This is a genomic window from Nocardia sp. NPDC059154, from assembly GCF_042755705.1.
In the GTDB taxonomy this organism is placed as follows: Bacteria; Actinomycetota; Actinomycetes; order Mycobacteriales; family Mycobacteriaceae; genus Nocardia.
In genome coordinates this window covers 84,735-125,453 of record NZ_JBHZCS010000015.1, presented here as the reverse complement: position 1 = coordinate 125,453, position 40,719 = coordinate 84,735, and the positions used below count along the sequence as shown (strand labels likewise).

Here is a 40,719-nt window from a genome sequence, read left to right as displayed (position 1 = left end):
CGAGTTCTTCGGCATCGCTCCGCGCGAGGCGCAGGCGATGGATCCGCAGCAGCGGCTGCTGCTGCAGGGCGCCTGGCGGGCGTTCGAGGACGCCACCCTCGACCCCCGGCGCCAGTCCGGGTCGAACACCGGTGTCTTCGTCGGCGTCATGGCCAACGAGTGGGCGACCGTGCACATGCGCGACCACGCGCGCATCACGCCCCAAATGGGTTCGGGTAACGGCTATTTCATGACCGCGAATCGGATCTCCTATCAGCTGGACCTGAAGGGCCCGAGTCTGGCCATCGACACCGCCTGCTCGTCCTCGCTGGTCGCGGTGCACCAGGCGTGTGTCGCACTGTCGGCAGGGGAATGCGATCAGGCTCTCGCCGCCGGGGTGAACATCACCGTCACGCCCGCACTCAATGTCTTCTACACCCAGGCCGGCCTGTCGGCCCCGGACGGGCGGTGCAAGCCGTTCAGCGGCAAGGCCGACGGCATCGGCCGCGGCGAGGGCGTCGCGGTGGTGGTGCTGCGGCGGCTCGCCGATGCCCTGGCCGAGGGTCTGCCGATCCACGCGGTGATCAAGGGCAGTGCGGTGAACAACGACGGGCGCAGCAACGGCATCACCGCGCCCAACCGCTGGGCACAGCAACAGGTGATCGCCGAAGCCTACCGGCGCGCCGGCGTGTCCGCGGAGCAGGTCGCCTTCGTCGAGGCACACGGCACAGGAACGGTTCTCGGCGACATGATCGAGGCCAAGGCGCTGGGCGCGGTGCACGCGGTCGAGCGGCCGCGGCCGTGCGCGATCGGGTCGATCAAGGGCAACCTCGGCCACACCGAGGGCGCGGCCGGCATCGCAGGTCTGATCAAGGTGGCGCTCAGCCTGCGCCACCGTGTCGTCCCGCCCACCAGGTTCGCCGCCGACGAGAATCCGCGGCTGCGGCTGGCCGCCCACGGGCTGCGACTGCTGCACGAGCCGATGCCGTTGCCGGACGGCCCGATTCACGGCGCCGTCAGCAGCTTCGGTATGGGCGGGACCAATGCGCACATGCTGCTGGCCGACGCTCCCGCGACCAGCGTTCCGTCGGCGACCGGCGGTGGCGGCGTGCTCACCGTCTCCTCGAACGACCGGGATGGCCTGCGGCGCAACGCCGCCCGGCTCGCCGAGCACATCGACCACGATCCCGCCGCGCTGAATCGGCTGTGCTGGTCGAGCAATCTGGTGAAGTCCTCCGGTCGGCATCGACTGGCGTTCGCGGTCGGCGACCGGACGGAGGCGGTGTCGGCGCTGCGGGCGTTCGCCTCGGGCACGGGGCCCGAATCCGGTGTCGCGCAGCCGTTGTCGATCGGCTGGCTGTTCACCGGCCAGGGCTCGCAGTATCCCGGGATGTCGCGCGCGCTGCACGAGCGCAGTCCTGCCTACCGGCGGGCGCTCGCGGAGCTGGACGCACAGCTGGCACCGCACCTGCACCGCTCGGTGACCGAACTGCTGCTCGGCGGAAGCGAACTCGTGCACCGGACCGAGTTCGCGCAGCCGGCGATCTTCGCGGTCGAGTACGCGCTGGCCAGGGTGCTGACCGACCTCGGCGTCGAGCCGGCCTGGCTGCTCGGCCACAGCGTCGGCGAATACGCGGCCGCCGCGGTCGCCGGAGTCTTCGGCCTGGACGACGCGTGCCGGCTGGTCTGTGCCCGCGGCCGGCTCATGCAGCAGCTGCCCAACGGTGGAACGATGCTCGCGGTCCGCGGCACGACCTCCGAGCTCGCCAAGTTGATCGCCGCCGAGCCCCATGTCGCGGTGGCCGCGGTGAACGGTCCACGGGAGCTGGTGCTGTCCGGTGCCGCCGATGGCGTCGGACGGATCGGTGCGGTGCTCACCGACCTCGGGATCACCGCGCGCCCGCTCACCGTCTCGCACGGATTCCACTCGCCGCTGATGCAGCCGATGCTCGACGCCTTCGCCGAGGTGGCCGGCGAATGCCACTACCGCCGGCCCGAAATCCCGGTCTATTCGAGCGTGCGCGGACGCCTGCTCGACGCCGACGAGCCGATGGACGCCGCCTACTGGGTGGAACACGTCGAGGCCACGGTGCGGTTCGCCGATGCCGCGGCGGCCGCGCTGCGGGCCGAGCCCACCCACCTCGTGGAAGTGGGTCCCCGGCGCACGCTGGCCCCGATGGTCGGCCGCGCCCACGCCGAGCTCGACCTGCCGATCCAGGTGCCCTGCCCCGGACCGGATGCGACCGGTCACGAGCTCGACTCGACGGTCGCGGCGCTGTATCGCGACGGTCTGAACCCGGACTGGGACGTCCTCTACGAACCCGCCGCCCGGGTGCGGCACCGCATCGGCGGCTACGAGTTCGCCACCACCCACCGCTTCTGGACGCAGGTGGAAGCCCCCGCGCCCAGCACCGAAACACCCACTCCGACCACACGGCACACGACGGACACCACCATGGATCAACTGATCGAGCTCTTCCGCGAGCAGGCCGCCATCCTCGCGGCCGCGGCCCGGAACACTTCGGCCACACCGGAAATGCGGGTGCAGCCCACCCCTGCTGAGCAGGGTCCGGCGAGCTCGGCTGCCGTCCGCGCCGAAGTCGCTCGGGTCAGCGGGTTTCCGGCAGACAAGGTGAGCACCATCCAAACCCTGGGCGGCGAACTGGGATTCGACTCGATCATGATCGCCGACCTGTTCGGCGGCCTCGCCAGGAAGTTCCCGGGACTGGTCATCGAGCCGAATTGGTACACCCCCGCAACGACTCTCGGCGATGTGGCCGCACTCGTCGCCCGTCACCGCGGCGAGCACGCCGTACCCGAACCCGTCGCCGAACCACGACCGGCCGTCGAACCCCAGCATCGCATCGCGGATTTCCCCGAGGTCAAGGCTTTCTCGGAGCGCATCGCGCTGGCCGAGTCCCTGGGCATGTCCAACCCCTACTTCCTCGTCAACGACGGAGTCACCCGGGACACGTCGGTGATCGAAGGCCGCGAGGTGCTGAACTTCTCCAGCTACAACTACCTAGGCCTGTCGGGACACCCCGCCGTCGTGTCGGCGGTCCAGGACGCGGTCGCGCGGTACGGCAGCTCGTGCTCGGCCAGCCGGCTGCTCTCCGGCGAGAAACCGATTCATGCCGAACTCGAGCGGGAACTCTCCGCCCTGCTGGGCACCGAGGATGCGCTCGCGATGGTCAGCGGGCACGCCACCAATGTGACGGTGATCGGGCACATCGTCGGGGAGGGCGACCTGATCGTGCACGACAGCCTGGCGCACGACAGTATTCTGCAGGGCTGCAAGCTCTCCGGCGCCACCCGGCGGCCGTTCCCGCACAACGACCACGAGGCACTCGACCGCCTGCTCACCGAGATTCGGCATCAATACCGGCGAGTGCTCATCGTCATCGAGGGCGTGTACAGCCAGGACGGTGACATCCCGGACCTGCCCGCGCTCATCGCGGTGAAGAAGAAGCACCGCGCGCTGCTCATGATCGACGAGGCGCACAGCATCGGGGTGCTCGGCGCGACCGGTGCCGGCATCGGCGAGCATTTCGGCGTCGACCGTGCCGATGTGGAGCTGTGGTCGGGCACCATGTCCAAGGCGCTCGCCGGGTGCGGTGGGTACGTGGCGGGTAGCGCCGAGCTCATCCGATTCCTCAAATACACCACGCCCGGATTCATCTACAGCGTCGGCATCACCCCGCCCAATGCGGCGGCATCGCTGGCGGCGCTGCGGCAGCTGCGGTCCCGGCCCGCGCTGCTCGAGCAGCTGCGGACCCGGTCGGAGCTGTTCCTGAAACTGGCCAGGAATGCCGGTGTCGACACCGGCGACAGCTTCGCCACTCCGGTGATCCCGTGCATCGTCGGTGATTCGATGAAGACGCTGGCACTGTCGAATGCGTTGCTGCGGCGCGGAATCAACGTCAATCCGATCCTGTATCCGGCCGTGCCCGAGAACCTGGCCCGGCTGCGGTTCTTCGTCACGGTGTGCCACACCGAGGAGCAGATCCGGCACACGGTGCGGGTGCTGGCCGAGGAATTGGCCGCATTGCCATGACCCGGTACCTGATTCGGCCCGGCGACGAGCAGGGCCTGAGGTTGTTCTGTTTCCATCACGCCGGGGGCGGCGCCTCGCTGTTCCACGGATGGCAGCGCGCGCTGCACCCGCAAGCGACGGTCTGGCCGGTGCTGCTGCCCGGCCGCGAGCGCCGCGCCGGAGAGGCTCGCTTCACCGATATCGAAGCACTGCTCACGGAGCTCGACGATCAGCTGGACGAGTTCCTCACCGAACCGCACCTGTTCTTCGGGCACAGCATGGGCGCTCTGATCGCCTACCGGTTGGCCTGCCGCCGCCATCGCGGTGGGCGAACCGCTCCCCGGGCGCTGCTGCTGTCCGGGTATGCCGCTCCCCCGCTGCCGGTGGCGTTGTCGCCGACCGACGCCCTCGACGACGCGGCATTGATCCGGCTGCTCACCGACCTCGGCGGGCTGCCCGCAGATCTGCTGGAATTTCCCGCGCTACTGGGCGATCTGGTCGCGACGACCCGTGACGATCTGCGTCTGTGCGCAAGCGACTCCCAGGCCGCCGAGCCACCGTTGCCCTGCCCGATCCACGTCTTCGGCGGCGACGCGGATCCGCTGGCCGGCGAACTCGACCTGGCCACCTGGGCGGGGTGCACCACCGACTTCCATGAGGTACGGATCCTTCCGGGCGATCACTTCTACCTCACCGAACACAAGGAACTTCTGTTCCGCCACCTACGGCAGCTGCTGCGCCGATACACCCGATCCGAAGCGAGCCTGCCATGTTGAGACGCCTAGCCACCGCCACCGTCGCACACCCCAGGCTGGTCCTTGCCCTCACCACCGTCGTCCTCGTGCTCGCGGGCCTGATGGGGGCCGGGGTGTCCCAGCATTTGAAGGTCGGCGGATTCGACGATCCGCACTCGGAGTCCGCCCATGTCCAGGACGCCCTCGACACCCGGTTCGGCGGCTCCCCCGATCTGATCCTGCAGGTGACCGCGCGCGGCGGCGATGTCGGCAGCCCCGAAGTAGCAACGGCCGCACAGGAATTGACACAGAAGATCGCCGCGGAACCGGACGTGGCGGTCGTGGGCTCGTACTGGTCCACCGGCACGCCGGAGCTGCGCAGCGCGGACGGCCGTTCCGGATTGGTGTTGCTGCATCCGAACGGCAGCCCGGAAGCGGCGGCCCAGATCACCAAGCGGATCGTCGACGACCTGCCCACCGACGACCCGGCGATCGAGGTGCGGGCGGGCGGCAAGCTCGGCCTGACCAACGACATCGAGAGCCGGGTGCACCGCGATCTCGTCGTCTCCGAATCGATCGCACTGCCCGCGACCCTGCTCCTGCTGATCGTGGTGTTCGGCGGCGTGATGGCCGCACTGCTGCCGCTGACGGTGGGTGTCGTCTCGATCGTGTCCACCACGGGGGTGCTCTTCTGGCTGGCCCATGTCACCGAGGTGTCGGTGTATGCGCTCACCGTCGCCACCGCCTTCGGACTCGGGCTCGCAATCGATTTCGGCCTGCTGACGGTGTCGAGATTCCGCGAGGAGCGACAACGCGGTCACGAGCCGGAACAGGCTGTCGTGGAGGCTGTCACGACAGCCGGGCGCACGATCCTGTTCAGCGCGGCCACCGTCACCGTCGCCATGGCCGGAATGCTGGTGTTCCCCACGTCTTTCCTGCGGTCGGTCGGTATCGCCGCGATCGTGGTGGTGCTGCTGGCCGCGCTGGCCGCGGTCGTCGTCCTGCCGGCGCTGATGAGCCTGCTCGGATCCCGCGTCGATGCCCTGGCATTGCGCCGGCGCCGGGATCGGCTGGCGCAGCCGTCGCGATTCTGGCGGCGCACCGCGATGGCCGTCACGCGCCGGCCGCTGCGGGCCGCGCTGGGAGTCATGGCGCTGCTGCTCCTGATGGGAATCCCGTTCGCGCACGCACAGTTCGCGACATCGGACGAGCGGGCGCTGCCGGCCGACTCCGCTGCCCGGCAGGTCACGACATCGATCCGCGACGACTACCCGGCGGACATGTCCAACGCCGTCACCGTGCTGTCCGATCACGACCCGCAAGCGCTGGAACCGCTCGCCCGGCAGGTCTCGACCATGCCCGGCGTCCGCCATGTCGACGGCGCCTTCGGCCGGTACGAGGGTGGCGTGCTGGTGACCGCACCCGGGCCGGATGCCGCCCGATTCCTCTCGGGGACAACCGGATTCGTAGAGGTACAACCGTCGACGACCGTCCAGAGCCCGGCTTCGCAGGCTTTGGTGCGCGCGATTCGCGCACTACCGGGTGACCATTCGGTGGGCGGGCCGACAGCGTCGCTGATCGACAGCCGCGCCGCGATCACCGGCCGGCTGGCACCGGCGCTGGCGATCATGGCGGGAGCGACATTGGTGTTGCTGTTCCTGTTCACCGGGAGCATCGTGGTGCCCATCAAGGCGCTGGTATTGAACATCTTCATGCTCTCGGCCGTGCTGGGCGCCCTGGTCTGGGTGTTCCAGGACGGTCACCTGGCCGGGCTGCTCGGTTTCACCCCGGCACCGCTCAATATCGCGATGGTGGTGCTGCTGTGCTGCATCGCATTCAGCCTCTCCGTGGACTACGAGATCTTTCTGCTCGGCCGCATCAAGGAGGCACACGACGCCGGCGCGGACACCACCGCGGCCACCATCGAGGGCCTGGGCCGCGTCGGCCGCATCGTCAGCAGCGCGGCGGCCCTGCTCACCGTGACACTGCTGTCGTTCGCGACCGGCCTGTCGTTCATGCAGATGTTCGGTATCGGCACCGCACTGGCCGTCCTCGTCGACGCCACCTTGATCCGCGGCGTCCTGGTCCCGGCATTCATGCGGATCGCCGGCGACCTGAACTGGTGGGCGCCACGACCATTGCGCCGGCTGCACGCCCGCATCGGGTGCAAGGAATCGTCGACGGTCCCCAGCCCGCGGGTGCGGACACCGATGGTCGCCGAAGTGATCGCCATCGACAGGCCGTCGAGCGCCGGTGCGGCGACAGGTTGTTCGGTCGCAGGACAACTCGCGGGATGATGCCCCTTCGCGCGGCACTCGGTCGGACAAGGAAGTTCGATAGTCAGAGATCGTTCGGGTCGTGGTGTTCTGCGCGTCGGGGCACCGCGAAGAATCCCGCGAAGACGGCGGCGAGAATTCCTACGCCCCACCACAGCGTGAGCCCGAACGTGCGGGAGAAGTTCTCGGCGTTGGCCTTTTTGCCTGCGTCGCTGAGGATTTCGGTGACCCGATCGGGCTTTCCAGACTGGGTGGACGGACCCTGGATCGCCTGGCAGCTCGCAGGGGTCTCGGCGGGGTTGGTGCCGGCCGATCTGTCCTGCACGCATGCCCGGAAGCCGGAGAGGATCTGCGTCTGCGCTTGTGTGTTCAGGCCGGCCGCAGTGAATTCGGTGCGGACCTGGGGTGCGACCACGTCGACGCCGCGGCCGGAACCACTGTCGAGCTGGGCGAAGAAGACCACGCCGGCGAGTGCGACCCCGAGTGCGATGCCGAGCTGCTGAGCGGTGTTCAACAGGCCGGACGCCGAACCGGCATCGTCCCCGGGGACCTCCGCCAGCACGAAATCGATGGTCGGCGAGACGATCAGGCCGAAGCCGAGACCCGAAATGGCCAGCGGCGCAATCATTTCCCACGAGGTGATCGCGGGACCAAAGTGCGACGCGGCCCACACGTAGCCGGCGAAGCCCGTCGCATTGAACAGTGCCCCCGCCATCAGCACTCGTCGCCCGTACCGGGGTACGAGCACCTCCACGGAAATGCCTGCCGCCGCCGCAGCGCCGACAGCGAACACGCCGAAGGTCAGACCGGCCCGCAGCGGCGACCAGCCGAGGCCGACCTGCATGTAGAGCGTCCAGACGAGGAAGAAGCCACCGAGCGCGATCCAGAAGATCAGCCAGAGCACACTGCCGATCGAGAACGACCGCCGCCGGAACAATCCGAGCACGATCAGCGGTGAACCGACCGTCCGGGCTCGCCGGTTCTCGTGGACGACAAGGACCGCAAGCATCGCGACCGCGCCCGCCATCATGACGAAAGTCCAGGCCGGCCAGCCGAATCGGCGTCCCTCCGTGAGCGGGTACACAAGCATCGCGATCGCGGCCGTGGCGAGGGTGGCGCCGATTAGGTCGAGCTTCGGAGCGGTCGCGGACCTCGATTCGCGCACCACGAACAGGGCCGCCACGACGGCCGCGATACCGACCGGGACGTTGACCAGAAAGATCGGCCGCCACTGGAGGTCGAACACATTCCAGTCGACGAGCACACCACCGACGGTCGGCCCGACCACTGCCGCCGATCCGACCACAGCACCGAAGATGCCCAACACCCGGCCGCGCTCTTCGCGCGGGAATGTGACGTGGATGATCGCGAGGATCTGTGGCACCATCAGCCCCGCGCTTCCGCCCTGCAGAAACCGCGAGACGATGAGCATGCCGGGGCTGACGGCGATGCCGCACAGCGCCGAGGCGATGGTGAACCCTGCAACGCCCGTCAGGAACACCCGGCGGCGGCCGTAGATATCGCCGAGCCTGCCACCGGTGATGAGGACTGCCGCGAACGCCAGCACGTATCCCGCGACGATCCATTCGAGCTGCGCGTACTGCGCCCCGCAGGTCACGTTGGATGCTCGGCACCGCGACATTGACGATGGTGGAATCCAGCAGATCGATGAACCCCGCGACGAGGACCACGGCGAGCGCGATCCAACGTCTGCGGTCGGGCGGCGTGCTGGGTGCGGAGTGGTCGCGGCCGGGTGAATCCGCATCGTCACAGTTGTTTTGTAGGGCGGCACATCGGCCGTCCGGTCGGGCTTGCGGCATCGCGGCGTGGGTTATTTCCGTATGGTGGCGAGACTCATCAGGGACGGGTCGAAATGCCCCACCGGCCCCTTCCCGGCGGGCACGGCACGCCCCAGGGATGTCAGATAGTCGACCAGACCGGTAGCGGCACCGCTCCAGCCGTGAGGCAGGAACCATTGCACCGCTTGGGTTTTGCCCTCGTTGTAGATCAGACCGGCCCACTGCGCGCCGCGACCCTGGTCGTAACTGTCGGGATCGGTCGACGGAGTGGTCATCGCCGCATACACACCGGAATCGATCGTGGCCATCTCTTCGACGCCGAGCCAGCTGCCGGGAGCGGAGAGCGCGTTCAGGGTTTCGAACAGTTGATTCTGGGCGTCGGGGGTGAGGTAGATGACCAGGCCCTCGACGAGCCACGCCGTCGGAACCGACTGATCGAAACCGTTCTCACGCAACGCACTTGCCCAATCATCACGAAGATCGACCGCGACCTCGTGACGCTCGGCGGTCGCCTGCGCACCGGCATCGGCAAGCACGTCGCGTTTGAAATCGAGCACCTGCGAGCGGTCGAGTTCGTAGACGACCGTGCCATCCGGCCAGGCCAGGCGGTACGCGCGAGAGTCCAGACCGGCAGCGAGGAGGACGACCTGACGCACACCCGCGTCCGCAGCCGAACACAGATAGTCATCGAAGTACCGCGTCCGCGCCGCTTGGAAATCCTGAAACAGCGGTCCGAAACCGGCAGCGCGCAGGGGATGATTCTTCGTCTGCTCCGCATCGGCGCCGAACAACGCCGCCCACTCGTCGCCCGCGGCACGACAGAACACCTCCGCGAACTGATCCACAGCCAATGCCTGCGGATGCCGGGCCGCCAGGCCACGGGCCGCCGCGACGAACAGCGCGGTAGCACCGACACTCGTCTTGATATCCCAGGAATCGTTGTCATTACGCATAATCATCACTTTTCTCCGGCCAATACCGGGCTGATCTTTCGGTGGGGATGAAATTCAATGAGGTTGTGTCGGTGAAACATTCACGCATCGGCCCGACGAGTGCTCGGTGTTCACCGCCGGGTGATCACCGCGCGGCGGTTCATCGCAACTCCGCCGGTCGTGTGAAGACCATCGCGGACTGGAAACCGCCGAACCCACTGCCGACCGACAGAGCCGTATCGACGGTGGCGGTGCGCGCGATGTTCGGGACGTAGTCCAGATCGCATTCGGGGTCTCGGTTACTCCAGTTGGCGGTCGGCGGGATCACCCCGGTGTCGATCGCCAATGCGCAGGCCGCCATCTCGATCGAGCCGATCGCGCCGAGCGAGTGCCCGATCATCGACTTGATCGAGCTGATCGGAACCTCGTACGCGGCGGCACCCAGCGCCTTCTTGAAGGCCGCCGTTTCATGGCGGTCGTTCTGCTTCGTGCCCGAGCCGTGAGCACTGATGTACCCGAGCGCGTCGGGGTTGAGCCGTGATTGGTTCATCGCATCCGTGATGGCCATGCTCATCTCCAGCCCGTCCGGGCGCAGTCCGGTCATGTGGAAGCCGTTGCAGCGCGAGGCATACCCGCCGATCTCGCAGTAGATGTGGGCGCCCCGAGCCAGGGCGTGGTCGAGCTTCTCCAACATCAGCACTGCCGCACCCTCCCCCAGCACGAAACCGGCGCGCGTCAGATCGAAAGGCCGCGAGGCGTGCACGGGGTCGTCATTGTCATCGGTGGTCGCGCGGATCGCGTCGAATGCCGCGACGGAGATCGGCGAGATCGGCGCGTCCGATGCGCCCGCGAGGACGAAGTCGGCGTCACCGTCTTCGATCATGTGCAGTGCGTGACCGATCGAGTCGATCCCGGACGTGCAGCCCGTCGAGACAACCGTTGCCGGACCGTGCAATTCGAAGTTTGCCGACACCTCGGCGGCCATACTGCTGGGGACGAGGGCCTGATACAGGTAGGGCTGCACGGAGCCCTCGTCGACCAGCCAATCCCGGCCACTGTCGCTCGCGATCACGTAGTCGTTCTCCAGGGTGATGGTCGCGCCGACCGCTGAGCCGAGCGACACCCCGAACATGTCGCGCGCGGCGTCGGACAGCTCCAGACCGCTGTCCTCGACCGCCTCACGGGCGGCGACGAGAGCGAACTGGGTCATCCGATCGAAGCGGCGCACCTGCCTGGGCGACAACCCGGCCGCCTGCGGATCGAAATCGCATTCCGCTGCCACCTGGGAGCGGAACCCGGTCGGATCGAAGGAACTGATCCGGCGGGTCGCTGTGCGCCCGGACGACACGCAGTCCCAGAACGACGTGCGTCCGATCCCGCCCGGAGCAACGACGCCGACCCCCGTGACGGCGACCCGGGTCATCGCGCTCTCTCCGCGGTGCCGGGGGCGGCCGCCGATAGCTCCGTGTCCACGTGACCGAGTTCGGGTCGCGGGGCGAGCGGTCCGAGATGAAAGACGATGCTCGCGGTCTCGGCCCCGGTATTGCGCACCCGGTGCCGGACACCGATCGGGACGAACAGTCCCTGCCCCGCAGACAGCGACCACTGCTCATCGTCGAGGTCGACGGTGAGGTTTCCCTGCACGCAATACAGGAACTCCTCCGAATAAGGGTGATAATGCTCGGCGATGCGCTCCCCCGGCTCGAGCGTGGCAACTCCGGTGAAACCGGATGTGCTGCCAACAGTTTTCGGGCTCAGCACGGTCCTGACTTCGCCTCCGCGGCGGCGGTCGGCGGGCAGGTCGGAAACATCGACGCGGCCCGGCCGGATGCTCGGCGTGGCGATCGCCTCGGCCGCGGCCTTGTGGCGCTTTTCGACCTTTTCCTTGATGAGCTGCATCTGGATCACGCTGTTGGTGTTGATGCGATCGGTCATCCCGGCGTCGTCGATCGGCGCACCCGGACGCATGTGAAAGTCCTGAACCCAGGTCATCCGCGTGCCCGATCCGGACTCGGCATAGTGCCAGTGGATCTGCATGTACTCGAACGGCCCGGTCTCCACCCGATGCGCGTCCACGGTCCGATTGACCGGATCAACGGTCCGCTCACTGACCCAGCTCCACACCTGCCCCGCCTCGTCCGGATGCATCGTGAGCCGGAAACGGACGGTATCGCCATCCTCCGCGAGAACATCGACGGCAGCGTATTCGGAGAACAGATCCGGCCAGACCCGCACGTCGTTGGTCGAATCCCACACCACCTCGAGGGGCGCGTCGATGACGATCGAATTCTCTGTGTGTCCCGACATCACGCGGCCTCCCCGATGAATGCGAGCTCGACGAACCGAACCACGTCACCACCGGTCATCCCGAGCAGCTGGGCAGGCAACCTGACGTCGAAATCACGTTCCACAACACTCTGAATCTCGAAGACCGCCAACGAATCCACACCGATCTCCTCCAGAGTCAGCGCGTCCGCCCTCTCCAACTCCTCCGGACCGATGTCGACCCCGACATGCTCGTCCAGGATCGCGCGCAGCGTTTCGATGGTGAACGTGTCGAACATTTACTTCTCTTCCTTCCCTCGTGTGGTGAGACCGGAACCCAGTGACGGACCGGTCTGTGGTGTCCAGCTGTAGAACATGCGAGCCCGCGCATCCTCCGGCGACAGCCAATTCGCGAGGTAGGGCGAGACGAACTCGCGCAACCGGGCACTCACCCGGGCGAACTCCGGATGCCGCGCAGCCCTGCCGATCGCGGCACCACCGGGCTCCTCGGTCTCCACCAAATGCACATACAGATCATCCAGAGCCCACAGCTCACGCCGGGTCACACCCGCAATCGCCGGCAGATCCGTCAACGAATCGGACTCAGCGAAAATCTCGCCAACGTTGAAAATAGCGTCCGGACGTACATGAGCAACGATCAGCGAACGATGTGGAATCACCATCGACCTTCTCCTACTTGAGCTTTGGTGGGGAACATGGAACCCGATATCTGTCTTTTCGGGGTACAACAAACCTACGAGTTCAGACCAGTCGGTATCCATAACCGTGCGGTTGTCCATCCGTCCGCCTGGGGTGAAGACAATCAACACCTAGGTGGCACCCGACGGTGAGGCGACAGTTGACGACTTTCACGATGCCGTTGCGCAGCACATTCAGCCGATCTCACCAATTTCGTTGCGCCGCTGACGATTCGACCATTTTCGAGGCCGCCCCAACAAAGAACAAGGACCTCAGCCCAGCTGAGGTCCTTTCCAGTAGTGGCACGAAAGCCTGGCGGCTTTGCAGGAAATGCAATTTTGAATGGGAGACGAACGTATTCCCTCGGCGATGCCCGATCCCGCAGACCAGGTCAGTGCCAGAGCACGGCCACGCACACGTTGGCGATCGCCAGCGACCCGGCCGCATGCGCCGACCATGAAATCACCTTGTCGCGCTTGGCATAGTGGCCGAGTTCGGCCAGGCCCGCCACCGAGACCCCGATCGCCAGCTTGACCACGATTTTGGACATGAGCAGATGCTTGTCCAGCGAATGGATGAAGTGGGCCATGAGGACCATCACCAGGCCCGTGACGACAAGCGCCCGTGCACCCCACAACATCCATTCGGAAACCTTCGGCCGTGCGAGGGCATAACCGCCGATGACCGCCGCCATACAGAGCAGATGGACGACGACCACCAGGTTGTAGACGAATGTCATGGCTCCACAGGCTAGACGCCCGGTGGTTCGTTCGGGGTTTGCCATGCGGTCGGGTCGTTGAGGTAGAGGCCGCACATCGCGGCGTGGGTTATTTCCGTATGGTGGCGAGACTCATCAGGGACGGGTCGAAATGCCCCACCGGCCCCTTCCCGGCGGGCACGGCACGCCCCAGGGATGTCAGATAGTCGACCAGACCGGTAGCGGCACCGCTCCAGCCGTGAGGCAGGAACCATTGCACCGCTTGGGTTTTGCCCTCGTTGTAGATCAGGCCGGCCCACTGCGCGCCGCGACCCTGGTCGTAACTGTCGGGATCGGTCGACGGAGTGGTCATCGCCGCATACACACCGGAATCGATCGTGGCCATCTCTTCGACGCCGAGCCAGCTGCCGGGAGCGGAGAACGTCAAGCTCGATGCGGATCGCGCGCGGAGAAGAGACAGACGACACCTGACTGCTGGATATGCACCTCGGCGAAACGCGACTTCAACTCGTGCGAGATCGACTCGATGCTGTCCTCGCTGTTGCCGAATACCTTTTCTCGATTCAGGTAACGCATCAGTGTGCGCGACCAGGGGGTATGCTCGCCACTTTCGCCCAGAATAGTACTTCCGAATACCCGGGCACCGGGCGCGAGATGAGGTATCACATGGTCGAAGACCACCGATTTCTGCCGGACCGAACCGGGCAAGCAGTGCAAGAGAAAGTTCATCCCGACAGAATCGAACTGTGCGGCAGGATAGAGGTTCAGTGGTTCGAAAACATTGCTCTGGCAGGTGGTGGGGTGATAGCGCTCGATGCGTCTCGCGGCGGTGTCGAGCACTACATCGTTCAGATCCAGCAATGTAATCGACGGATTCGGCGGGAGTTGACTATGGTCCAGAAACCATCCTGTTCCCGGGCCGATGTCGAGATGGCGACCGGCGATATTGGCGTCATAGTGCGCCAACATTCTTGTGCGTGGACATCGCCAGATCCAGCGACTCACCGTCCCTAATACCATCCGGTCATACACGGCCAACTCCGACCGATTATAGTGCTCGGCGCCGGCGCGAATGCGTGCGGCAGTTGGTGCCGAGATGTCTTCTTCAGATTTGTTCGATGCGACTTTCGAAATGCGCATGATGATCATTTCTCCGACCGTGTCGGGTTGATGTTTCGGTGATGATGGGGCAGCCCGGCCAGATCTACCAGGCCGTCTCGCGAGCTGTGGCGGTCGTGACTGCCACGATGGTGAACTTCAATGACCTTGCGGCGGTGAAACATTCACGCATCGGACCGACGAGCGTGCGGTGTTCCGGCGTGGCTTCCCAGTCGTAGAAGTCCTGGAGGTCTTGCCACTCGCTCGTGATCAACCATTGCTCGGGATCGGTCGCCGATTGGCAGACCTGGTCGGCGATATGCCCGGGAACGCCCTCGGCGACGACGTGCCGGATGTCCTCGTAGGCAGCGAGGAACTTGTTTTGCCGTTCCAATGGCACGGTGATCAAGAAGACGACACGACCGCGCCCGAGGCGGCTGCCGTTGGTGCTCTCGTTGTCGTTCACTGTGAGACTCCTTCGGGTCGGCGCAGAACCAGCGCACTGTTGAAGCCGTCGTATCCGCGTGCGGCGACGGCGGCGATGTCGATGGCTGCTCGCTGCGGAGCAGCGACGAAATCGAGTTCGCACCCCGGGGCCGGGTTGGGCAACGCCCCGAACGCGGGCAGAGTTCGTTCCCGCATGGACAGCACAGCGGTTGCGACGTCGAGCGCGGAGCTGCCCTGGGAAGCTCTGCCCAGCAGCCCTTTCTGACCGGTGACGGGTACCCCGTCAGGGAAGACGGTGCGGATCGCGTCGGCTTCGGACCGGTCGGCAGCCGGCACACCGACCGCGTCGGCGAACACGACATCCGTGTGCCCTGGCGCGGCCTGCGCCCGGTCCAGTGCTCGCTGCAGTGCTGCGGCAAGGTACCTCGACTGCGGCTCGACCGTCGTGTCACCCCAAGGGCGGGAGGTACGACCGTCCTGGGTGGCCGCATACCCGGCGATCTCCGCGTACACATACGGTGCGCCGCGCCGTAGCGCGTGTTGCTCTTCTTCCACCACGAAGATGGCGCCGCCCTCGGCGGGGACATATCCGGCGGCATCGGCGTCGAAGGGCAGATATGCGCGTTCGGGGTCCGTCTGCCGACTCATCCATCCGCTGCGGCGCGAGGCGGTGAGCGCGTAAGGGCACAGTGGCGCCTCGGTGCCGCCGGCCAGGACGACGTCGGCGGCGCCGCGACCGATCGCGCGCGCGGCGTATCCGAGGCTGTCCAGGCCGCCCGCCGCTTCGGCGACGAGCACGCTCGACGGACCCTTCATCTGATGCAGAATGGAGGTTTGCCCAGCGCTTGCCGCATAGAACCAGGCGATCGATTGATAGGTGCCGACGGTGTGCGTCGATCCTGACCACAGCCGCTGCATCTCCCGCTGGCCGAACTGATTTCCGCCCGTCGAGGCCGCCAGGGCCACCGACTGCCGGTACGGATCGACGGTGGACGGATCGAGCTCGGCATCGGTCAAGGCCTGTGCTGTCGCCGCCAGCGACATCCACGTCCACCGGTCGGTCTGCACGATCAGACGGCGATCCAGGTAATCCTCCGGCACGAAGTCACGGACCTCTCCGGCCAGCGTGGTCGAGTACGCGGAGGCATCGAAATGCGTGATCGGTGCGATCCGATTCTCGCCTGCCACAACGGTTTTCCAGTGTTCGCTCGCCGAGTTTCCACTCGGGGCGACGACACCGATCCCGGTGATCACTGCGCGGCGGTTCATCGCGCTCTCTGCGCGGTCGCGGCGCCATCGGTCGACGCTTCCGTGTCCACATGGCCGAGTTCGGGTCGCGGGGCGAGCGGCCCGAGATGAAAAACGATGCTCGCGGTCTCGGTCCCGGTATTGCGCACCCGGTGCCGGACACCGATCGGTACGAACAATCCCTGCCCCGTTGCCAGCGACCACTGCTCATCGTCGAGGTCGACGGTGAGGTCTCCCTGCACGCAATACAGGAACTCCTCCGAATACGGGTGATAGTGCTCGGCGATGCGCTCCCCCGGCTCCAGCGTGGCAACTCCGGTGAAACCAGACGTGCTGCCAACGGTTTTCGGACTCAGCACAGTCTTGATTTCACCGCCCCGGCGACGGTCTGCGGGCAGGTCGGCGATATCGATGCGAGCCGGCGGTAACTTCGTCATAGTCAAAATTCCTCTCGATGAGTGATGCGACATGGTGGCTTCGGGGGGCTTCTTGGTATGGCGGTCAGGCACGCGGCGGCGCGCCGACGAGATGTCCTTCGACCTTTTCCTTGATGAGCTGCATCTGGATCACGCTGTTGGTGTTGATGCGATCGGTCATCCCGGCGTCGTCGATCGGCGCACCCGGACGCATATGAAAGTCCTGAACCCAAGTCATCCGCGTACCCGACCCGGACTCGGCATAACTCCAATGGATCTGCATGTACTCGAACGGGCCGGTCTCCACCCGATGCGCGTCCACGGTCCGATTCACCCGATCAACGGTCCGCTCACTGACCCAGCTCCACACCTGCCCCGCCTCGTCCGGATGCATCGTGAGCCGGAAACGAACCGTGTCACCGTCCTCCGCGAGAACATCGACCGCGGCATACTCGGAGAACAAATCCGGCCAGGACCGAACATCATTGGTCGAATCCCACACCACCTCGAGCGGCGCATCGATCAGGATCGAATTCTCTGTATGACCCGACATCACGCGGCCTCCTTGATAAAAGCGAACTCGACGAACCGAACCACGTCACCACCGGTCATCCCGAGCAACTGGGCAGGCAACCTGACATCGAAATCACGTTCCACAACACTCTGAATCTCGAAGACCGCCAACGAATCCACACCAATCTCCTCCAGAGTCAGCGCGTCCGCCCTCTCCAACTCCTCCGGACCGATGTCGACCCCGACATGCTCGTCCAAGACCGCGCGCAACGTCTCGATGGTGAATACATCCGACATTTACTTCTCTTCCTTCCCTCGTGTAGTGAAACCCGAAGCCGATCGGTTCGGGATCTCCAGCCTCGGACCGGATTCCGGTGTCCAGCTGTAGAACATGCGAGCCCGCGCATCCTCCGGCGATTGCCAGTTCGGGAGGTAGGGCGAGACGAACTCGCGCAACCGGGCACTCACCCGGGCGAACTCCGGATGCCGCGCAGCCCTGCCGATCGCGGCACCACCGGGCTCCTCGGTCTCCACCAAATGCACATACAGATCATCCAGAGCCCACAGCTCACGCCGGGTCACACCCGCAATCGCCGGCAGATCCGTCAACGAATCGGACTCAGCGAAAATCTCGCCAACGTTGAAAATAGCGTCCGGACGTACATGAGCAACGATCAGCGAACGATGTGGAATCACCATCGACCTTCTCCTACTTGAGCTTTGGTGGGGAACATGGAACCCGATATCTGTCTTTCCGGGATACAACAAACCTACGAGTTGAGACCGGTCGGTATCCATCACCCTCGAGGCCCTCCGACTCGTCCCCAGGGTGAAGACAATCAACACCTGAGGTGATGTCCGGCGGTGGGACACTTTTTGATGACTCTCTCGGTGCCGTTGCGCGCCACACCGTCGAAGCGGTGTTAACAATGAATGCCGACGACGCGATTCGCCGACACGAGAATGGACGGAGAAATGATCCAGCGGATTGCCATAGTCAATAGAGGCGAACCAGCAGTGCGTCTGATCCGGGCTGTCCGCGAGCTCAATGCCGAGTACGACCACGGGATCCGCACCATCGCCCTGCACACCCATGCCGAGCGGCGTGCGCTGTTCGTTCGCCAGGCCGACGAGACCGTCACGCTGCGGCGCAACGGCGCCACCAATCCCTACCTCGACCACGCCGAGCTCGAGCGCGCGTTGATCGAGGCCGCGGCCGACGCGGTCTGGGTGGGCTGGGGCTTCGTGGCCGAGGACCCGGTGTTCGCCGATCTCGTCAGCAAGCTCGGCATCACCTTCATCGGTCCGTCCTCGCACGCCATGCGCCTGCTCGGCGACAAGATCGAGGCCAAACTGCTGGCCGAGAAGGTCGGGGTCCCGGTCGCGCCCTGGTCCGGTGGGCCGGTCGAGACCGGCGCCGACGCCCGCCGGCACGCACACGCGATCGGCTATCCGCTGATCGTCAAGGCCCGCTCGGGCGGCGGCGGCCGCGGCATCCGCAAGGTGTACGCCGAGGACGAACTGGATCTCGCGCTCGAGCGCACCCAGCGCGAGGCCGAACGTTCCTTCGGCGACCCCGTCGTGTTCCTGGAACGCCTGGTTACCGGCGCCCGCCACATCGAGGTCCAGGTGATCGCGGACAGCCACGGCACGGTGTGGGCGCCCGGCGTGCGGGACTGTTCCATCCAGCGCAAGAACCAGAAGGTGATCGAGGAATCCTCGTCTCCGGTGGTGACCAAGGACGAGGCCGATCACCTGCGCAAGGTGTCCGCCGACCTGGTGAAGGCGGCCGGCTACTGCGGCGCCGCCACCGTCGAATACCTCTACCAGCCCGACGAGCGGCGCTTCACCTTCCTCGAGGTGAACACCCGCCTCCAGGTCGAGCACCCGATTACGGAGACCACCACCGGCCTCGACCTGGTCAAGCTGCAGATCCACGTGGCGTCCGGTGGCACGCTCGACGGCGAATGCCCGACGGAGTTCGGCCACGCGATCGAGGCCCGGCTCAATGCCGAGGACGCCGACAACGGTTTTGCTCCGGCACCCGGCCGGCTGCAACTGCTCAGGTTCCCGCTGGGCTCGGGCCTGCGGGTGGACACCGGCATCGCCGAGGGCGACGTGATCCCGCCGGACTACGACTCGATGGTGGCCAAGGTGATCGCGTGGGGCCGCGACCGCGACGAGGCGCTCGCCCGGCTGCGCACCGGGCTGCGCGAGACCACGGTCGTCGTCGAGGGTGGCACCACCACCAAGTCGTTCCTGCTGGACCTGCTGAGCCGCCCCGAGTTGATCTCCGGCGAGGCCGATACCGGCTGGCTGGATCGGACCGGCGCGGGCACCGCGGACGGCCCGACCGCGGTCGCCGATGTCGCGCTGCTGGCCGCCGCCATCGACACCTACGACACCGAGGAAGCGCACGAGCGTGCCGCCTTCCTCTCCTCCGCACGCGGCGGCCGCCCACGGGCCAGGCACGCCATCGGGCGGACGGTGGAGCTGTCCTATCGCAACCAGCCCTACACCCTGGTGGTCGGCCAGGTGGGCCCGCGGCGCTACCAGGTGAGCGGCGATTCCGGTGATCTGGAGGTCGTCGTCGATCGGCTGGGCGCCTTCGAAAGCCGTTACGCGATCGCTCACCGCCGCCACCACGTCGTCTCGGTGGCCGGGCCGACCGGCTACCTGGTCGAGGTGGATGGCGTCGGCCATCAGATCAGTCAGGACGAGGCCGGCATTGTGCGGGCGCCCGCGCCCGCCGTCGTGGTGGCGGTTCCGGTCGCCGTCGGCGACGAGGTCGAGGCCGGCGCCACCCTGGTGGTGCTGGAATCGATGAAGATGGAGACCGCGGTCCGCGCCCCCGGTCCGGGTCGGGTCCGGGAACTCAACGCCGTGGTGAACTCGCAGGTGGATGCCGGTGCGCCGCTACTGCGGGTGGACGCCATCGATACCGGTGACGCCCTCGGGAGCGCCGCCGAGAGCCGCCGCGTGGAGTTCGCGCCGCTCGAGCAGATCCGCGGCGACGCCCGCTCCGAGGCCTTCGCGCGGCTGGACGCCCTGAGCACCCTGCTCACGGGTTACGACGTCAGCGCCGCTCGAGCCCGCACGCTGCTCGAGGAGTACAACGAGCTGCGCAACGAGCTGTCGGAGGACGACCCGGAGCTGACCGGGGCGGAACTGGCGATCCTGACCACCTTCGCCGACGTCTGCGAGCTGTCCCGCAACCGCCCGACCATCGGCGAGAGCGAGGTGGCCGACCCCGTGCACAGCCCGCGCGAGCACTTCCACTCGTTCCTGCAGTCACTCGATGTGGATGTGCAGGGATTGCCGGAGTCCTTCCGCGCCAGGCTTTCTCGTGCGTTGGGACACTACGATGTGACCTCGCTCGACCGCACGCCCGAACTGGAGGAGGCGGTCTATCGCCTGTTCCTGGCCCTGCAACGGATGGACAACCAGGTACCGGTGATCGCCGGGGAACTCGAGCGCTGGCTGGCCAATGCCGACGAGCGCACCGCGGAGGTGCCCGAGCTGAGGGAGGTGCTCGACCGTCTCATCCTGGCCACGCAGTTGCGTTACCCGCTGATCGGCGACGTAGCACGCACCCTGCGCTTCCGGGTATTCGACGAGCCGCTGATCCGCGTGGCCCGCGAGGATGTGTACGACAAGGTGCGCGGCAGCCTCGCCTACCTGGCCCGGCGGCCCGGCGCCTCCTTCTACGCGCGGCGCGTCGCGGCCATGGTCGACGCCCCGGAACCGTTGACCGGCCTACTGGGGCAATACATCTCGGATCCGAACCCACTGCTCGAGGTGATCACCCGGCAGTACTACCGGATCCACGACCTCGACGATGTGATGGCCTTCGACCGCTCGGGCCGGCACCTGGTGACCGGCACGTTCGAGCTCGCCGGGGAGCGGCTGCACCTGGTCTCCACGGTTGCCGAACATGCCGACCTGCCGGCCACGCTCGATGTCGTGGCCGACGTGGCGGGGCCGAATGTGCCGAATCTGGTTGTCGACGTGTACATTTCGTGGCCCGATGCACCGGCCGACGGGGACGAGCTGTCGGCGACGCTGCGCACCGAACTGGAAGCGCATCCGCAATCGGGCACTTGGCGGCGTATCTCGGTGGCGGTCCTGGACGGCGACACCGCCGACGTCCGGCACGTCACCTTCCGCCGCACGAAATCCGGTCTCTCCGAAGACCTCATCATCCGCGACATGCATCCGCTCACCGGGCAGCGCCTGGACCTGTGGCGGTTGAAGAACTTCAACGGCACCCGTCTGCCCGCGCCGTCCGGCATCTATCTGTATCACTCTGTCGCCAAGCACAATCCGGCCGACGAGCGGTTCATCGCACTTGCCGAGGTACGCGACTTTTCCGCCAAGCGTGACGAGAACGGCGAGATCGTGACCGTACCGGCGATCGAGCGCAAGATCGCGGCGTGCCTCGACGGCATCCGCCGGGCGCAGACGCAGCGTGAGCCGAAGCGGTTGGACCACAACCGGATTGCGCTGTTCGTCTGGCCGGTGATGGAGATCCCCAACGACCGCATCGAGGTGATCGCGCGCACCATCGCGCCACTGACCCTGGGCGCCGGACTGGAGGAGATCACCGTCATCGGCCGCCTCTCGACGGGCCCCGACGACACGATCCGTGATGTGGCGCTGCGCTTCTCGTATCATTCGAGCGACGAGATCAGTTTCGCGATCACTGAGCCGCCCACCGATCCGCTGCGCCCCCTCGACGAGTACGCCCAGCGGGTGCAGCGTGCCAGGGCTCGCGGCACCGTCTATCCGTACGAACTGATCCCGCAGCTGACCCGCGGTCTCGGCAGCTTCACCGAGCTCGACCTCGACTCGTCCGGAAAGCTGGTGCCGGTGGACCGCCCGTACGGCCGCAATACGGCCGGCGTGATCGTGGGGCAGGTGACTACGATCACCGACCGCTATCCCGAGGGCATGACCCGTATCGCCCTGTTCGGCGACCCGACCAAGGCGCTGGGAACCGTCGCCGGGAACGAATGCGCACGCGTGGTCGCCGCCATCGATCTCGCGGAAAGCCTTGGCGTGCCGGTGGAATGGTTCACCCTGTCCTCCGGTGCCACCATCTCGATGGACAGCGGCACCGAGAACATGGACTGGGTGTCGCGCGCATTGCGCCGGATCATCACCTTCACCCAGGGCGGCGGCGAGATCAACATCATCGTCGCGGGCATCAATGTCGGCGCCCAGCCGTATTGGAACGCCGAGGCGACCATGCTGGCGCACACCAAGGGCATTCTGGTGATGACTCCCGACAGCGCGATGGTGCTCACCGGCAAGCAGTCGCTGGACTACTCCGGTGGTGTCTCGGCCGAGGACAACTTCGGCATCGGCGGCTACGACCGGGTGATGGGCCCGAACGGCGAGGCGCAGTACTGGGCGCCGAACCTGACCGCCGCCTGCGACATCCTGTTCGCGCACTACGAGCACGCGTATGTCGCTCCGGGCGAACGTTTCCCGCGTCGGGCGGTCACCACCGATCCGGTCGACCGCGACGTGCGCAGCTACCCGCACGTGCACCGCTCCAGCGACTTCAGCGTCGTCGGCGACATCTTCTCCGCCGAGCAGAACCCGGAGCGCAAGAAGCCGTTCGATATCCGCACGGTGATGCGGTCGGTGGTCGACCAGGACCACACGGTGTTGGAGCGGTGGGCGGACATGGCCGGCGCCGACACCGCGGTGGTGTTCGACGCCCATCTGGCCGGCTATCCGGTGACCGTGGTGGGCTTCGAATCTCGCACGATCCAGCGCAAGGGCTGGGTCCCGGCCGACGGCCCGGACACCTGGACCTCGGGAACCCTCTTCCCGCAGTCGTCGAAGAAGACGGCCCGCGCGATCAACGCCGCCAGCGGCAACCGGCCCGTGGTGATTCTGGCGAATCTCTCCGGTTTCGACGGCTCGCCCGAATCACTGCGCAACATCCAACTGGAATACGGCGCCGAAATCGGCCGCGCGATCGTCAATTTCGACGGCCCGATCGTGTTCTGCGTGATCTCGCGCTACCACGGCGGAGCGTTCGTGGTCTTCTCCGGCGCACTCAACGACAATATGGAGGTGCTCGCGGTCGAAGGCTCGTTCGCCTCCGTGATCGGCGGCGCACCCGCGGCGGCGGTCGTGTTCTCCCGCGAGGTGAACAACCGCACCGCGGCGGACCCGGAAGTGCGCGCGCTCGAGCAGCGGATCGCCGCCGACGGCGCCGAAAGGGCCCGGCTGCGAGTCGAACTGGCCGCCCGGCAGGCCGCGGTGCGGTCGGACAAGCTGGGCGAGGTCGCCGCCGAGTTCGAGGCGATCCACACCATCGCCCGCGCCCGCGAGGTCGGTTCGGTGCACTCGATCATCCCCGCGGCGGCGCTACGCCCGCAGATCGTCGCGGCGATCGAGCGCGGCATGGCCGGCGCAGCGGCCTCCTAGCGTCCCGCGCCGGGAGTTGTCAGGCGTCCTCGATGCCCGATCGCTTCTCGACGACCCGCTCGAGGGCGCGCAGGTCGGCCTCCAGCTTTCGGAACAGCCAATAGATGGCCACGAACGCGAGCCCGGTGATCACGCACAACCACAGCACCGAATCCATGATCCGCGCACGCTCGTCCTGCCCGAGGAAGCTCAATCCGGTAACCACGGCGACCAGGGGCACCGATGCGGCGATGCCGAGGTACACCGTGCTTCTACGGCGCAGTGCGCGCAGGTGGGCGGCATCGCGAGCCGTCGTGCGGCCATGGCGCAAATAGATCGGGTACACGCAACGGACGATGTAGAACGCCTGCACGAAGAACGTGTAGGAAACCGCGAAGGCCGCACATACCAGCACGAACTCCGCCGAATGCACCAGCAGCCGCGGCGGAAGGCGGACCACCGTGCCGAGCAGGGCCACGAACACCCCCGCGCCGATCGTCCAGAACACCAGGGTGAACATCACGTCGAAGTCGGCCCAGAACAGGGTGAACGACCGGACCCGGGCCAGCAGCGCCTCGTCGTAACGTCTGCCCTTGCGCAGGCCGCGGGGCACCGCGATCAGATGCCGACAGATGTAGAACCAGCTCACGAGGGCCAGAGGCCAGGCGATCAGGTGGAAGATGTTCGTCAACCGTAAGAGCTCCGAGCGGGTGGGACCACCGGGCAAGAGCCCGCTGCCGAACTGCATGGTTTGCCCGTACAGGTAGCCCGCCGCCAGGCCGTCGGCGACCAACGCGATGAGCCACAGGATCGGGACGTAGTGAGGCGAAAGCCGTGCCCGCCAACTGTTCTCCGGTGGATAGACGAGGTCACGGGCCCGCTCGTCGAGGCACAGATCGAACTGCAGAGCCAATTCCGATCCGCTGCCGTAGCGGTGCTCGCGGTCCGGCGACAAGCAGGTCAGCAGCACCTGCCGCAGCGCGGCAGGGCAATCGGAGGGAACCTCGGACAGGAACCGCGGATCGATGGGCCGGCGGCGCAGTTCGAGCATGCGGCCCAGCGATGTCTCCGACATGCCGGCGAATTCCTCGTCGGCGAACGGGATCCGTCCGGTGAGCAGCGCCCACAGCATGACGGCCAACGCGTAGATGTCGCTGCGCGTGTCGAGGTCCCCGGCGGTCGCCGGTAGCTCCGGATGGCACGCTTCGAGCTGTTCGGGTGACATGTAGGCCAGCGATCCGCCGAAGTACGCCAGCGGGCTGGTGCCCCGGATGTGCTGGCTGAAGCTGACATTGAAGTCGGCGAGCTTGGGTATGCCGTCGGCACTCAGCAGCACGTTCGCCGGTTTGATATCGCGATGCAGCACCCCGCGTCCGGCGGCGTGCCCGAGCGCATCGGCGAGTCGACACCCCAGCCACGCGACCGTTTCCGGCCACGTCATCGCCGCGATCCGGGCCCGCACCACCGAATCGGTGGCACGAACCTCGCCCTTGTCCTCGAGAACCCCGTCGACGGCATCGAGCAGCACCCGCCCACTGCGGGCATCAACCGGGGTCGATCGCAGCCGATTCAGCACGTCGAGCAGTGTGCCGCCCGGCAGGTACTGCATGTAGAGCAGCTTGAGCTCGCCGTCGGCGATCAGTCGCTGGTCGAAGATCCGCACGATGTACTCGTGGTCCAACTGGGCCAGGGTCTCCGGCTCGGTGCCGTGGTTGTGCGAGATCTTCACCGCGACCAGCCGCTGCATCGAGCGCTGCCGCGCCAGATACACGCGAGCGAACGCACCCTCCCCGATCATCGTCAGCAGGTCGAAGTCCCCCACCCGGTCACCCGGATTGATAGCCCCCAGAGCGACCTGCGCGCTCGGGCGAGCAACCATCGTGCTGCGATAGTCGGTCGTGTCCAGCTCGACCGGAGCCCGGCCGATCTCCGTGGCTTCGGGCTCGGCAGCCCCGGCTTCGGTCGGCTCCTCACCCGCAACCGGCTGCGAGCCGCGGCGCAGGGCGTGGTATTCCTCGTAGACCAGGTCCGCAGGCAGTGGGCCGCTCCGCAGCTCGGCGTACTGCTCGCAATACTCGGCCAGGCGCTTGGGAAAGTGATGCCGAACCCAGCGATTCTCCAGGTCGACCTTGATCAGTTCCACCAGCACCGCACGCCGCTCGGCATCGGCGTCGGGCAGGTACGCCGACAAGTCGGGCGGACACCCTGACGCCGCCCACGCCTGCTCGAATCGGGCCGCGGCCGCAGCAAGCGCCGTGCGGCTCCGTTCGGCCGGATCGATGATCAGATCCTCGAAAGGCTCATGCACCACATCGGTACCCCGAGACGTGAATCCCCGAGGTGTGGCCCCACGCGACGTTCGACAACCACACCTGAATATGCGACACAGCTTCGGTGCCATCCCCTCACCGGCACCTCCAAAGCCTATCGCGCAACCATCGAGCACACACCGATGCGCGAGGCCCTCAAGCCTTCAACCGGGGGAACAACGCCTCCGCGTTGCCACGGTCGATGGCCGTGCGCAGGGAGTCGTCCAGCGGGTAGTTCTCGTATTCGTGATTGATGAAGTCGACCGCGGCGGGAGGCGCGAAGGGGAAGTCGCTGCCGTAGGTGATGTGGTCGGGTTCGGCGACCGCCAGCAGGCTCGGTAGTGCCGCGGGAGAGGCAGACAGGGCGACGTCGTAGTAGAACCGTTTCAGCACGGTCGGGTCGACGGCGGTATCTTCGGCCGGAATTGGCTGCTGCGCAGATGTTTTCGCGACGAACATCGCCAGGAGGATCCGAGAGGCGATGTAGGGGACGAATCCGCCGGCGTGGGCGAGAATGAATTTGATGCCGGGATACCGGTGCATGGCGCCGGACAGGATGAGGCTGAGCGCCGTGCGGGTGGTGTCGAGCAGGAAGTCGGCCGCGAAGCTCGGGATGCCCGGCACCGGCGCGGCCGGCAATTCACCCGGGTGAATGAAGACCACGCTCTCGCGCTCATGCAGCAGTTCCAGCAGTGGTGTGAACTCCGGGTCCCCGAGGTATCGGCCATCGTTGTTCGCCAGCAGCACGATTCCGTCGGCGTGCAAGGTGTCGAGCGCGTATTCGGCCTCGGCCAGCGCGCCGTCCACGTCCGGCAATGTCAGCGTGGCGAAGAGCCCGAACCGGTCGGGTCGCCGCCGCACGATCTCCGCGCCGTATTCGTTCACCTCACGGGCACAGGTCCGGGCTTCGGTCCTGTCTCCCAGGCAGACCCCCGGTGTGGACAGCGACAGGATGCCGGTCCGGATGCCGCGGCGATCCATGAAATCCACGGCCTCGGATTCCGACCACGATGGTAGATCGATGCCGCCGGGACGAATTCCCCTGGCGTGCAGCAAGTCCGCGTATTTCGGCGGCACGAGGTGTTGATGGGTGTCGATGCGGTTCCCGTGTCCCACGGTTCTCCTCCTTCAGGGACGATTCACGGTCGGCGAAATATTCGGCTCGCCGCGCAGTGCGAGCCGAAGCTACGGGTCACCCGTCCACTGCCTGTGCGAGCCGGGGAAGCTGTCGTAGCGGGTTGAGCCGTTCGACCTCCATACGCTGATAGGTATCGAAGATATCGCTCAGCCCCGGGGCAGGATCGTGGGTCCCCGATTGCGGGAGTGTCATGGCACTGAACGGCCAATCCGAGCCGAAGACGATGTGGTCGCGAGCGGTGACCGCGAGCACGCTCGACATGGCCGCGGCCGAGCCGCTCAGCGCCGTGTCGTAGTAGAAGTTCGAGATCTGCCCTGCGGTATCCAGCAGCGAGGGCTTCGGCCACCCCTGCGGCCACATCTGCCCCACCACGGTTTCCGAGGCCACCCCGACCCGCCAGGACAGGAAGGGCAGGGTGCCTCCGGCGTGGGCGAGTTGGAAGCGAATATTCGGGTACCGCTGGGTCACCCCGGTGAGCATCATCATGGTGGCGGCACGGGTGGTGTCGAAGGTGAATTCCTCGAGGAAATCCGGCAGCGGCAGCGCAGGTTTCGCGGTTCCGGGGATGGCCGCGGGATGGACGAAGACATACGCGCGGCGTTGTTCGAGCGCGATCATCAGCGGTTCGAAACGCGGATCGCCGAGGTAGACGCCGTCGTAGGCCGACAGCAGGATGACCCCATCCAGATGCAGGTCGTCCAAGGCGTGGATCGCCTCCTCGATGGCGGCCGGGATGTCGGGCATCGGCAGTACCGCGAACGCGCCGAAGCGGGTCGGGTCGGATTTGAAAAGCCCTGCCGCATAGGTGTTGCAGTAGCGGGCCATGTCGGCGGCTTCCTTGCCGGACAGGAACGATACGCCCGGGTCGGACACCGAAAGCGCTTGCGCCTGAATGCCGTAGTAGTCCATGAACGCGATCGCGGCTTCCGGCGACCACTCGGGCGTCGGGTAGCCACCGATGGTGAGGTGCCCGTGCTCGAGCAGTGCGGCGCGGTACTCCGGCGGCAGGATATGCGCATGCAGATCGATGCGGTAGGTGCCGGTGGGCGCGGGCTGCTGGGCGCGGGCAGGAACCGCCAGGTCGATCGGCACGGCCGCAGCGGTTGCCGCGGCGCCGAGCGTACCGGCGACAACGCCGCCCAGAACCCGGCGGCGGCTCATCGTCGCCGGCGGCTGCGGGAAGGATTCGCGCACTTCGTTCATCGCTTTCTGAATGGGGAATTGCGGGGCGGGAGGGCGAAATCGTGTCTGATGGATTTCTCAGATATGATTCGCGTACCGTTTTCGACCGGAAGTGAGACCATGGCAGCCGAACCCGTCACTCGGAATCGCGTCGACCGGCGGCGCGAGCGCACTCGCAATGCGCTGCTCGGCGCAGCACGGAAGCTCTTGTCGGAGGGGCGATCCGCGGTCAGCATTCAAGAGATCACCGACGCGGCCGATGTCGGTTTCGGATCCTTCTACAACCACTTCGACTCCAAGGAACAGCTCTTCGACGAGGCGGTGCGCTCGGCCCTGCAGGTCTATGCCGAGCTGCGTGACGGCATCGTGGAGCTCTACGACGACCCGGCCGAGGTGTTCGCGGTCAGCTTCCGGATGACCGGGCGGCTGCAGCGGCAGATGCCGGAAATGGTGAAGGTGATCCTGCATTCCGGCATGTCGATCCTGCTGCGCGAGGAGGGCCTGGCCCCGCGCGCCCGCCGCGACATTCTCGCCGCGCAGGAGGCGGGCCGCTTCGAGCCGATGGATGCGGATATGGCGATCATGGCGGCCGGCGGTGCCCTGCTGGGCCTGCTGCAGCTGCTGGACGCCCAGCCCGACGCCGACGCCGACGCCCGCACCGACGAGATGACCTTCCACATGCTGCGCATGTTCGGCATGAACAAGCGCGCCGCGCAGAAGCTCACCAGCAGTCCGCTGCCGCAGCTGCCGCAGCTGCCGGAATCCTGAGGTCACCCCGCCCGGCCGCCGATCAGGTCGAGGGCGATATCGACGATCATGTCCTCCTGCCCGCCCACCAGGCCGCGCCGACCGGCCTCGGTCAACAGGTCGCGGACATCGACTCCATAAGTGGCGGAAGCCTTTTCGGCGTGCCGAAGAAAGCTCGAGTACACGCCCGCGTAGCCCAGGGTGAGCGTCTCGCGGTCGACCTGCACGGGCCGGTCCAGCAGCGGGCGGATCAGATCGTCCGCCGCGTCGGTCAGCTGGTTCAGCGCCGCCCGGTGTTTCCAGCCGCTGAGCTCGGCGACGGCCGCGAACGCCTCCAGCGGCGTATTGCCCGCTCCCGCACCGAGACCCGCCAGCGACGCGTCGACGCGAACAGCGCCCTCTTCCACGGCGACCACGCTGTTGGCAACGGACAGCGAGAGATTCTGGTGCGCGTGGATGCCGATCTCGGTGGCCGGCTCCAGCACGTCGCGATAGGCCCGCACCCGGTCACGGACCCCGGCCATGGTCAGCCTGCCACCGGAGTCGGTGACGTAAACACAGTGCGCGCCAAACGATTCCATGAGCTTCGCTTGGTCCGCGAGACCGGCCGGGGTGTTCATGTGGCTCATCATCAGGAAGCCGGACACGTCCATGCCCAGATCGCGGGCGCAGGCGATGTGCTGGGCCGCGATATCGGCCTCGGTGCAGTGGGTGGCCACCCGCACCGAGCGCACGCCGAGGTCGTGGGCGCGGCGCAGATCGTCGATGGTGCCGATACCGGGTAGCAGCAGCGTGGTGAGCCGGGCGCGGGTGAGCACACCGGCCGCCGCTTCCAGCCACTCCCAGTCGGTGTGGCTGCCAGGACCGTAGGTCAGGCTGCCGCCGTGCAGGCCGTCGCCGTGCGCGACCTCCACCGCGTCGACACCGGCGGCATCCAGTGCAGCTGCGACGGCGGCGACGGTTTTCGGCGTGATGCGGTGCCGCAGGGCATGCATGCCGTCCCGCAGCGTCACGTCCTGGAGGAAAATTTCTGTCATCGGACACTCTCCAGGGTGGTGGCGGCGATGCGTTCGGCGACGCGCACGGCGGCCGAGGTCATGATGTCGAGGTTGCCGGCGTAGGCGGGCAGATAGTGTGCGGCGCCTTCGACTTCGAGGAATACCGAAACCTGGTGGGTGACAACGGCGTCACCGACCAGAGTATGCAGCGGCGCCCCCGGGGCGACCGGCGTGATCTGCACGGCCTGCTTCAGCCGGTAACCCGGCACGTACGCGGCGACATCGGCGATCATGCGCTCGATCGAATCCCGCACGGCCGCATGGGTTCCCGGATCCGGGTCGCCGATCAGCGCCAGCACGGTGTCGCGCATGATCAGCGGCGGTTCGGCCGGATTGAGGACGATGATGGCCCGCCCGCCGGTCGCCCCGCCGACGGCTTCGATGGCGTGCGAGGTGGTCTCGGTGAACTCGTCGATATTGGCGCGAGTGCCCGGACCCGCCGACTTCGAGGCGATGGACGCGACGATCTCGGCATACGGCACCTCGGTGACGCGGGCGATGGCGGCGACGATCGGAATCGTGGCCTGTCCCCCGCAGGTCACCATGTTCACGTCGGGCGCGTCCAGGTGCTGGTCGATATTGACCGCGGGCACGACGAACGGGCCGATCGCGGCCGGAGTCAGGTCGATCAGCCGCTTGCCGTACGGTTCGAGCGCGCCGGCGTTGGCGCGATGCGCACCGGCGGACGTAGCGTCGAAAACGATCTCGATCTCGTCGAAGTGCGGCATGGCGATGAGTCCTTCGACGCCCCTGGCCGTCGTGGGCACGCCCATCCGGTCTGCGCGGGCCAGACCGTCGGAGGCCGGATCGATGCCGACCATGGCGGCCATGTCCAGCGTCTCGGAGTGGCGCAGTACCTTGATCATCAGATCGGTGCCGATATTGCCCGAGCCAATGACGGCGACCTTGGTGCGGTGACTCATTGTTCCTCCTCCAACGTGAATTCGACGGTGCCGAGTGTTCTTGCGCCGCTGAACAGTTCGGAGTGCACCCGGGCGCCCGGACGCAGCGGGGCCATCGGTCCGAGCGCGCCGGAGAGCACGATCTCCCCGGCCCGCAGCGGGTCGCCGAATTCGCGGGCGGTGCGGGCCAGCCAGGCGAGCGCGTTCAACGGGTCACCGAGGCAGGCGGAGCCCGTTCCGGTCGAGACGATCTCGCCGTCGATCGCCATGGTCATCTCGACTTCCCACGGATCGAACTCGTCCAGGGAAAGCCGATCGGAGCCGAGCGCGAACCATCCGCTGGACGCGTTGTCGGCGACGGTATCGGCGAAGGATATGTCCCAGTCGGCGATTCGGCTGTCGACGATCTCGACCGCTGGGACCGCGTACGCCACGGCTCCCCGCACGGTGAGCGCGTCGAGCTGATCGAGATCGAGATCCGCGCCGAGCACGAAGGCCAGTTCGGCTTCGACCTTGGGTTGCAGCAGCCGAGGACGATGCGGCGCAGGGGTTTCGGAGACATTCATGTCATCGAACAAGACGCCGAAGTCCGGCTGGTTCACCCCGAGCTGCTGCTGAACGGCGGGCGAGGTGAGGCCGATCTTGCGGCCGACGATGCGCGCACCGGATTCGACGCGGCGACTGGTGCCTATGCGTTGCACCGCGTAGGCCAGCTCCACATCGTCGGGGCCGATGAGGTCACGGACGGCCGGAACCGGTACCCCGGTCCGTGTCGCGGCGGACAACCGCTCCGCCGCGATGAGGACCGCGGATGGATGGGTCGCAATGGATGTCATCGAGCCTCCTCGAGGTGGCGGTCCTGTGCCGTGAAGGGACCGAAGTGTGTTGGCGCCAATCCGATTCCACGGGTCGATCCGAGGACCTGCCGAAGCAGCTCGGTGGCCAGCGGGCCGCCGTGCCCGGCCGCGGCGGTGCCGAAGACGAACCTGTCCGGGCGTAGCAGCACGAGCCCGCGGGCGCCGACGCCGGCCTTGCCGAACCACCGGGTCAATGCACCGGTGTGGTCCTCGACGTCCGTGTGGTCGTGTCCCGCGGAGCGGCCGTCGCCCACCACGCCCTGTGGACGGCCTCCGAAGGGGTAGACGGTGATGAACCGCGTGCCCAGTGCCCGCAGCGCTGCGAGGTTGTCCGCGTCGAACGCTGTGCGGGGGTCCATTCCGTAACCGAGCACCGCGAATCCGAGCCCGAGCACATCATCGAGACGCTGATGGTGGCCGGCGTAAGTGCGTACCTCCGGCTGAGGAGAAAGGGTGCCCTCGACCCCGCGCAGCCCGAGCCGATGGCGGGGCAGTCCGAGGTAGGCGTCGTTCCGGAATCGCGGTCGCGGCTTCATCTTCGCCGCGCGAATCCAGCCGCCCAGCCCGGGGACACGCAGCGCGGTGGCGAGCGCGAGGTCTCGGCCCGCGGCCAGCAGCTTGTTGTCGATGGAGACGAAGCTCTTGTTGAACACCGAAAAGTCGATCATGGCTTTGGCATGCGGCGCACGTTCCGATTCATAACTGTTCAGAATCGCCTGGCTCGCACCGTGTTCGATGACCGCGGTGAGCTTCCACGACAGGTTGTCCGCGTCCCGGACCCCGGAGCCCATGCCCTGGCCGACGAACTGTGGGGTCATGTGCGCGGCGTCGCCCGCGATGAGGATCCGGCCGACTCGCCACCGGTCGGCGACGACTGCGTTGAAGGTGTAGACCAGCTTGCGCAGCACCCTCACCTCGTCCGGATCGACGTAGCGAGCGATGTGGCGGCGGACGGTCTCCGGATCCTCCATCTCTTCCTTCGTCTGCGAATCGGTCAGCATGAACTCGAAGCGGTGATGCCCGCCCGGCTGCGGACAGGACACGATCGGCAGCTCGGGATCACAGACGAAGTTGAAATAGGGCAGATGCCGGAACGCGTCCACGCCGTCCTTGGCCTCGAGGTCCACCACCAGCCACCGCTCGGGAAAACTGGTGCCGGTCATGTCGATTCCCAGCTTGGTCCGTACCACGCTGCGGCCGCCGTCGCAGCCGACCAGGAACTTGGCCTGCACCCGCTCGGTGGTGCCCGCATCGATGTCGGCTTCCTGCTTGCCGTACCCGGTACCCCGGCACTCGGCGTGCTCGACGGTGACGCCATCGGCATCTTGGTCGAAGTCGACGACCGCCCGGCCGCGGCGCACGGTCACGTGCGGATACTCACCCAGCGCGCATTCGAGGGTGTTTTCCAGGTACGGCTGGTACAGGAAGTTCACCACCGGCCAGCTCAGTGGCCGCTCGATCTGCTTGAACTGCACCAGCACGTGGCCGTCGCTGCGTACCCATTGCACGGCGGAGTCGACGTTCATGTCGGCCGCGAGTTCTTCTGCGGCACCGGCGGTTTGGAAGATCCGCATGCATTCGTCATCGGTGTAGACCGCGCGCGCCAGGCCGTAGTACTCCGGTTCGCGTTCGAGTACCAGCACGCTGATCCCGCGCCGACCGAGCAGATTGGCCAGGGTCAGACCGGTCGGACCGAGGCCGACGACCACGACGTCGTAGTCGATGGTGTTCATCGTGACAATCCTTCTGCGAGCTGAGGAACGGTGATCTCCGGTGTTCTGACCGAACGCAGGGCCTGCCGGAACTGGGCGAACTTGTCCAGCACGGTCTCTCCCACCGGGGTGTGCCCCCAGATGCTGATGCCCTGGTATGTGGTGGGCTCCCAGGTGGATTCGAGTTCCGGGCCGATGACGATCGGGTTCCAGCCCACCTCGAGTTCGAAGCCCGACGGGGTCACGCTGTAGTACGACAGCTGCCGATCGTTGGTGTGCTGGCCGACCGACCACGCCATCCGGAAGCCCAGGCCCTTCACCCGCTGGAAGGAGGCGAGCATGTCGTCCAACGTCAGGGACTGGATATTGATGTGCTGCACCCGGGTTCGGATCGGATCGATCTTCACGCCGCGCAGATTGGCGATGGCAATGGAGTGGTGGCGCTCGTTGACCCGCAGGAAACGGATCTTCATCTTCAGCCCGGAGACGTTCTCGTCGATGTAATCCGACAACCGGGAGTCGAAGACGGTCTCGTAATAGCCGCGCAACGCCTCGGGCTCCCGCGAGACGATCGCGACGTGCCCCATGCCGGCCTCACCGGTCACCCAGCCGGAGCTGAGCATCCGCAAGGGCTCGGGGGTGGTCACCGGCACCGTGAAGATCTCCTGCACCATGCCTTTCGGCCCGGCGAAGCGCCACAACCGCTCCACTCCGCGCAGCGCCGCCTCGTCGGCGGTGCCCTCGGCGATCGGCACGCCGCGATCGGTGACCCGGGCGATGATGCGATCGAAGGTCTCGTGGTCATCGATCTGCCAGCCGAGTGCGGTCACGTCCTCAGCGGGACCACGCTGGACGAGGAAGCGACAGGTGTGGTCGTCGAGGCGGAAACGCAGCCCGACGCCGTCGAGGGCATCGACGTGCATCCCGATCGCGTCGGCGCCGAAGCGCCGCCAATCGGCTTGCCGATTCGATTGCACGACAATGTATCCCAGATGCACCGCGCCGAAGACCGAGCCGTCCGCGTTGGGACGCAGGAACTCGTTCACCGCTACGCCTCCAGAAAAGCGGTGGCCAGTGTGTTGAACAGGTCCGCGCGCTCCCACTGCACCCAGTGGCCGGTGTTGGCCGCCAGGTACAGGTCGCAGTTGGGCATGGCGTCGACCAGCATGCGACCGCCCTCGGGCCGGTTCACCTTGTCGTCGGTCCCCCAGACCACCAGCGTCGGATGTTCGATCTTGCGCAGACGCGAGTCGCGCGTGAAATCCATGCGCAACAGGGTGCGCAGCGCCAACGGCCCGGACGGCCGCCGCAGCGGCGGATTCGCCACCACGGCCGGATCGAGGCTGGCCTGATAGCGCGCCTCGATGAGCTCCTCGGGCACCGAATCACCGTCGAACACCAGGTATTCGCGAATAAAGCAAGTGAGCTTCTCCCGGCTCGGGCCACTGCCGGTGTAGTAATTCAGCAGCTGTTGAAGTCCGGCGGTGGGCAGTGCACGCGTGGTGCCCACACCACCGGGTCCCATGAGGATCAGCCGGTTCACCTTCTCCGGCCGGTCCATGGCCAGCCGCAATGCCGCAGCGCCGCCATAGGAGTTACCGATCAGATGTGCGGAGGCAATGCCGAGCTCGTCGAGCAGCCCGCCCACCGCCTGTGCGAGATCACCGAACGGGTCTGCCGGATCGATCCACTTCGACGACTGCCCGTATCCGGGCATGTCCGGCACGATGACATGGAACCGCTGCGCCAACGCCTCGATATTGCGCGAGTAGTTCGACATCCCGGACGCCCCCGGCCCGCCACCGTGCAGCAGCACCACCGCGGACCCGGAACCGGCCTCGTCGAAGTAGATCTGCCGTCCCCCGACCCGGACCGTCCGTCCGGTGCCGACGCCCTTGTCGATGCTTGTCATCTCCGCCTCCAGAACCTATGTTGATCAAATCATCAGTTGCGATGGCATCCCCTGTCAAGGCAATTCTGATAAGAGCATCAGAAGTGCTGGATATTGACAGATACCTCCGCATCCGGCGGCGGTGACCGGATCCAGGAGAAGGCCGGTAGGCCGTTACGAGAGCAATGTGCGCGGATCCTCACCCGGCCGGTGGCACGACCGGCCGGGTGGGAGCGAATTTCACCGTGGAAGGAGATCGTCGGAAGCCCGGGTGGCGTAGCGGGTCTCCAGTTCGCCGCACGCGTCTTCGAGGTAGGAGGCGAGGCGCTGGACGTGGGGTACAGATTCACGGCAGGCGATGAAGCCGAAGTTCATCCGCCCGTCGTAGGACACCGCCGTGATGTTCAGCGCCTCGCCCCTGAACAGCAGCGACAGCGGGTACAGTCCGACCATTCGCGCACCGGCCAGATACAAGGTCTGTTGTGGGCCGGGCACATTCGAAACAAGCTGCAGACCGACAACACGAATTTCATTGCGGCGCTGGCCCAGTGCGAAGTACTGCCTGGCCGTGGATTCCCATCGGCTTCGCGCTGCGTCACCTGCCGTTGCACCTCGTCGCGAAGATGAGCTGACTGCGGCGGACGAGCGATGTCATTTCCCGCGGATCACGGCGACCGAGCGCTCGACCGCATGAGCGTGGGCCGCGGTGAGCACTCGGGCCTGATCCTCGATCACGGCCGACATGCCGGGCGAAGCGAGCAACTCGGTCAGGTGGTCGCGGCTGCTCGCACCGATCAGGACCGCACCGTGGTAACGGCGGTGTGTCGGATTGTCTTGGGAGACACCGGGAGTCATGTGGGCGAGCGGGGTGTAGGGCAGGAACGTATACGTCCTGAGGTCGCGGGCGCCCGCCGCGTGCAGGGCGGGACCGAGCTCGTCATGGACGAAGCGGCGGAAGGCACGGCCACTCACGCCCGGCGTCGCCGCAGCAGCACGACGGTCCGATGCGGCACCGCATCGTCGTGGCCGGTGGTCCACCACCGGCCACCGCCCGGACCGGTCGGCTGGCCGAGGACGCGCTGAAAGATGTTCTGCTCGTCGAGGAAAACTCCCCGCATGTGCACCGGCACGGTCAGGGCCGCTACAGCCAAGCTTCGCAGCCGCACCTCGGCGAACCCGTCTACCCGCCACGCCGGGGCAACCAGCGTCCCGACCTGCGGTGTCGTCGGCCAGTACCCATGGTCGGAGGGCGAGAACCGACGCTGGATGTACTCGCGGATGTGCGGATGCCGCTTGACGATTTCGGCATGCGGCCCGGCCCAGTAGGCCGTGGCGACCTCGCGCGGCATGTCGTCGCGCAACGACACCGGATACAAGGCAGAGCTGGTGCGGAGGAAACCTGTCATCGTCGAGCCTCCTTCTCGGCCAGGTCCAGCCCCTCGGCGAATCGGCCACTGTGTGTCAACGACCGTGCGCCCAGCGAGATCTCCCTGCATGCCTCCTCCTAGTGATTATTAGGTCAGATATGACTCCAGCATCATGTGAGTTGCAACTGATAGCCACATCACACTTGATTGAATGAGTCAGTACATCGAAGGGTGTATGAGGTGACCGACAGCCTGCTGAGCGAACCTCTCGAGATCGGCCCCTTGGGGGGGCCGCGGGTCGCCTCTAACCTCCCTTACGCCAGCCTCTTCACCGAGGCCCTCGACATTCCGGTGATCGTGGTCGGCGGTTTCCACACCCGGGACGCCATGGAAGCGGCCATCACCAGCAGCAGCGCGAACGCCGTGTCGGCCGCCCGCGCCTTCACCGCCGACACCTACCTCTACCGCGCCGTCACCGGAGACAGTCTCGAGCACCCCATCTGCGGCTACTGCAACGGATGCATCGCGAGATTCAGCGGTCCCCGCATCGACTGCTACAGCGACGACATTCGCGCACAACGGGAAACCATGCTGCACGTCGCCCGTAGCGGGGCCAGCACGAAGGATGAACGATCAACCCGTAACCACCTGTGACGCTTCGGGTTCGCTATCTTCCGCGAACCGGTGCTCGGCACGGGTGAATTGCAGGATGCCGTCCTCGAGTCTGTGGTGTCGGAAGGTCGGCAGGTCGCGGAGGTAGTTCATCCGCAGCCGCCAGGGGGCGCGGTCGCCGCGGCTCGGGAAGTGGGCGCCGCCCCGGCGGAAATAGCCCGGAGTGAAGTCCGGGACAAACGGTGCGCGGACTGCGTCAGGGTCGTGGACAGGCGTCACGCTGGTATAGGCGCGCCTGTCGAGGTGGCGTAGGAGCCGGACGACGTAATCGCACACCAGATCTGCCTTGAGCGTCCAGGAGGCGTTGACGTAGCCGATGGTGAAGGCGAAGTTCGGGACGCCGGACAACATCATCGCCTTGTAGGCCAGCCGCCTCGGGACATCGACCGGTTCTCCGTCCACGCTTAGCGTGATGCCGCCAAATACCTGCAACTCCAAACCTGTTGCCGTCACAATGATGTCGGCAGGGACCTCGGCCCCCGACGTCAGCCGGACTCCCGATTCGGTGAGGGTGTCGATCCGGTCGGTGATCATCTCCAGCGCGCCGGTACGGATCGCCTCGAAAAGGTCGCCGTCGGGCACCAGGCACATCCGCTGATCCCACGGGTCATAGCGGGGAGTGAAGTGGGTGTCGATGTCGTAGCCGTGCGGCAAGGCCGATGTTAGGCGGGCGCGCAGCCATGCCCGCGCCCGTTCGGGATACCGGCGGGAGAGTTGATAGATCGCGGTGTCGACGGCGATGCTCTTCGCCCGCAGCACCCGGTGTGCGGCTCGGCGGGGAAGAATCCGCGGTAGCCAGGCAACCCAGCGGTCGCGAGCGGGCACGGACAGCAGGTAGCTCGGAGAGCGCTGCACCATGCTCACTCGCGCTCCCAGCCCCGCCAGCGCGGGACCGAGGGTCATGGCGGTCGCGCCTGAACCCACGATCACGACTCGCTTGCCGGCCACATCCATATCGTGCGGCCAGTGTTGCGGGTGGACGACCGAACCTGAGAAGCGTTGCTGCCCAGGAAACTTCGGCGTATAGCCACGATCGTAGCGATAGTATCCGGAGCAGCAGAACAGGAAGGACGCGGTCAGGACCACGGTTTCGCCGGTGTCGGTTCGCTGCGCGCTCACCGTCCAGCGCCGCGTCGTCGACGACCATTCGGCTGCGACCACCCGATGCCCGAATCGGATCTGCTCGCCGATTCCTTCCTCGCTCACGGTGTCGCGCAGATACGTCAGGATCGATGCCCCGTCGGCGATCGACCGGTCCCCCGCCCACGGCCGGAACCGGTACCCGAGGGTGAACATGTCCGAGTCCGACCGGACGCCGGGGTACCGGAACAGGTCCCAGGTCCCCCCGATGTCGGCCCGCGCCTCCAGGATCAGACAGCGGCGCTGCGGGAAGGCCCGCCGCAGGCGACTCGCCGCGCCGATACCGGACAGCCCGGCCCCCACGATCAGCACATCGACATGCTCGACAGCGTCAGACACAGTAGGAACCCTTCGATCCGGCCCACCCCCCTCGAATTACGACAGCCTAAACGGCAGCCGACCACGCACCGGCCACGCCTCCGGGCTACTGCCTGGTAGCCAGGTATACCCGCCGCGGCGGACTCTCATCTACATCCCGAATATTTTGAATGTATCTTCAATAACAAGCCTTTGCGGTTGCCGGACCAATATTGACACGTGCGTCAATATGTGGCTAGCATCACCACATCGGCCTGGTCTGTCGATCTGCCAGCACCGCCCGCCGAGTCCATGCAGCACACAGCGACCTCCCCCAACCGGCTCGACTTCCGGCGGAAGGTGCTGTTCAGAAAGGAAGACGGTGATGAACGACCCTGGCTACACGCCCGCGCCGGGCTACGGCAAGCTACTCCCCGACCCCCCGCCATTCCACGCCAGCACCTTCGGCGCGTGGTTCTTCCTGTTCTGGGCGGGCGCGGCCGTGGTGCTGATCGCCCTGCCCTGGGCGTTCAAGCGGATGATCCGGGACCGTGACAACCTGCCGATCCTCATGCTGATCTCGGGTGCGCTCACCTCCGTCGGCGAGCCGATGCTCGACCACGTCGGTCACCTCCGCTGGGCCCACAACCTGCTCGGCCCCGCGTTCGTGAACTTCGATCTCCCGATTCCGGTGCTCATTCCGCCCTGCTACATGCTGTTCATGGGCCTCGAGTCGTACTGGGTGTGGCTGGTCATCCAGCGCGGTGTCGACGTGAAGCGCTTCTTCATGATGTTCGCGGCCATCGGCCTGAGCGACGCGATCATGGAACACCCCGGGCTGATGCTGAACACGTACGAGTACTACGGCCCGCAGCCGCTGAAGTTCTACAAGTTCCCGTTCTACTGGTCGTTCACGAACGCGGTCGCGATCACCACCATCGCCGTTGTCGTGCATTACGTATGGCCGCTGGTCCGTGAAAAGGGCTGGAAGCAGGTCTACATCATTCCGATCGGCCTCATCGCCACCACCGCAGGCGAATTCGGCTCCGGTTTCCCGGTGTTCCTGGCCATCAACGCGAACATCCCGACCTGGCTGCAGTGGGCGATCGGCTGCCTCACGGTGCCACTGTCGCTGCTGTGGACCCGCATGCTGGCCGACCTGGTCTGCACGGAGAAGTCGGTGCCGTGGACCTTCTGGGGCCTGTTCAAGTCGCGATTCATGACGCCGAAGCAACGCGAGGCATACATGGACCGCATCGGCTGGGACGACGGCTATCGACCACAGCTGCCGACCTGGCCGCCGAACCACTGGCGGGCCAAGCAGGAGCAGACGGTCACATCGTCCGAGGTGCGCTCGGCCGATGAGGTGGCGCCGGTCCGGGCCTGACGTCGCCGTCCGAACCGAACAAGCGTGGTGTCGTATCCGAAGTGGGTGCGACACCATGTTTTTCGACTATTTCCACGATTGACGAGGTAGTGGTGACAGCAACAGACGACACGGTCCTGATGACACGAGACGGCGCGGTCCTGACCGTCACCTTCAATCGGCCGGACCGGCTCAATGCCTTCGCGCTCGAAGACCTGCGCCGAACCGCGGAGGTCCTCGCCGATGCCGCACGGGATTCGACCGTCCGGACCATCGTGCTCACCGGCGCTGGCCGCGCCTTCAGCGCAGGCGCCGATCTGGGTGATCAGCAAGACCAGAAACCCGCGTTGGCGATGCTGGACGCCGCCAATGACGTGGCCCGCGCGATCCGTGCCACCCCGCAGCCGATCGTGGCCGCGGTCAACGGACCGGCGATCGGGGTGGGATGTTCGTTGGCCCTGGCCGCCGACATCGTCGTGGCCCGCGAATCATCGTATTTCC

General features: G+C 66.4%; 37 protein-coding genes. 9 read left to right on the top strand and 28 right to left on the bottom strand.

Going from position 1 to position 40,719, the window contains the following annotated elements; genetic code table 11:
• From ACFXN1_RS15915 to ACFXN1_RS15905, 3 genes are all read left to right on the top strand, one after another.
• A partial coding sequence (locus ACFXN1_RS15915; RefSeq protein WP_379463614.1) for a type I polyketide synthase occupies nt 1-4,033 on the top strand: 4,033 nt, incomplete at its 5' end.
• Entirely contained in the window at nt 4,030-4,788 is a 759-nt protein-coding gene (locus ACFXN1_RS15910; RefSeq protein ID WP_379440848.1) for a thioesterase II family protein, read from the top strand. The genes ACFXN1_RS15915 and ACFXN1_RS15910, both read left to right, overlap by 4 nt.
• Nucleotides 4,782-7,043 (top strand): MMPL family transporter, encoded by a 2,262-nt coding sequence (locus ACFXN1_RS15905; RefSeq protein ID WP_379440850.1) that lies wholly within the window; start codon nt 4,782-4,784, stop codon nt 7,041-7,043. The genes ACFXN1_RS15910 and ACFXN1_RS15905 overlap by 7 nt, the downstream gene beginning before the upstream one ends.
• Nucleotides 7,044-7,086: 43 nt before the next feature.
• Here the strand turns inward: ACFXN1_RS15905 and ACFXN1_RS15900 are convergent, their stop codons facing one another.
• The 6 genes from ACFXN1_RS15900 to ACFXN1_RS15875 all read right to left on the bottom strand — a co-directional run bounded on the left by ACFXN1_RS15900 (nt 7,087) and on the right by ACFXN1_RS15875 (nt 12,701).
• Entirely contained in the window at nt 7,087-8,640 is a 1,554-nt protein-coding gene (locus ACFXN1_RS15900; RefSeq protein ID WP_379440851.1) for an MFS transporter, read from the bottom strand.
• 213 nt (nt 8,641-8,853) lie between these two features.
• Nucleotides 8,854-9,774 (bottom strand): SAM-dependent methyltransferase, encoded by a 921-nt coding sequence (locus ACFXN1_RS15895; RefSeq protein WP_379463613.1) that lies wholly within the window; start codon nt 9,772-9,774, stop codon nt 8,854-8,856.
• 139 nt (nt 9,775-9,913) lie between these two features.
• Complete coding sequence (locus ACFXN1_RS15890; RefSeq protein ID WP_379463612.1) at nt 9,914-11,176, bottom strand: beta-ketoacyl-[acyl-carrier-protein] synthase family protein; 1,263 nt, start codon at nt 11,174-11,176, stop codon at nt 9,914-9,916.
• The gene (locus tag ACFXN1_RS15885) at nt 11,173-12,060 is read right to left on the bottom strand and encodes a cupin domain-containing protein (RefSeq protein ID WP_379463611.1); all 888 of its coding nucleotides are present in this window, start codon (nt 12,058-12,060) and stop codon (nt 11,173-11,175) included. The genes ACFXN1_RS15890 and ACFXN1_RS15885 overlap by 4 nt, the downstream gene beginning before the upstream one ends.
• Complete coding sequence (locus tag ACFXN1_RS15880) at nt 12,060-12,317, bottom strand: acyl carrier protein (RefSeq protein WP_379405785.1); 258 nt, start codon at nt 12,315-12,317, stop codon at nt 12,060-12,062. Before ACFXN1_RS15880 ends, ACFXN1_RS15885 begins: the two co-directional genes overlap by 1 nt.
• The gene (locus ACFXN1_RS15875; protein WP_379421341.1) at nt 12,318-12,701 is read right to left on the bottom strand and encodes a TcmI family type II polyketide cyclase; all 384 of its coding nucleotides are present in this window, start codon (nt 12,699-12,701) and stop codon (nt 12,318-12,320) included.
• Nucleotides 12,702-12,892: 191 nt separating this feature from the next.
• Here ACFXN1_RS15875 and ACFXN1_RS15870 point away from each other — a divergent pair, with 191 nt between their 5' ends.
• Entirely contained in the window at nt 12,893-13,177 is a 285-nt protein-coding gene (locus tag ACFXN1_RS15870; RefSeq protein ID WP_379463619.1) for a zinc-ribbon domain-containing protein, read from the top strand.
• On the opposite strand, the gene ACFXN1_RS15865 is transcribed toward ACFXN1_RS15870, so the two are convergent.
• The 9 genes from ACFXN1_RS15865 to ACFXN1_RS15825 form a co-directional block, all read right to left on the bottom strand.
• Nucleotides 13,109-13,456 (bottom strand): hypothetical protein, encoded by a 348-nt coding sequence (locus ACFXN1_RS15865; protein ID WP_379405779.1) that lies wholly within the window; start codon nt 13,454-13,456, stop codon nt 13,109-13,111. The two genes, ACFXN1_RS15870 and ACFXN1_RS15865, sit on opposite strands and share 69 nt — an antisense overlap.
• 88 nt (nt 13,457-13,544) lie before the next feature.
• Nucleotides 13,545-13,820 carry a hypothetical protein gene (locus tag ACFXN1_RS15860; protein ID WP_379463610.1) on the bottom strand — a complete coding sequence of 92 codons (276 nt, stop codon included), beginning with the start codon at nt 13,818-13,820 and terminating at the stop codon, nt 13,545-13,547.
• Nucleotides 13,821-13,858: 38 nt separating this feature from the next.
• Nucleotides 13,859-14,584 (bottom strand): class I SAM-dependent methyltransferase, encoded by a 726-nt coding sequence (locus ACFXN1_RS15855; protein WP_379446679.1) that lies wholly within the window; start codon nt 14,582-14,584, stop codon nt 13,859-13,861.
• 55 nt (nt 14,585-14,639) lie between these two features.
• Nucleotides 14,640-14,999, bottom strand: coding sequence for an antibiotic biosynthesis monooxygenase family protein (locus ACFXN1_RS15850; protein WP_379446678.1), 360 nt, complete (start codon nt 14,997-14,999; stop codon nt 14,640-14,642).
• A complete protein-coding gene (locus ACFXN1_RS15845; RefSeq protein ID WP_379446677.1) occupies nt 14,996-16,249 on the bottom strand; it encodes a beta-ketoacyl synthase N-terminal-like domain-containing protein in 1,254 nt (417 codons plus the stop codon). The genes ACFXN1_RS15850 and ACFXN1_RS15845 overlap by 4 nt, the downstream gene beginning before the upstream one ends.
• Nucleotides 16,246-16,665 carry a cupin domain-containing protein gene (locus ACFXN1_RS15840; protein ID WP_379463609.1) on the bottom strand — a complete coding sequence of 140 codons (420 nt, stop codon included), beginning with the start codon at nt 16,663-16,665 and terminating at the stop codon, nt 16,246-16,248. The genes ACFXN1_RS15845 and ACFXN1_RS15840 overlap by 4 nt, the downstream gene beginning before the upstream one ends.
• Nucleotides 16,666-16,729: 64 nt before the next feature.
• Nucleotides 16,730-17,197, bottom strand: a complete 468-nt coding sequence (locus ACFXN1_RS15835; protein WP_379463608.1) for an SRPBCC family protein — start codon at nt 17,195-17,197, stop codon at nt 16,730-16,732.
• Complete coding sequence (locus tag ACFXN1_RS15830) at nt 17,197-17,454, bottom strand: acyl carrier protein (RefSeq protein WP_379399042.1); 258 nt, start codon at nt 17,452-17,454, stop codon at nt 17,197-17,199. Before ACFXN1_RS15830 ends, ACFXN1_RS15835 begins: the two co-directional genes overlap by 1 nt.
• Nucleotides 17,455-17,856, bottom strand: coding sequence for a TcmI family type II polyketide cyclase (locus tag ACFXN1_RS15825; RefSeq protein WP_379463607.1), 402 nt, complete (start codon nt 17,854-17,856; stop codon nt 17,455-17,457). It lies immediately after the preceding gene.
• A gap of 276 nt (nt 17,857-18,132) precedes the next feature.
• Here ACFXN1_RS15825 and ACFXN1_RS15820 point away from each other — a divergent pair, with 276 nt between their 5' ends.
• Nucleotides 18,133-23,601 carry a biotin carboxylase N-terminal domain-containing protein gene (locus ACFXN1_RS15820; protein ID WP_379443365.1) on the top strand — a complete coding sequence of 1,823 codons (5,469 nt, stop codon included), beginning with the start codon at nt 18,133-18,135 and terminating at the stop codon, nt 23,599-23,601.
• A 19-nt stretch (nt 23,602-23,620) separates the two neighbouring features.
• Here ACFXN1_RS15820 and ACFXN1_RS15815 read toward each other — a convergent pair whose 3' ends face one another.
• The 3 genes from ACFXN1_RS15815 to ACFXN1_RS15805 all read right to left on the bottom strand — a co-directional run bounded on the left by ACFXN1_RS15815 (nt 23,621) and on the right by ACFXN1_RS15805 (nt 28,230).
• Nucleotides 23,621-25,888: a serine/threonine-protein kinase gene (locus ACFXN1_RS15815; protein ID WP_379443366.1), complete on the bottom strand. Its 2,268-nt coding sequence runs from the start codon at nt 25,886-25,888 to the stop codon at nt 23,621-23,623.
• Nucleotides 25,889-26,045: 157 nt separating this feature from the next.
• The gene (locus ACFXN1_RS15810; RefSeq protein ID WP_379443368.1) at nt 26,046-27,005 is read right to left on the bottom strand and encodes an amidohydrolase family protein; all 960 of its coding nucleotides are present in this window, start codon (nt 27,003-27,005) and stop codon (nt 26,046-26,048) included.
• 76 nt (nt 27,006-27,081) lie between these two features.
• The gene (locus ACFXN1_RS15805) at nt 27,082-28,230 is read right to left on the bottom strand and encodes an amidohydrolase family protein (protein ID WP_379463606.1); all 1,149 of its coding nucleotides are present in this window, start codon (nt 28,228-28,230) and stop codon (nt 27,082-27,084) included.
• Nucleotides 28,231-28,329: 99 nt separating this feature from the next.
• Between ACFXN1_RS15805 and ACFXN1_RS15800 the strand changes: the two genes are divergently transcribed.
• The gene (locus ACFXN1_RS15800; RefSeq protein WP_379443371.1) at nt 28,330-28,977 is read left to right on the top strand and encodes a TetR/AcrR family transcriptional regulator; all 648 of its coding nucleotides are present in this window, start codon (nt 28,330-28,332) and stop codon (nt 28,975-28,977) included.
• A 2-nt stretch (nt 28,978-28,979) separates the two neighbouring features.
• Here ACFXN1_RS15800 and dmpG read toward each other — a convergent pair whose 3' ends face one another.
• The 9 genes from dmpG to ACFXN1_RS15755 all read right to left on the bottom strand — a co-directional run bounded on the left by dmpG (nt 28,980) and on the right by ACFXN1_RS15755 (nt 36,782).
• The gene (gene dmpG, locus ACFXN1_RS15795) at nt 28,980-29,993 is read right to left on the bottom strand and encodes a 4-hydroxy-2-oxovalerate aldolase (protein WP_379443373.1); all 1,014 of its coding nucleotides are present in this window, start codon (nt 29,991-29,993) and stop codon (nt 28,980-28,982) included.
• Nucleotides 29,990-30,937 (bottom strand): acetaldehyde dehydrogenase (acetylating), encoded by a 948-nt coding sequence (locus ACFXN1_RS15790; protein ID WP_379443375.1) that lies wholly within the window; start codon nt 30,935-30,937, stop codon nt 29,990-29,992. Before ACFXN1_RS15790 ends, dmpG begins: the two co-directional genes overlap by 4 nt.
• Nucleotides 30,934-31,752, bottom strand: a complete 819-nt coding sequence (locus ACFXN1_RS15785) for a 2-keto-4-pentenoate hydratase (RefSeq protein WP_379443377.1) — start codon at nt 31,750-31,752, stop codon at nt 30,934-30,936. Before ACFXN1_RS15785 ends, ACFXN1_RS15790 begins: the two co-directional genes overlap by 4 nt.
• Entirely contained in the window at nt 31,749-33,506 is a 1,758-nt protein-coding gene (locus ACFXN1_RS15780) for a bifunctional 3-(3-hydroxy-phenyl)propionate/3-hydroxycinnamic acid hydroxylase (protein ID WP_379443378.1), read from the bottom strand. The genes ACFXN1_RS15785 and ACFXN1_RS15780 overlap by 4 nt, the downstream gene beginning before the upstream one ends.
• Nucleotides 33,503-34,519, bottom strand: coding sequence for a VOC family protein (locus ACFXN1_RS15775; RefSeq protein WP_379443413.1), 1,017 nt, complete (start codon nt 34,517-34,519; stop codon nt 33,503-33,505). Before ACFXN1_RS15775 ends, ACFXN1_RS15780 begins: the two co-directional genes overlap by 4 nt.
• Nucleotides 34,520-34,533: 14 nt before the next feature.
• Nucleotides 34,534-35,397, bottom strand: coding sequence for an alpha/beta fold hydrolase (locus ACFXN1_RS15770; RefSeq protein WP_379443380.1), 864 nt, complete (start codon nt 35,395-35,397; stop codon nt 34,534-34,536).
• 219 nt (nt 35,398-35,616) lie between these two features.
• Complete coding sequence (locus ACFXN1_RS15765) at nt 35,617-35,871, bottom strand: WS/DGAT domain-containing protein (protein ID WP_379443381.1); 255 nt, start codon at nt 35,869-35,871, stop codon at nt 35,617-35,619.
• A 156-nt stretch (nt 35,872-36,027) separates the two neighbouring features.
• Nucleotides 36,028-36,348, bottom strand: a complete 321-nt coding sequence (locus ACFXN1_RS15760) for a hypothetical protein (protein WP_379443383.1) — start codon at nt 36,346-36,348, stop codon at nt 36,028-36,030.
• Nucleotides 36,345-36,782 carry a hypothetical protein gene (locus ACFXN1_RS15755; protein ID WP_379443385.1) on the bottom strand — a complete coding sequence of 146 codons (438 nt, stop codon included), beginning with the start codon at nt 36,780-36,782 and terminating at the stop codon, nt 36,345-36,347. Before ACFXN1_RS15755 ends, ACFXN1_RS15760 begins: the two co-directional genes overlap by 4 nt.
• Before the next feature lie 201 nt (nt 36,783-36,983).
• On the opposite strand from ACFXN1_RS15755, the gene ACFXN1_RS15750 reads away from it, so the two are divergent.
• Entirely contained in the window at nt 36,984-37,397 is a 414-nt protein-coding gene (locus ACFXN1_RS15750; protein ID WP_379443387.1) for a hypothetical protein, read from the top strand.
• Here the strand turns inward: ACFXN1_RS15750 and ACFXN1_RS15745 are convergent.
• Nucleotides 37,377-38,894 carry a flavin-containing monooxygenase gene (locus ACFXN1_RS15745; RefSeq protein ID WP_379443389.1) on the bottom strand — a complete coding sequence of 506 codons (1,518 nt, stop codon included), beginning with the start codon at nt 38,892-38,894 and terminating at the stop codon, nt 37,377-37,379. The genes ACFXN1_RS15750 and ACFXN1_RS15745 overlap by 21 nt on opposite strands.
• Before the next feature lie 343 nt (nt 38,895-39,237).
• On the opposite strand from ACFXN1_RS15745, the gene ACFXN1_RS15740 reads away from it, so the two are divergent.
• Both ACFXN1_RS15740 and ACFXN1_RS15735 read left to right on the top strand, forming a co-directional pair.
• Nucleotides 39,238-40,239 carry a hypothetical protein gene (locus ACFXN1_RS15740; RefSeq protein ID WP_379443390.1) on the top strand — a complete coding sequence of 334 codons (1,002 nt, stop codon included), beginning with the start codon at nt 39,238-39,240 and terminating at the stop codon, nt 40,237-40,239.
• Nucleotides 40,240-40,358: 119 nt separating this feature from the next.
• A partial coding sequence (locus ACFXN1_RS15735; RefSeq protein WP_379463618.1) for an enoyl-CoA hydratase/isomerase family protein occupies nt 40,359-40,719 on the top strand: 361 nt, incomplete at its 3' end.

Excerpts from the sequence above, each read along its gene's own strand:
- ACFXN1_RS15910 (WP_379440848.1), top strand. The coding sequence starts at position 4,030 with ATGACCCGGTACCTGATTCGGCCCGGCGACGAGCAGGGCCTGAGGTTG.
- ACFXN1_RS15905 (WP_379440850.1), top strand. The coding sequence starts at position 4,782 with ATGTTGAGACGCCTAGCCACCGCCACCGTCGCACACCCCAGGCTGGTC.
- ACFXN1_RS15895 (WP_379463613.1), bottom strand. The coding sequence starts at position 9,774 with ATGCGTAATGACAACGATTCCTGGGATATCAAGACGAGTGTCGGTGCT.
- ACFXN1_RS15890 (WP_379463612.1), bottom strand. The coding sequence starts at position 11,176 with ATGACCCGGGTCGCCGTCACGGGGGTCGGCGTCGTTGCTCCGGGCGGG.
- ACFXN1_RS15885 (WP_379463611.1), bottom strand. The coding sequence starts at position 12,060 with ATGTCGGGACACACAGAGAATTCGATCGTCATCGACGCGCCCCTCGAG.
- ACFXN1_RS15880 (WP_379405785.1), bottom strand. The coding sequence starts at position 12,317 with ATGTTCGACACGTTCACCATCGAAACGCTGCGCGCGATCCTGGACGAG.
- ACFXN1_RS15875 (WP_379421341.1), bottom strand. The coding sequence starts at position 12,701 with ATGGTGATTCCACATCGTTCGCTGATCGTTGCTCATGTACGTCCGGAC.
- ACFXN1_RS15870 (WP_379463619.1), top strand. The coding sequence starts at position 12,893 with ATGCCGTTGCGCAGCACATTCAGCCGATCTCACCAATTTCGTTGCGCC.
- ACFXN1_RS15865 (WP_379405779.1), bottom strand. The coding sequence starts at position 13,456 with ATGACATTCGTCTACAACCTGGTGGTCGTCGTCCATCTGCTCTGTATG.
- ACFXN1_RS15860 (WP_379463610.1), bottom strand. The coding sequence starts at position 13,820 with ATGGCCACGATCGATTCCGGTGTGTATGCGGCGATGACCACTCCGTCG.
- ACFXN1_RS15855 (WP_379446679.1), bottom strand. The coding sequence starts at position 14,584 with ATGATCATCATGCGCATTTCGAAAGTCGCATCGAACAAATCTGAAGAA.
- ACFXN1_RS15845 (WP_379446677.1), bottom strand. The coding sequence starts at position 16,249 with ATGAACCGCCGCGCAGTGATCACCGGGATCGGTGTCGTCGCCCCGAGT.
- ACFXN1_RS15840 (WP_379463609.1), bottom strand. The coding sequence starts at position 16,665 with ATGACGAAGTTACCGCCGGCTCGCATCGATATCGCCGACCTGCCCGCA.
- ACFXN1_RS15835 (WP_379463608.1), bottom strand. The coding sequence starts at position 17,197 with ATGTCGGGTCATACAGAGAATTCGATCCTGATCGATGCGCCGCTCGAG.
- ACFXN1_RS15830 (WP_379399042.1), bottom strand. The coding sequence starts at position 17,454 with ATGTCGGATGTATTCACCATCGAGACGTTGCGCGCGGTCTTGGACGAG.
- ACFXN1_RS15825 (WP_379463607.1), bottom strand. The coding sequence starts at position 17,856 with ATGGTGATTCCACATCGTTCGCTGATCGTTGCTCATGTACGTCCGGAC.
- ACFXN1_RS15820 (WP_379443365.1), top strand. The coding sequence starts at position 18,133 with ATGATCCAGCGGATTGCCATAGTCAATAGAGGCGAACCAGCAGTGCGT.
- ACFXN1_RS15805 (WP_379463606.1), bottom strand. The coding sequence starts at position 28,230 with ATGAACGAAGTGCGCGAATCCTTCCCGCAGCCGCCGGCGACGATGAGC.
- ACFXN1_RS15800 (WP_379443371.1), top strand. The coding sequence starts at position 28,330 with ATGGCAGCCGAACCCGTCACTCGGAATCGCGTCGACCGGCGGCGCGAG.
- dmpG (WP_379443373.1), bottom strand. The coding sequence starts at position 29,993 with ATGACAGAAATTTTCCTCCAGGACGTGACGCTGCGGGACGGCATGCAT.
- ACFXN1_RS15790 (WP_379443375.1), bottom strand. The coding sequence starts at position 30,937 with ATGAGTCACCGCACCAAGGTCGCCGTCATTGGCTCGGGCAATATCGGC.
- ACFXN1_RS15785 (WP_379443377.1), bottom strand. The coding sequence starts at position 31,752 with ATGACATCCATTGCGACCCATCCATCCGCGGTCCTCATCGCGGCGGAG.
- ACFXN1_RS15780 (WP_379443378.1), bottom strand. The coding sequence starts at position 33,506 with ATGAACACCATCGACTACGACGTCGTGGTCGTCGGCCTCGGTCCGACC.
- ACFXN1_RS15770 (WP_379443380.1), bottom strand. The coding sequence starts at position 35,397 with ATGACAAGCATCGACAAGGGCGTCGGCACCGGACGGACGGTCCGGGTC.
- ACFXN1_RS15755 (WP_379443385.1), bottom strand. The coding sequence starts at position 36,782 with ATGACAGGTTTCCTCCGCACCAGCTCTGCCTTGTATCCGGTGTCGTTG.
- ACFXN1_RS15740 (WP_379443390.1), top strand. The coding sequence starts at position 39,238 with ATGAACGACCCTGGCTACACGCCCGCGCCGGGCTACGGCAAGCTACTC.